General features: G+C 54.5%; 42 protein-coding genes and 3 pseudogenes (2 of these 45 only partly in view). 16 read left to right on the top strand and 29 right to left on the bottom strand.

The genetic code is table 11. The features are described from left to right. The 3 genes from AC1MEW_RS12675 to AC1MEW_RS12665 all read right to left on the bottom strand — a co-directional run. A protein-coding gene (locus AC1MEW_RS12675; RefSeq protein WP_480426509.1) for an NAD(P)/FAD-dependent oxidoreductase crosses the window boundary here: on the bottom strand, nucleotides 1–317 show its start. It extends 787 nt beyond the left edge of the window; the window shows 317 of its 1,104 coding nt (coding positions 1–317); its start codon is at nucleotides 315–317; the stop codon falls past the left edge of the window. A 15-nt stretch (nucleotides 318–332) separates the two neighbouring features. Continuing rightward, nucleotides 333–1,637 carry an MFS transporter gene (locus AC1MEW_RS12670; RefSeq protein ID WP_480426507.1) on the bottom strand — a complete coding sequence of 435 codons (1,305 nt, stop codon included), beginning with the start codon at nucleotides 1,635–1,637 and terminating at the stop codon, nucleotides 333–335. Nucleotides 1,638–1,906: 269 nt separating this feature from the next. Next, nucleotides 1,907–2,689: an SDR family oxidoreductase gene (locus AC1MEW_RS12665; protein ID WP_480426505.1), complete on the bottom strand. Its 783-nt coding sequence runs from the start codon at nucleotides 2,687–2,689 to the stop codon at nucleotides 1,907–1,909. A gap of 154 nt (nucleotides 2,690–2,843) precedes the next feature. Here AC1MEW_RS12665 and AC1MEW_RS12660 point away from each other — a divergent pair, with 154 nt between their 5' ends. The 3 genes from AC1MEW_RS12660 (at nucleotide 2,844) to AC1MEW_RS12650 (ending at nucleotide 5,454) form a co-directional block, all read left to right on the top strand. After that, nucleotides 2,844–4,010, top strand: a complete 1,167-nt coding sequence (locus AC1MEW_RS12660) for an iron-containing alcohol dehydrogenase (protein ID WP_480426503.1) — start codon at nucleotides 2,844–2,846, stop codon at nucleotides 4,008–4,010. 11 nt (nucleotides 4,011–4,021) lie between these two features. Further along, a complete protein-coding gene (locus AC1MEW_RS12655) occupies nucleotides 4,022–4,336 on the top strand; it encodes an NIPSNAP family protein (protein WP_480426501.1) in 315 nt (104 codons plus the stop codon). 137 nt (nucleotides 4,337–4,473) lie between these two features. Continuing rightward, on the top strand, nucleotides 4,474–5,454 hold the full coding sequence (locus tag AC1MEW_RS12650; RefSeq protein WP_480426499.1) for a cyclase family protein: 981 nt from the start codon (nucleotides 4,474–4,476) through the stop codon (nucleotides 5,452–5,454). Here the strand turns inward: AC1MEW_RS12650 and AC1MEW_RS12645 are convergent. Next, entirely contained in the window at nucleotides 5,447–6,376 is a 930-nt protein-coding gene (locus tag AC1MEW_RS12645; protein ID WP_480426497.1) for a LysR family transcriptional regulator, read from the bottom strand. The two genes, AC1MEW_RS12650 and AC1MEW_RS12645, sit on opposite strands and share 8 nt — an antisense overlap. Nucleotides 6,377–7,082: 706 nt before the next feature. Beyond that, the gene (locus AC1MEW_RS12640) at nucleotides 7,083–8,060 is read right to left on the bottom strand and encodes a 5'-nucleotidase (RefSeq protein ID WP_480426495.1); all 978 of its coding nucleotides are present in this window, start codon (nucleotides 8,058–8,060) and stop codon (nucleotides 7,083–7,085) included. Nucleotides 8,061–8,256: 196 nt separating this feature from the next. On the opposite strand from AC1MEW_RS12640, the gene AC1MEW_RS12635 reads away from it, so the two are divergent. Then, nucleotides 8,257–8,718, top strand: coding sequence for a hypothetical protein (locus tag AC1MEW_RS12635; RefSeq protein ID WP_480426494.1), 462 nt, complete (start codon nucleotides 8,257–8,259; stop codon nucleotides 8,716–8,718). An 18-nt stretch (nucleotides 8,719–8,736) separates the two neighbouring features. Continuing rightward, entirely contained in the window at nucleotides 8,737–9,045 is a 309-nt protein-coding gene (locus AC1MEW_RS12630; RefSeq protein ID WP_480426493.1) for a hypothetical protein, read from the top strand. A gap of 159 nt (nucleotides 9,046–9,204) precedes the next feature. Here the strand turns inward: AC1MEW_RS12630 and AC1MEW_RS12625 are convergent, their stop codons facing one another. Then, a complete protein-coding gene (locus AC1MEW_RS12625) occupies nucleotides 9,205–9,420 on the bottom strand; it encodes a hypothetical protein (RefSeq protein WP_480426491.1) in 216 nt (71 codons plus the stop codon). A 240-nt stretch (nucleotides 9,421–9,660) separates the two neighbouring features. On the opposite strand from AC1MEW_RS12625, the gene AC1MEW_RS12620 reads away from it, so the two are divergent. Together AC1MEW_RS12620 and AC1MEW_RS12615 are read left to right on the top strand one after the other, a co-directional pair. After that, nucleotides 9,661–9,852, top strand: a complete 192-nt coding sequence (locus AC1MEW_RS12620) for an antitoxin Xre/MbcA/ParS toxin-binding domain-containing protein (protein WP_480426488.1) — start codon at nucleotides 9,661–9,663, stop codon at nucleotides 9,850–9,852. Nucleotides 9,853–10,894: 1,042 nt separating this feature from the next. Then, a complete protein-coding gene (locus tag AC1MEW_RS12615; RefSeq protein WP_480426486.1) occupies nucleotides 10,895–11,362 on the top strand; it encodes a hypothetical protein in 468 nt (155 codons plus the stop codon). A 532-nt stretch (nucleotides 11,363–11,894) separates the two neighbouring features. Here AC1MEW_RS12615 and AC1MEW_RS12610 read toward each other — a convergent pair. The 4 genes from AC1MEW_RS12610 to AC1MEW_RS12595 form a co-directional block, all read right to left on the bottom strand. Further along, nucleotides 11,895–12,248 carry a hypothetical protein gene (locus tag AC1MEW_RS12610; RefSeq protein WP_480426484.1) on the bottom strand — a complete coding sequence of 118 codons (354 nt, stop codon included), beginning with the start codon at nucleotides 12,246–12,248 and terminating at the stop codon, nucleotides 11,895–11,897. 4 nt (nucleotides 12,249–12,252) lie between these two features. After that, the gene (locus tag AC1MEW_RS12605; protein ID WP_480426482.1) at nucleotides 12,253–12,675 is read right to left on the bottom strand and encodes a DUF6957 family protein; all 423 of its coding nucleotides are present in this window, start codon (nucleotides 12,673–12,675) and stop codon (nucleotides 12,253–12,255) included. Between the two features lie 120 nt (nucleotides 12,676–12,795). Continuing rightward, nucleotides 12,796–13,104, bottom strand: coding sequence for a hypothetical protein (locus AC1MEW_RS12600; protein WP_480426481.1), 309 nt, complete (start codon nucleotides 13,102–13,104; stop codon nucleotides 12,796–12,798). A gap of 200 nt (nucleotides 13,105–13,304) precedes the next feature. Then, nucleotides 13,305–14,036 (bottom strand): metallophosphoesterase, encoded by a 732-nt coding sequence (locus tag AC1MEW_RS12595; protein WP_480427221.1) that lies wholly within the window; start codon nucleotides 14,034–14,036, stop codon nucleotides 13,305–13,307. A 169-nt stretch (nucleotides 14,037–14,205) separates the two neighbouring features. Between AC1MEW_RS12595 and AC1MEW_RS12590 the strand changes: the two genes are divergently transcribed. From AC1MEW_RS12590 to AC1MEW_RS12575, 4 genes are all read left to right on the top strand, one after another. Then, a complete protein-coding gene (locus tag AC1MEW_RS12590) occupies nucleotides 14,206–14,661 on the top strand; it encodes a helix-turn-helix domain-containing protein (RefSeq protein WP_480426479.1) in 456 nt (151 codons plus the stop codon). A gap of 165 nt (nucleotides 14,662–14,826) precedes the next feature. Further along, complete coding sequence (locus tag AC1MEW_RS12585) at nucleotides 14,827–15,864, top strand: restriction endonuclease-related protein (RefSeq protein WP_480426477.1); 1,038 nt, start codon at nucleotides 14,827–14,829, stop codon at nucleotides 15,862–15,864. A gap of 65 nt (nucleotides 15,865–15,929) precedes the next feature. Continuing rightward, the gene (locus AC1MEW_RS12580) at nucleotides 15,930–18,962 is read left to right on the top strand and encodes a hypothetical protein (RefSeq protein WP_480426475.1); all 3,033 of its coding nucleotides are present in this window, start codon (nucleotides 15,930–15,932) and stop codon (nucleotides 18,960–18,962) included. After that, entirely contained in the window at nucleotides 18,925–21,237 is a 2,313-nt protein-coding gene (locus tag AC1MEW_RS12575) for an RNaseH domain-containing protein (protein ID WP_480426473.1), read from the top strand. Before AC1MEW_RS12580 ends, AC1MEW_RS12575 begins: the two co-directional genes overlap by 38 nt. A gap of 177 nt (nucleotides 21,238–21,414) precedes the next feature. Here AC1MEW_RS12575 and AC1MEW_RS12570 read toward each other — a convergent pair whose 3' ends face one another. From AC1MEW_RS12570 to gmtY, 7 genes and pseudogenes are all read right to left on the bottom strand, one after another. Further along, entirely contained in the window at nucleotides 21,415–23,277 is a 1,863-nt protein-coding gene (locus AC1MEW_RS12570) for a hypothetical protein (RefSeq protein WP_480426471.1), read from the bottom strand. 1 nt (nucleotide 23,278) lies between these two features. Further along, the gene (locus AC1MEW_RS12565) at nucleotides 23,279–29,083 is read right to left on the bottom strand and encodes an ATP-binding protein (RefSeq protein ID WP_480426469.1); all 5,805 of its coding nucleotides are present in this window, start codon (nucleotides 29,081–29,083) and stop codon (nucleotides 23,279–23,281) included. A gap of 809 nt (nucleotides 29,084–29,892) precedes the next feature. After that, a complete protein-coding gene (locus AC1MEW_RS12560) occupies nucleotides 29,893–30,417 on the bottom strand; it encodes a hypothetical protein (protein ID WP_480426468.1) in 525 nt (174 codons plus the stop codon). A gap of 125 nt (nucleotides 30,418–30,542) precedes the next feature. Beyond that, a pseudogene (locus AC1MEW_RS12555) lies at nucleotides 30,543–31,705 on the bottom strand (IS3 family transposase). Nucleotides 31,706–31,925: 220 nt separating this feature from the next. Beyond that, a complete protein-coding gene (gene gmtX / locus AC1MEW_RS12550; RefSeq protein ID WP_480426466.1) occupies nucleotides 31,926–32,528 on the bottom strand; it encodes a gamma-mobile-trio protein GmtX in 603 nt (200 codons plus the stop codon). Beyond that, entirely contained in the window at nucleotides 32,525–37,891 is a 5,367-nt protein-coding gene (gene gmtZ, locus AC1MEW_RS12545) for a gamma-mobile-trio integrase GmtZ (RefSeq protein ID WP_480426464.1), read from the bottom strand. The genes gmtX and gmtZ overlap by 4 nt, the downstream gene beginning before the upstream one ends. Beyond that, entirely contained in the window at nucleotides 37,851–39,203 is a 1,353-nt protein-coding gene (gene gmtY / locus AC1MEW_RS12540) for a gamma-mobile-trio recombinase GmtY (RefSeq protein ID WP_480426463.1), read from the bottom strand. Before gmtY ends, gmtZ begins: the two co-directional genes overlap by 41 nt. A gap of 126 nt (nucleotides 39,204–39,329) precedes the next feature. Between gmtY and AC1MEW_RS12535 the strand changes: the two are divergent. Next, a pseudogene (locus AC1MEW_RS12535) lies at nucleotides 39,330–39,659 on the top strand (GreA/GreB family elongation factor); the annotation flags it as partial. Nucleotides 39,660–39,671: 12 nt separating this feature from the next. Here AC1MEW_RS12535 and AC1MEW_RS12530 read toward each other — a convergent pair. The 3 genes from AC1MEW_RS12530 to AC1MEW_RS12520 form a co-directional block, all read right to left on the bottom strand. After that, nucleotides 39,672–39,980: a class I SAM-dependent methyltransferase gene (locus AC1MEW_RS12530; RefSeq protein ID WP_201205501.1), complete on the bottom strand. Its 309-nt coding sequence runs from the start codon at nucleotides 39,978–39,980 to the stop codon at nucleotides 39,672–39,674. A 248-nt stretch (nucleotides 39,981–40,228) separates the two neighbouring features. Beyond that, nucleotides 40,229–40,663: a DoxX family protein gene (locus tag AC1MEW_RS12525; protein ID WP_201205537.1), complete on the bottom strand. Its 435-nt coding sequence runs from the start codon at nucleotides 40,661–40,663 to the stop codon at nucleotides 40,229–40,231. A 105-nt stretch (nucleotides 40,664–40,768) separates the two neighbouring features. Further along, entirely contained in the window at nucleotides 40,769–42,190 is a 1,422-nt protein-coding gene (locus AC1MEW_RS12520; RefSeq protein WP_480426460.1) for an MltF family protein, read from the bottom strand. A gap of 237 nt (nucleotides 42,191–42,427) precedes the next feature. Between AC1MEW_RS12520 and AC1MEW_RS12515 the strand changes: the two genes are divergently transcribed. After that, nucleotides 42,428–43,237, top strand: a complete 810-nt coding sequence (locus AC1MEW_RS12515; RefSeq protein ID WP_201205541.1) for a TatD family hydrolase — start codon at nucleotides 42,428–42,430, stop codon at nucleotides 43,235–43,237. 120 nt (nucleotides 43,238–43,357) lie between these two features. Then, nucleotides 43,358–44,839, top strand: coding sequence for a methyl-accepting chemotaxis protein (locus AC1MEW_RS12510; protein WP_480426458.1), 1,482 nt, complete (start codon nucleotides 43,358–43,360; stop codon nucleotides 44,837–44,839). A gap of 71 nt (nucleotides 44,840–44,910) precedes the next feature. Here the strand turns inward: AC1MEW_RS12510 and AC1MEW_RS12505 are convergent, their stop codons facing one another. Continuing rightward, on the bottom strand, nucleotides 44,911–45,882 hold the full coding sequence (locus AC1MEW_RS12505) for an IS110 family RNA-guided transposase (RefSeq protein ID WP_480423023.1): 972 nt from the start codon (nucleotides 45,880–45,882) through the stop codon (nucleotides 44,911–44,913). 369 nt (nucleotides 45,883–46,251) lie between these two features. Here AC1MEW_RS12505 and AC1MEW_RS12500 point away from each other — a divergent pair. Then, nucleotides 46,252–46,580: pseudogene (locus tag AC1MEW_RS12500) on the top strand (terminase). Nucleotide 46,581: 1 nt separating this feature from the next. Here the strand turns inward: AC1MEW_RS12500 and AC1MEW_RS12495 are convergent. From AC1MEW_RS12495 to AC1MEW_RS12485, 3 genes are all read right to left on the bottom strand, one after another. Further along, complete coding sequence (locus AC1MEW_RS12495) at nucleotides 46,582–47,379, bottom strand: acyl-CoA thioesterase (RefSeq protein ID WP_201205545.1); 798 nt, start codon at nucleotides 47,377–47,379, stop codon at nucleotides 46,582–46,584. A gap of 247 nt (nucleotides 47,380–47,626) precedes the next feature. Beyond that, nucleotides 47,627–48,394, bottom strand: coding sequence for a CHAD domain-containing protein (locus AC1MEW_RS12490; RefSeq protein ID WP_201256818.1), 768 nt, complete (start codon nucleotides 48,392–48,394; stop codon nucleotides 47,627–47,629). Between the two features lie 86 nt (nucleotides 48,395–48,480). Beyond that, nucleotides 48,481–48,759, bottom strand: a complete 279-nt coding sequence (locus AC1MEW_RS12485) for a hypothetical protein (protein ID WP_157711547.1) — start codon at nucleotides 48,757–48,759, stop codon at nucleotides 48,481–48,483. Nucleotides 48,760–48,981: 222 nt separating this feature from the next. On the opposite strand from AC1MEW_RS12485, the gene AC1MEW_RS12480 reads away from it, so the two are divergent. Continuing rightward, complete coding sequence (locus AC1MEW_RS12480) at nucleotides 48,982–50,019, top strand: patatin-like phospholipase family protein (RefSeq protein WP_201191347.1); 1,038 nt, start codon at nucleotides 48,982–48,984, stop codon at nucleotides 50,017–50,019. Nucleotides 50,020–50,172: 153 nt separating this feature from the next. On the opposite strand, the gene AC1MEW_RS12475 is transcribed toward AC1MEW_RS12480, so the two are convergent. The 5 genes from AC1MEW_RS12475 to kdpA all read right to left on the bottom strand — a co-directional run. After that, on the bottom strand, nucleotides 50,173–50,871 hold the full coding sequence (locus AC1MEW_RS12475; protein ID WP_201256594.1) for a response regulator: 699 nt from the start codon (nucleotides 50,869–50,871) through the stop codon (nucleotides 50,173–50,175). Between the two features lie 48 nt (nucleotides 50,872–50,919). Continuing rightward, nucleotides 50,920–53,571: a sensor histidine kinase gene (locus tag AC1MEW_RS12470; protein ID WP_201205553.1), complete on the bottom strand. Its 2,652-nt coding sequence runs from the start codon at nucleotides 53,569–53,571 to the stop codon at nucleotides 50,920–50,922. Between the two features lie 132 nt (nucleotides 53,572–53,703). Then, nucleotides 53,704–54,249, bottom strand: coding sequence for a potassium-transporting ATPase subunit KdpC (gene kdpC, locus AC1MEW_RS12465; protein WP_201205555.1), 546 nt, complete (start codon nucleotides 54,247–54,249; stop codon nucleotides 53,704–53,706). Nucleotides 54,250–54,458: 209 nt separating this feature from the next. After that, entirely contained in the window at nucleotides 54,459–56,516 is a 2,058-nt protein-coding gene (kdpB, locus tag AC1MEW_RS12460; protein WP_480426455.1) for a potassium-transporting ATPase subunit KdpB, read from the bottom strand. Between the two features lie 11 nt (nucleotides 56,517–56,527). Next, nucleotides 56,528–57,671 carry the 3' portion of a potassium-transporting ATPase subunit KdpA gene (kdpA, locus tag AC1MEW_RS12455; RefSeq protein ID WP_480426453.1) on the bottom strand. 551 nt of this gene lie beyond the right edge of the window, so the window shows 1,144 of its 1,695 coding nt (coding positions 552–1,695); its start codon lies off the right edge, out of view; the stop codon is at nucleotides 56,528–56,530.

Raw genomic sequence — 57,671 nt, 5'->3', positions numbered from 1 at the left:
AACCGTTGCAACGCCGCTCGCTGATCGTCATCGGTGGCGACGATCAGCTTGCCCAGCCGTTGATAGTCAACCCCGCGCTCATCGCAGAAGGTATACAAACGCTGCTTGCCCTCCACGCACAACCGCGCCTTGAGGCTACCGCTCGGGTAATAGATCCCGGCGTGGATCACCTCGGAATTGCGCGAGCTGATGCCCACGCCAATCCCCTCGCCCGCCTCGACCACAATCACTTCGCGCCCGCTCAAGGCCAGCGCACGCGCGACCGCCAGCCCGACCACCCCGGCCCCGACCACCACACATTCAATATCGACGCTCACTCGCCCTCCGCTCATTCAAGCCAGACCCCGTTCCCGATAATCGATCAGGCTGGAAAAAATCGCCAGCAGCAGGGCCATGACCACGAAGAAGATCAGCACCAGAAAGTAAGAGCCGGTGACCTGTACGATTAAGCCGATCATGATTGGTACGATCACCCCGGCCATGTTCCCGCAGAAATTCATGGTGCCGGCCAGCACGCCGGTTTTCGAGGTGCCGCCGAGAATCGACGGAATGCACCAGTACATGCCGCACCAGCGAATGAAAAACATCGCCACGCAGAGCAGGCCAATCGCCTTGCCGGCCTCGGTGGTGTACGCCACCGCCAGCATGCACAGCGCCGCCACCAGCGCCGAGCCGCTGAACATGCTGCGCATCACCAAGTTGGGCGAGGCGCCGCTGGACTTCCACTTATCACCCAGATAACCGCCCACCAGTTCGCCCACGAACCCGCACATGAAAATCAGGAAGGTCGCGCCGCCCATGCTCGAAATGTTCAGGCCGTAGGTCTGGTGCAGGTAACTTGGCATCCAGGTCAACAAGCCGTAGAACACGCTAAGAATGCAGCAGTAACCGGCGAACATCGCCAGCACCGAGCGGTCCTTGAGCAGCTCTTTCAGGGCAATGCTGGTCACCGCACCGGGTTGGCTGGTTTTGCGATTGCCCTCGGTGATGTGCGCCAGCTCCGCAGCGTTTACGCCGGGGTGTTCGCTGGGGTGGTTGCGGATGTATTTCCAGGCCAGCACACCGGCCAGCATGGTGCCGATACCAGCGATCACGAAGGCGATACGCCAGGAATCAAACCAGCCAATCAGGTCGGCAATGATGATCGCGCCAAACGCGCTGCCCAACGGCGCGCCGCCGTCCACCAGCACTGCGCCGCGCCCGCGTTCGTTGGGGGTCAGCCAGGCGCCATTGAGCTTGGCGCCGGCGGGCATGATCGGCGATTCGGCGATGACCAGCCCCATGCGGGTGATCAGCAGCAAGATCCAGTTGTGCGCGCCAGCGGCCAAGGCCTGGAACGCGCCCCACGCCACTGTCGCGACGACGATCACGCGACGAGTCTGAAAGCGGTCCAGCAGCATGCCGCCGGGGATCTGCATCAAGGCGTAGGACCAGAAAAACGCGCTGAGCATCAAGCCTTCCAGCGCCGGCGGGATTTGAAACTCGCTGGAAATCAGCGGCAGGGCCACCGACAGCGAGGCGCGGTCGATGTAGTTGATCGCGGTCAGCAGCAACATGATCAGGAAGATTCGCCAGCGCATGCTGGTGGGACGTTCAGTGGCGGTCAGGGCAAGTGTTTCGGCACTCGAATTGGTCATGAGGGGCGCTCTTTATTGTTGTGGATGCAAGCGACCCAATACTCGTAAACCAACACGCAAACCCTGTAGGAGCAAGGCTTGCCCGCGAAAGGAGCGCCGCGGCGCTGCCAGCTATACCGCGTTATCGTTCTTCGCGGGCAAGCCTCGCTCCTACAGGGGTGTGCTGGCTGACTGGAATTGGGCAAGCAGCCCAACTCTAATCACGCGCCCGATAGCTGAATAATGAGGGGATCTGATTGGGGGATCACTGAACGTCATCCCCCAAACAATCAGAACGTCCCGGGGTAGCTGCCGCCATCCAGCAACAGGTTTTGCCCGGTGAGGAACCCGGCCTGGGCGCTGCAAATAAACGCGCAGTAGGCGCCGAACTCATCGGGCTGGCCGAAGCGCTGGGCCGGCAAATGCTTGCGCCGTTGCTCGCTGATGCTTTCCACGCTGGCGCCATTGGCTTCGGCAGCCGCGCTCAGGGTTTTGTGCAACCGCTCGGTCTCGAACGGCCCGGGCAGCAGATTGTTGATCGTGACGTTCTTCCCGGCCAGCCGCGACTGCCGCGCAAGCCCGGCGATAAACCCGGTCAAACCGCTGCGTGCGCCGTTGGACAAACCCAGCACATCAATCGGTGCTTTCACCGCCCCGGAGGTGATGTTGACGACGCGCCCGAACCCGCGCTCGGCCATGCCATCGACACAGGCCTTGATCAGCTCGATAGGCGTGAGCATGTTCGCGTCCAGCGCCTTGAGCCAGTCTTCGCGCTGCCAGTCGCGGAAGTCACCGGGCGGCGGGCCGCCAGCGTTGTTGACCAGGATGTCGACCTGCGGACACGCCGCCAATACTTGTTCGCGCACGCTGGGTTCGCTGATGTCCCCGACCACGGTACGCACTTCAACGCCCAGGCTGCGCAACTCGCTGGCGGCAACTTGCAAGACTTCATGCCCACGGGCGTTGATCACCAGGTTGACGCCCTCCTTCGCCAAGGCCCGCGCACAGGCCAGCCCCAAGCCCTTGCTGGCCGCGCAGACGATGGCCCAGCGACCTGAAATACCCAAATCCATGATGCTGCTCCTGACCGTTGGAAAACCCTACGTTACCACTGCTGCCCGACGCTTCAGGGGATGACAAAGGGTGATCGCCGGATCAGACCTTTTCACTATCGACAGCCTGCACCGCTCATTACTGTCTCCAGACCAATAAGAACCGGAGAAGTACATGAACCCGTTCCAGTTTTATTTCCCCACGACCTTGAAGAGCGGCAACGGCCTGGTGCGTCAGGCCGGTGCATTGCTCAAGCCGCATGTTCGAAAAAAACTGCTGGTGGTCACCGATCAGGGATTGATCGCGTCTGGGGTGATGGAGAGTTTTTTTGCCTCGCTGGCCGAGAGTGAAATCAGCTACGAAGTGTTCGCCGGCGTAGAGCCTAACCCCACCACCGACGTCTTGGAACGCGCCGTCGCCTTCCTGAAGAACCACGAATGCGATTCGGTGATTGGCGTCGGTGGCGGCAGCAGCATCGACACCGCCAAGGGGGTCGCGGCGATGGCCACCAACCCCGGCAACGTCCTCGACTACGAAGGCTACGACAAACTGCTGCACCCGCCGCTGCCCATCTTCGCCATCCCGACCACCTCCGGCACCGGCAGCGAATGCACCGCGTCCACGGTGTTCACCAACACCAAAACCCTGTTCAAGACCGTGATCATCAGCCCGGCGCTGTTTCCAAAACTGGCGATTCTCGACGCAGAACTCACGCTCAAACTTCCGCCATCGATCACAGCCTCCACCGGCATGGATGCCTTGACCCACGCCATCGAGTCCTACGTCTCCAAGCAGGCCAACCCGGTCAGTCAGGCCCTGGCCCTGCAAGCGATCAAGATGATTTGCGCCCATCTGCCGAAAGCGTTTTTCACCGGCTCCGACCTGCACGCCCGGGAGCAGATGCTGCTCGGTTCGTTCCTCGCCGGCGTGGCCTTCGCCCAGTCGAAACTCGGTAACGTGCATGCGATCTCCCACACCTTCGGCGGCGTGTTCAACATCCCCCACGGCATCGCCAACGCCACGCTGCTGCCCTACGTCATTGAATACAACCTGGCGGCGTGCCCGGAGCTGTTCCGTGAGATCGCCATCGCCATGGGCGAAGACGTCGATGGCCTGAGCCCCGCCAACGCTGGGCGCAAGGTAGTCGATCACGTAATGGCGCTGAATAAGGCCATCGGCATCCCCGCCAACATCAAGGATCTGGGCGTGGACCTCGACTACATGCCGCAAATGGTCAGCGACTCTATGCGCAGCGGCAACGTGCTGGTCAACCCACGCCTGACCACCGCCGTCGACATCGAACAGATCATCACTAACGCCTTCCACGGCACTCATTCCTGAGAGACAAACCCATGTTTTACGAAATGCGCACCTATACGATCCAGATCGGAAAAATGCAGACCTACCTCAAGCACTTCGAGGAAAACGGCCTGCCGGTGATCTCTCGTTACGCCACGCTCGTGGGCTGGTGGTACACCGAAATCGGCGAGTTGAACCAGGTGATCCATATCTGGGCCTACGCGAGTCTGGATGAGCGGATCAAGAAACGCGCGGCGCTGTATCAGGATGCGGATTGGCTGGAAGGCTTCGTGCCGATCGCCTTCCCGATGCTGGAAAAAATGGAATCGAAACTGCTGATCGCGGCGGACTTCTCACCGATCAAATAACCCCAGACACCACCGCCCCCGTAGGCGCTGCCGAAGGCTGCGATCTTTTGATCTTGCTTTTTAAAATCAAAGTCAAAAGATCGCAGCCTTCGGCAGCTCCTACGGGGGGGGCGGCCGTCAATCCAAGGACAACCTTCATGTGCGACCACAATTCTAATAACACCGCCGACCGTTCTCCCGACGCCAAAAAACTCCTCGAAGGCCTGCCCACCAATTGGGGAAAATGGGGGCCGGACGATGAAGTCGGCGCCCTGAATTACCTGCAAAGCGCCGAGGTCCTGCGCGGCATTGCCTCGGTCCGCCAGGGCAAGACCTTCACCCTGCAAGTGCAAATCGGCCACCCGAAGGGCGAACCGCTGTGGCCCGGCCGCCGTCCGTCGATGCGGGTCAACGTGCTGGACAAGGGCCATTTCCTGGCCGGTAAAACCCACTTCGACGGCCATGTGGAATACGCCGACGACGTGATCTTCATGCACCTGCAAGGCTCGACCCAGTATGACGCCTTGGGCCATGTGTGGCACGACAACAAACTGTGGAACGGCTACGACGCCATGAGCACCATCGGCAGCATGGACAAGGCCAGCATCCTGCCGATTGCCGAGCGCGGGATTGTCGGGCGCGCGGCGCTGATCGACATGGCGCGGCATCGCGGCAAAGCGGTGTTGGACAAGGGCGAAACCTTCACCCATCTGGACCTGCTGGCAGCGGCGAAAGCCCAGGGCATCGAGATCGAAAAACGCGACATCCTGATCATCCGCACCGGGTGGATCGGCTCGTTCTACGAGCGCGAGCCGGAGGAGTTCTACAAGGATTTCGCTGAGCCGGGCCTGACCTTCAGCCGTGAACTGGTGGAGTGGTTTCACCAGATGGAAATCCCCAACCTGGTGACCGACACCATGGCCAACGAAGTGGCGGTCGACCCGGCCTCCGGCGTGCTGATCCCGTTGCACAACGCGTTGATGCGCAACCTCGGCGTGACCTTCACCGAAGTGGCGCTGCTCGATGAACTGGCCAGCGACTGCGCCGCCGACGGTCAGTGGAAATTTCTCTACACCGCCGCGCCGCTGAAAGTGGTCGGTGGTACCGGTGCTCCGGTGAATCCGATCGTGATCAAATAATCAGATCGTGTTGTAGCTCGTCGATCAGCAGGGTCGCCGCCGGAGACAGATCGGCGCCGGCCCGGCTGATCACGCCGTAGGGTTCGCTCAAGGCTCGCAACGGCACCGGCAGTTTCACCAGCAAAGCATGTTGCTCACAGAACGCGGCGACTTCCGCCGGGATCACCGCCAACAACGTCGGGTCCTGCTGCACCAATAGGATGGTGGCGAAGATCGACGAGGTTTCCAGCGGATAACGCGGGATTTGCAGCCCGGCCTCGTTGAGCTCACGCTCCAGGGCCTGGCGCATCGGCATGTCCTTGGGGTAGACCAGCCAACGGTAATCGCTTAACTGCGAGAGCTGCAAAGTGCTGGTGCCCGCCAGTGGATGGTGCTTGCTGGCGACCACCGCCAAGGGTTCTTCGCTCAGTTCGATGCAGTCGTAGGCGTCCGAGCGCTGGCCGACGCTGGTGCGACAAATCGCCAGATCCAGCCGTCCCTGATCCAGCAAGCCGAGCAAGGTCGCGCTGGTGTTCTCCACCAGTTCCACCGACAACTCCGGCTGCTTGAGGCGTAACGCGGTCAAGGCCCGGGTCAGCAACGGCATCGCGCCCATGATCACCCCCACCGACAACCGTCCGCCCTGGCCCTGCAAGATGCTGAGCATTTCTTCGTGCAAATGCTCGACGTCGCTGTGGATCAGGCGCGCGTAACGAATCATGCAACGCCCCATTTCATTGGCCACCAGACCTTTTGGCTGGCGCTCGAACAGCGGCATGCCGAGCAATGACTCAACTTCATGCAGGGCTTTGGTCGCGCCAGACTGGGAGATCGAAATCTGTTCGGCGGCCTTGTGCAAGGAGCCGCGATCATCGAGGGCAATCAGCAAACACAATTGTTTGAGGCGCAAGCGTGAAGCGATGCTGGCAAGGGAAGGAACCATGTCCGTGTGTTCTCGATTTTGGAAACAAAAAAGGGCCGAGGGATGTGTATCCCCGGCCCGGGACAGCGGCAAAGGTCGGCACGTGGGCGGCTCGATGATAGATTCCAAACTCAGCGGGTCGGCGATCAAATCTTTTTTGTCCGCTTAGCCATTAGATCTTTGGGCGCCCCAAGTGGTAGATCGTCGAGCTCAGAGTTGCCAACCCGGGAGAGTTTGATTTCGATGACGCTTTTTTCCTGAAGCACAAAGGCCCGATCTGCCGCAGGGCCATCGTACATGTGCTTCACACGCTTATGCGAGAAGCGGTGGCCAGCTACATGCACCGAGCCACCCAGAAGCTTCGCAAGCAACAGTCGCTGACTGCGGTATTCCAGGTAGCTGTGCTCCCATCACCATTTGGTGACGGGCCGAAGTACGCGAATTCGGTGATGTGCTAAGCGGTGAAGGTATTACCTTTTTCTGCCCTACCCCAAGGCTATTAGCAGGTGCATTTTTTTGACTACGCGTTTGTTGGTGATCACGCCTATTGGTGCGTTTTGCAGATAGTCTTTGAGCCGATCCACCAGCTCTTTTTTTGATTTGTACCCAAACGGCCCCACCAGAACATTCAGAAGTCTCCCTACCTCATCGGTAAATCCGAGTCGCAATCACAGACGCTGGGGGCCGCTCCCGTCAGAGGAGCCACAATAAACATCTGGTCGTTGTCCTACACCACTACCTGATCAGCCTCAGTCGCGATCACATCCTCCGTTGAAGCATTGTTGGTTATGCCGAAAGGAATGTGCACAGACGGAGCAACCGCACTGGTCGATTTAAGATGCCCGGATTGGTCATCGAAGAAAATGTGCGGTTTCAACACGGCCAGAATTTTGCCTTTCTCGATGCCCCCCAGAAAGAAAGCGTCGTTGGCCATGACACCCCAACTCTTGAGGGTATTCATCGCACGCTCATGAGACGGAGCATTACGTGCCGTCACGATCGAGACGCGGATGCGGTTTTCGTACTTCGGATTTTCCTTTTTGTGCTGCTCCTCGACCGACTGGATCTTGGAGATCCGCACCATGAACTCCTTCAAAGGCCCAGGGTTATGCGGCTCCATGACGTTCTTCACTTCATGGGCATGAAACACCGACAAGCCAGATGCCTGCATGATTGTTTCAGATTCGTCGCCGGCGAGTACGCCGTCAAAGTCGAATGCGATACGCAGGGTCTTGTCTGCCTCGTCGTCTTCGAATTTTGAGTCGAGCACCTGGCCCGCCGGGTACCCAGCTTTAATAGCGGCTTCCACGTCTTTTTTGTCACCAGACAAAAACAGGGCGATATTCAGTGCCGGTATGTACTCGTAAGGAGATTTTCCTTGCATGAAAATCGCTCTGGTCATCCCAAGTCCGTAGTGCTCGATAGTCTTCAATACGCGCAACCCGGTATCCGGATCATTCCGAGAAAGAAGGATGACCTCTACTAGGGGATCCTCAGGATCAACGCTCAAGTCATTCACCGACAGCAAACGCTTGACGAAGGGAAAAGCAATCCCCTTAGGAAGCGGGACGTGGAGGTTTTCTTGCTGAAATTTGCGGTACTCCTCCTCTCCCTGGCTCTGAAACACGGCATCAGACGCCACCAAGTCGAAAACGGCGCTGGAAGCCACGCCTATTACCAAACGATTTTCTAGGTCATAGGGCATTCTTATCACTCATCTAAAAATCAGGTTTACCAGGGTTAATTCAATCTGCTTCATTTAAGCAGTCTCTCGTTAACGCGCAGGATTTAAGTAATTGTTTGTATACATAACACTTGATGCTTGTCAAGCGAAAGTCTCTTGCAAAGTAAAAATCTACCATGCTAGCTTGTTAATACAACAATAAAAAAGGAGTTGTGCAATGGAGTCTTATTCCATTCACGTTGAACATTCAGAAAATACAAAAATGGCTTTTGTGGTCTTCAATGACCTAGGCGATGTTCCGCAGTCAGTGCGCGAGTGCAGATTCCAAACTATCGGTTGGATATTATATGTGTTCGACAAAATGCGGGCGCTCGTAGACGAGTGGGACGAAATTGTCCATGAAAGTAACGTTTCCGATGCGTTGAGAAATCTGGCGTCATTGGACTGGGAGACTGCCTGTGCTCTTGTGCGAGCTGAAACTTGGCGGGAGCGTTTCAACCTTATTTGGCCGCTCTTGAGCTATCAAGACCAAGCACTTGCACTCGGGTATGACTATGACGACGAGGAAAATAAAAATTATTGGCCTGGCTTCGACTCGTTCAACATGATTTTTCACGATTTTATTCGAAAATCACCACTCCGGAATCGTAGGAAAGCATGCACCGAAGCGAACTGCTAATAAAATGAGGATCTGATCATGCCTACCTTCTCCATCAATGTTCGTCTATTACAAACTAATGCTGGGCGCGTGTTAGAAACAGAGCACACCACAGAAAAAAAAGAGTCGATCACACGTTCGATTTTCCAAGGCATCGGCTTGCTCTATCACATGGCCGACGCAGTCGCCCTCCGCCAACCTAACTATGCTCACGTTGCAATTGAGCTTTTTAATTCTCGACTGTACGGATTAGGAGGAAAACTTGATATTTGGAGATCTGTTGCTCTCTGCGGAAACCTGGACAGATCGAATGTATTGCGCTTGAGTCATTATCGACAAAAAATCTAGGGCAGAGGCGTTAAAACTAGACCACGGGAAGTTCCAGAACTATTGGCCAACGCTTGATTTTTGCGCTAAGGGATGGGAGTTACAGGTAGAAGGATGGATGAACAGCCCAGATTAACTGGGTCGGCATCAGATAGAAGCCCATAAAGCCAGGTTGAAATCTCATGACCTCCGATTGCGCTTGAATGCAACCAGTGCCTGAAGCGCCTGGTCAAGACTCATGCCCTCCCTCTCCTTTTGAATGAGAAAATCCGCAACGAAGGTCGCAGGGTCATCCGCGGTAAAGTCCGGATAGCCCGCTGCAGCTGACTTGCGCGAATTATCGATCACCGATTGCAGCCCTTCGCGCTCGGCTAGAGTTTTTCCAGTTAATTTCATTTGTTGTTTACCCTGTACCTAACGTTCCAACGCGTTCCTGTACAAGAGAATACCCCCTGCACGTACCAGCCGCGTCCGAGAGCTGCAATCCTAGGATCAACGCGTCGTCCTCTCATGACGTTACCTGCGAAGCTCATCTAACGCATGCTTCAAGCCCGGGCATACTCCTTCTGCCTGACAGAAAGGCTCTAAAGGAGAGTGCCTCCAGCTATCATCAATGGGTCTCAAGTGAGTCAGAAAATGAATTATGTAGAGCTGGTTCAGCGCCAGGCCGAGCAAGTTTTTGGCAACAAAGCGAAAGCGTATTTGTGGCTGACTCAGCAAAAAATAGAATTCGGTGGATTCGCTGCGCTGGAGCACGCTCAGAACGAAGCTGGATATTTAGAGGTAAACGATGAGCTTGAGCGAATCCGCCATGGGTTCTCCTTCTGATCGTGAACACTCACCCTCCAATGGCAGAGAAGTAATCATGATCGTCTTTGACTTGGCCGTCGACTGTATCCCCGCTGGTGATACAGAAAGGAAAGCTCTGTGTCTTGGTGACGGATGTTTCTCGGATGGAGGGTTGGATGTTTCTGCCTCCAGCATACGCATTAGAATCTGTGTGTAGGAAGACTCCAAAGTCATTGCCCGTGAACGCTTCGCTCGCTTGCCACTTACTCCCCCATTCAGGGGGGAGAGGATGCTAAAATCCGCTACGCATACCGCCCGCTTCTTAGTGTGATTAGACATCCATCATGACTGCCGTTTTAGAGGAAATGCGCTAAGCGCTTTTTGGCTCATGCAAGCCACCTGATCCTGATCCAACTCTACCAAAAGCATCTGAGCCTCTGATCGTCTCGGCGCAACGAAATAGCCCAAAGCCCCGCCTCTCCGGTAAACCATTCTCTCCTAAACTGAGGGTGACGATGCACGCCACCAAAGAATTTGAAGGCGCCGTCGAAGTTTTCACTTACGACGCCAACACATCAAGTATATTTGTTGCAGAGCAAGAAGCCAATAGCGAAAAAAGAAGAAGTTCCGGTACTTCCATGTGTTGTCGATAAAACCCATCTAACGCTCGCACCGACAACCTGGTTAAGCCACACCCCGAAATGTTTAAGTACATCCAGTCGACTTCTGAACAGGACTTCACGATGCACTCCATGAATAACCCTATGACTGGTTGAATCTCACGGCCTCTTGCTGCGCTTGAATGCCACCGATGGTTCAAATGTCTGAGAACTACTCATATTTCTCCTCACCTTGTTGTGGATGATGAAATTCACTCGCCTTGCCTCATATGCTAGGCCAACGTCGGACAACCATTCAGAAGCATTTTTGCGTTTGGCTTAACGGGACAAGTCGTAAAAAATTATTTTACTATGCCGTGTCGTTAGTTGACAAAATGGCAATGAATTTATCCTTGCAACGGAGAAAAGGTTCATGGGATATTATAGTCATTGCATATAATAACAATGAAAGGAAAGTAGCGATGTCCTATTGCATCAATGTTAGCCATCTCGAAAGAGAAACCGTGGTCTCCGTCGAGATAAACGGCCCAAGTGAGGAATACCGGTCAGTCCGAATCTCTCAATTCCAATGTATCGGCTGGCTCTTGGGTATATTCGACAGTGCTCAACGGCTGATTGACAGGTCTGATGGGCTTTTGAACCCCGGTTATGACCAGGAGGCGTTGGAGCGAGTGGCTGGGCTATCAACTGATCAAGCCATCCAACTGCTCGCGCTGACTACGCTCAATGAGCGCTTTGAATACGTGTGGGAGGTAATAGGGGAAAGCGAACGTGAAACGGCGAGTGTCATGGATTTTCGTTACTACGACAATTTCTGGCCTGGTTTCGATGCCTACAGCCTCATTTGGAATCCTACCCCCTCCCCCTACCCTGGTCAGACGCTTCCTTTGCCGGCAAACTTCCCCAGCTTTTCTACGCTGAAAAGCTAGAAATCAGGTGGCGCGGCATTAGCCCCTGCCGAGCTTCAACGATCTATTGCATCACCAGAATCGAAAAAATAGGGAGTGACCTCTTGCATTGATTAGTATCATTCTCTAGGACATCTGCGTTATTTCCCTTGGCTTCCCGGAATTCTCTGCTGGCCAGAACAAGGACAGCGAAATCGAGCTACGGATCAAGCAGATTACCTTCGACAATGCAGGCAAGTCGATTGACAAGAACGATGCGAAAGAGACGATTCTGAAGGAGTTGGAGTCAGAGAAAATCGAGACATTCAAGACGCTCTCGATTCCTGGTAAACCAGTAACGCCTTAGCCGCTGTCACCCATGTGCTTACCAAGCAGCTTCATCGATACACAACATCTTGGCTAGAGATTGAAATAAGGGAAAAGGCATACGGCGCCTAACGACATCGTGAAGTTCAATGCTTGGCGAAGGCAAATTCACAGTGACCCAAATGTCTGTTTTCATGGATTCAGCAAGGTGCTTTCCGTGAGCTCATGTGCAGTCCCCTGAGGGTGACTAGTTGACGTGATCGAGGCAACGTACGCGGAGCCAGTGCTCCCCTCCTAACGTCCCAGCTTGCCCACAGACCTCGCAGATCGACATCGACCGTTCTTCTGCACCGGCAACCATTTCTCGGCACGCCGAGTCACCTCCGGAATAGTAAAAGCGCAACCCCCCGAATTTTTCCTTGACCTGACGCACCTGAATTGGCGGCAGCTCAGGGTGAGCATCCATGTAAGTTTTCAGCGCGCGACAAAGCTCATCGATTAAATCCAGCCAACCTGGCAGACATCCGATTTCGCGAAGGGGCGCGTGGCAGAAAAACTCCGGATAGCGAACGCGCAAGATAGGCAACAGATCTTCAATCATAGAATTATTGTTTCCGGTTTATGTAGGCGGCCATTGACTGAACAGCGGGCAAGCTCACGTGTTTGCGAGCACCTCGGCCGGCCAAGATAAAAATCGTGGTTTTGCTTTCAAAAATGCAGCCGTCGAAGTCACATTGGTAACCGCTCAAGATGCTGTCACCAGGCGAATGTTTGTTCTGGCTGTCGAACACTGCCGCTTGGGTATACAAGACAGTCGCATCAAGGCTTTGGGCTTTGATTTTCTGTTCAGTAGATTCTGGAAGCATGACGTCCAAAATCATCCAATGTCGGACGATGCAGAACGGTTTTTCTGTAAAGGTATCAGCGGCCAGCTTGATCAACTCATCATCGCCAAGTTTTGAGCCCCCTAGGGGTTGTGCTGACCCATACAGTAAATCTCCCAGCAGCTCGTCGTCTGTAACACTCATTCTCGTCATTCCGCTAACCTGCTCTCCCCCGCGATTACCAAGCTAAGAATCTTTTTCCCGATCCCATCACCACCTGGATAACCCCGAAGCTTTTACCGCGCATCTGCATTTGCAGATCGCTCAGTGATAAATCCGGTTCATATAGATGTTGCTACCACCGGGAGCCCAACTGACCACAACGTAGAGGCTCCCTGCCACAGTTCGGAACAACGCATAACCGTCGATGAAGAACACGTTCTTTATCGCGGACGTTCTCATACTGGTGCCCTCCCGAAATCGACCCGTGGTATCGCCAAACACCGTCCCCATCAGCACCGGAGGGTTGTCGACGGCTGCAAGCAAAAATGCGGTGATGGGCATGCCGAAATCTATCTCCATTGCCAATGCCACTGCTGCCGGAATGGAAGGCGGGTGCTCTACCCCAGTCATGCCGCAGCACCTAAGAAGTGCATCTGAGTCTTCAAGGGTCGTACTTTTTTGTCTCGCCAATGAATCATTCAAAGTCCTCTTACTCATCCAATCGGACACCGCCAGGTTCGCCCACACTCCATTGCTAAGAAGACATGGTCGATACGAGCCAAAACGTTTAAAGGAGTCCTTGGTCGACGCATGACGTCTAACCAGAGCGCTCATGAAAGGTCGACCACCAAGCCAGGATCAAAGCCAGTGTCTTCGTTTGGGTAACCCCGAGGGTTAGAGACCACGCGACACCGGCCCAGCGTGACGTCGACGGCCCGGTGTGTATGACCGAAAATCCAGAGATCCGCTTTATCCAGAAGCTTGTGCCAACGGTTTGAGTAAGCAGCACTCAAATGTCCTTCATGTTTATCACCCGCAACCTCGGGTATGGGTGCGTGATGCGTAACGACCACAGTTTCGCCATCGAATGGCTCATCGAGCGCCTTGGACAACCAAGCAAGCGACGCGTGGTTTCGACTGATGAGGTCGGATGGGCGCAGCCGGCGATAGCTTTCTCCAATCCGAATGACCCGAAAATCATTCATCCAATCCCATGCTGTTTGGGTTGCCGCAACCACGTTTCCACTCGACGAAAAATCAGTCCACCCAGTGGCGCAAAGGAACCGTGTTTGATTCCAAATAAAGGTCTCGTTTTCCAGGACGTGGACGTGCGGTAAGGCGGCTTCCTTCATCTTGTGTAGCGTGTGATCGATGTGGCCACCGTAGAACTCGTGATTACCGCAGATGTAGAGGACAGGGCACTGAAAGACTTCATTCGCCCATGTCACGCCCCTCGCCTTGACATCGATGTCCCCACCCAAAATCACCAGGTCAAAAGTACTGGATGCGGGCACATAGGGCGAAAACTCGTTGTGCAGATCTGAGAGCACATGAAGCTTGATCAACGGCCTGATCTCGATTTACAGCTAAATTGAAGGGGCTGAAACAGAGGCGGGATTTCGCAAGCCGTCAAAGGACTCACAGAACCGATACCGCCACCAATATAAATATATAGATTTGAGTGGCGGATGGCAAACGGGGCATACAACTCTGTTTTAACGGAACGGAAAAATGTCTGTACGCAACGCCTTCGCCGCAGCGCTAAAGGTCTTGAGAAAGAAGCGAGGGCTCACACAGGTAGCGTTGAGTGGAACTATCACTCAGTCACATGTGAGCCAAATCGAAAGTGGGAAAACCTCGCCCAGCCTTGCGGCCATCATCGAGCTCGCCCGAGTGATGGAGCTCAGCCCTGTCGCGCTGATGGCTATCGTGTGCGCTGCGCAGGATGAGCTGACGCCCAGCGAAGTCCTGGAGGTCGCCAAAGAAGATCTTCAGTCAATCTCACTACTTAACGCCGCCATTTCAATGGAGGTCGAAGCAAAACCGCACCCCGGTGTCACTGCAGCGGCAAAAACCCGAGAGAAAGTCCAAGCGTTGAAGAAAAAAGGGTTTTCGCAAGCGGATATCGCACGAGAACTGGAGATGGCGGAATCGACGGTTCGCCGGCACTGGCATCGTTCGGGTTGAGGTTATCGTACTTACTGGACAGCCCCCCGCGCTTGTACTCCCCCGTGATTCCCGTTTCATCCGCCTTGCATTTTGCCCAAAATTGAACCAGCCTCACTGATCAGCGTGCCCCATCAGTTCAGAACGCACACTCCGCCGCAGCGTTAGCGCTGCAGGAAGACTGCCATGGAACAAGACGACGTCGTCGTCCAACGGTTACTGGGCGTGATCGTGAGAGCGGCGCAAGCCATCGACACGACCGATCAAAACCTTGCCGCTCTTCTAGATGAAGCCAGCGCATTGCTGTGGTACCTGAAACCCGGCACTCCTCCCCTTTCCCTGGCCACCCTCAAGCACTACATCACCCTGCCATTGGAGCATTGGCTGGATGAACGCACGCGCCAAGGCTTCACCGGTTCGCTGAGGCTGGGCGGTGCACCCAGTCTGTTGTGCGACGAGATACTGCTAGAGCTTGATCCTAAAAAGGGCTGGGAACGCGTACAAGCCATCATCGCGCAGGTACGCGATCTCTGTCGCACGCGCGAACATGGCGAAGCGGAATACCGGGTGTTCCGAAGATTTCTCATTGAGCACGGCGTAGTGGATGTGGATCAGACCCTGGACTTTCTGATGCCCCTAGGCGTCGGATTTACCACGCTCTACGAACCCATCCCGCTACATGATCAAAAAGCGGGAATGATCTATCTGTGCCCTTCGTGTCGGTGGCCAATGAGGCTTGACCATTCCCAGGTTCGCTGCGGGTCACAGTGGTGCCTGGAAACGGCCGGCGTTTATGAGTGGCGACACGAGATGCTCATCAGCGCCAAGTACGCGACCACGGTTGAACCACAACCGGTTGAGAACACCCAGCGGCTTAAAACAGCACTCTGGAAATTCACGCTCATTCCTGGGTTGATCGAACTGCGCCTGTACAAACGTTTCGTGGAAATGGGCCTGCACCCGGAGTTATGGCCGGAGGTTGACCAGGCAGATATTCGCCTGTTTATCGGTGACAAAAAAATCGATCTTGATGCCAAGGTTTGGGCATCCACCGGCTTGCTGGGTAATCACCTGGAAATGCTGGATACCCGTGAAACCTGGGTGATCATTCCTGACTACCAAAAATCTTACGTCCATTCCCTGAATGAAACCTGCCCTCCCAATCTGATGGTGATGAGCGAGAGCCAGTGCGTGCGCAAGGTATCGCAGTTATGCCCACGCTGACCCAGACGGCGACTCGCCTTTGCCTGGCACTCACCGCGCGTTACCTTGGCCCGGAGCCTACGTTAATGGACGCCGTTGCCTTCACGGCCGGCCGGCCTCATACCTGGAGCCATTGGGATGACCTCCCCGATGACGACAAAATGAAATTTGTTTGTCTCATCAAACACCGGCCCGCCTCACTTGCGCACACCGGCCGCTTTATCGCGGCCGCATCCAGAATACTGTTGGCAGCAAAATCTCCTTTTCGTCTGTCTCAGACCGCTTTAAATCCACTGAAACTCAAAGAAACAGATACCTACCTCGTCGCAGACGGGATTGATATCGACTGCCTTATTGATGAACTCCTGCAGGACATCAAAAGAACAACCACACCACAGGAAACGGTCAAAATTCCGTGCGAGGGGGCGATCGAACTGCGTGAGATACAAGCCCAGTCCTACAGAACGTTCCTCGTTCCCGAATCATTTCGCCCTTACCTGAAAACAGAACCGGCACCGCTGAGGTTCCGAGATGCTCCAGCCACCCCCATCATGAGCTGGAGTCGCGTGCAGCTGCACTCCCTAGCGTGTTCGCTGGATGAAGCGGCACGACGTGACGAACACAGCAGGCTGCACCAGAAGCATCGAGAATCCCTCGAAAGAATCCTGCAATCCAACAATGCGGTAGAGGCAACGGCGGGCACGTTTTACCGCGTCAATGCACCCACCGGGTCAGGCAAAAGCGTCGTGATGCTCATGATGGCAATTTTGGCCGCCCAAGAGGGACACCGGATAGTGATCGCTGTTCCGACGCTAACGGATGTGAGAAATACCGTCGAGGCCCTGAGGGCCACTGTGGCGGTGGTCGCGCCGGCTCTGCGCATCGCTCCTCTGCATTCGCAACGACGGATCGCCAGTTCCTCGTTGCATTATTTGTCCACCGGTCGAGAAGATCACTCCTTCGATTACCGATGCCTGCTGGACGCCTTTTCCACAGACCACAGTAAATCCAAGCGCGATGAAGAGCCTTGCTTCAACCTGCTGATGCCCGGTGTGAAAAATGGCAAAGAAGTCTCCAAGCGCGTCGACCACTGCCCCTTCCTGAATCAATGTGGCAAACGCAGCATGCTGGAGCAGGCGCTGAGCTCAGACATTGTGGTGGTGAACCACCATGCTTTGATTTCCAGCACCACCCGAATCCCTTTGGAAGGATGTGGCTCAAGTAGCCGCAGTATCCTGGAACTGCTTCTGCGCACATCGCCTTTATTCCTAGTGGATGAAATCGACGGCCTGCTGCAAAGCGCGATCGACACCAGCGTGTTCGAATTGACCCTGAGCAACCGTCGACAAGAAAGCGCGTTGGCTTCTTTGAACACAGAAATTTTCAGCCAGGACAGCATCCCGGAACTCGACGATGACACCCTTTTTAGGGCACAACGGGCATCGACAGCCTGCATCCTCAATACCACACGACTGCTCAGACTCGCCAAGGAGCATGTGAAGTGGCCGAATCGCGAAACCGTTTGGGAACGTGCAGACGATAGTTTTATCAGCTCCAGCCTGGGCATCGAGGGTGACACGATTGATGGCGTCTGCGGTTACAGAGACGTTGAAGTGCCGCCAGTTCTGCATGAACTGCAGGAGTTACTCAGGTACTTCTCCCGCAACGATGCAGAACCAAGCCCTGAGCACATCGTGGCGGACATCGGCCTGTTCCTTCGCCACCTTTCCGTGTCCGGAAAACTGCCCGCTCGTCTCAATGACGACAAACTTCTGAGACTTAAATCTGCGCTCGTGTTGCGCACCAGCCTGCATTATCTCGAAGAGAGTTTGCGCACGCTTCACGTGGATGTTCCGTTGCTTGTGCGCGCCAAACTCTCGTACGCGCAAGCGGTGCAACAAGACATGGCGGGCTCTGCTCCATTCAGCCCTACGCCGCTCGGCCCTTTGCAACGCATCGTGTATGGGTTCAAGCGCAAGAAATCCGGCCACAACAATTGGTCATTGCAGGTGGTAGCGTTGCGTGGCGATCCTCATCGCACGCTGCAATACCTCCCAGAGCTCACCTCACTCATCTATGCCGGGGTGAAACGAATCTTCATTGGCTTTTCAGCCACGGCGTTTTTTCCTGGAGCCAGCAGTTTCGATTTGCAGGCAAAAAACCTGATCGACGTCCCCGACGCTGAAGGCAACATCCGGTTTGAAAACGTGAATGTGACCGTGGCGATCTCCGGCTCCCAACTCGACGAACGTCTCGTTAATGTCAGGCGACTGGGTCGAGAGTTGTGGCCCTGGGTGGCTGCCAAACTCGCGGCACTGTCAGCCAACCCCGAGACGCACAATCGGGCCAGGCTACTACTAGTGACCGGTAGTGATGACGAAGCGGAGGAGCTCGCTTCAACCTTGCACGAAATGTCAGAAAACCTCCACCAGGTGGGCTGGGCTCGAAGCGGGAAAAAAACCGACAAACAATTGCGCCTGCCAGCTCGGCAAAGACTCACGTTTGACGACCTCATCGAGTTTGCAAAGGGCCCATACACCAACGTTGATGTATTGGTCAGCTCCATCTATCCCATCGCCAGGGGCCACAACATCGTCAACGACGATGGACTGTCCGCACTGGGTGCCGTGGTGGTGTGCGTACGGCCGATGCCCTCCTCTGATCAGCCAGCCAACAACCTTGCCCATGTCTGCTACACCGTTGGCCAGCGAGTGATGCCAGGGGACCGTCCCGGGCTGGTTCTGATTCAGGAAAGAGGCTTGTCCAACCGCGTGCTAAACGACATTCGCACCTCGCCTCCCACATTCAGTCGACAGCCCGAGGAGATCCGGCACTTCACCATCATGAATGTACTCGTCATGCTGACTCAGTTTGTCGGCAGGGCCCGCCGTGGTGGCACGAAGGTGACGTGTTACCTCGCCGATGCAGCTTTTTTTGATAATTCCAGGACGTGGGCGGATTTGCTTGAAGAGACCATTCTCAAGCTCAAAAGGGATGGGCACTGGCAGGCCTTTTCTCGCCACCACGCCGGGCTCGTGGAAGCGATGAATCTCTACATTGAACACGCACGGAAAACGAACGATGAACAATCAGCTTCGGACGAACCTTTTCCATTTTGATCCGCACCAATTGCCTCCCGTTCATCAGTGGCACTCCACTAACGAGTACAGACTGGGGTGGCAACAGCTCGCACGCATGGCCGGCCACCTGAGTCCGCCGACTACCACGCTCGAAGAAATGCTTGGCGTGCTATCAGGCGGCCCAGCCTGGGTCAATCCCTATGCTGATCGCACTCCCGAAGTACCTGCCATTGCATTGCTCAATCCACTGCCCCATGAGGTCGTGTGCAGGGCCATAGAGTTATGGTCGCTTAGTGTTATCCACAGAACCAACAACACGGGCAGTGAAGTGCATCGATTGCTTATTCCAGGCGAACCCAGTCTTTTGCATGCCTCCACATTGATCAGCGACCACCAACAGTTCATGCCGGCTTACAAGGTGATCCCGTGGATGGTGACCCAAGCCATGGCCGCCGCTCCGATGGAGTCGTCCTACCCGCTCGACCTGACGCTCTGCTCGGATTCGACATTGCTGGCCTGGGACAGGCCGCTCACCTACCAGTACCGTAATCGATCAGCATGGGCCATGCATGCCATCAACGTGCAACTCGTATTGTTGCATCGTCGCCCGATGCCCTACATCGCCATCAATGTCCACCTGAGCCATCTCCTTCCTCAATGGCGACACTCCACCCGGTCGACCTGGCTGAAGACACCGACGGGTGTTTCGAAGTTGAGCATCCACATCACTCCCAAGAAAGAGGGTCACTACACCACCGTGTATTCAACGGAAGCGACTCAACTGCTCGAACTCATGGGCCAGCCGACGTTTCCAGAGCTGGGAGGTGATGACATTGCGATGAGCAGTGACTTGCGCCCTATCCATACCCACGTTCCCCCTGCATGGCCCGTTGGATCAGGCACAGGGCCCCTGTTTCTTGATCAGGCGTGCTTTCACCTTCTGAAAACCTTGCCTGGCACTTCACCGATGTTGGCCCACCGCGTGACGAGTCAGTTGCGCACTGTGACTTTCAAAAAAGAAATCCCTTCCCAACCACCGATTCGAATTGCTGTTGTCACGGCGCACACGGACATCATGAGCCGAGTGCTTGATGCGCATAAGCGGCTTGGCGAGCTCAGCCAGGTGTTCAAGGAGCTCCCGGTGCCTGCGCTAGTGCTCAAACAGTTAGGGTGTACTCACGCTCAAGAAACCCTCTGCACTATTACAACAGCGTCAAACGTTGAGCAGTGGTTCAACCAGGAACTGTTGCCCAAACTCAACGCGTTAAAACCCGACGTCGCGATCATCGAAACGACCCTTGATGCCGCTTCAAATCCAGAGGCAGACCCCAAACATATCCTTCGAGCACTCTGCGCCCAGCATGGCATCGCCACGCAGTTTCTGGTGCATGCAGATGCAGAAGAGGACGAGCCGACGTTTGATGAAGAGGAGACCGATTATCCAGCCATCAATGGCTTGATCGATGCCATTCGTGGATCTGGTTTTTTGCCTCGCCACCTGTCTCGCACGCGGGGTGTTGAGGAAGGCACGACCGTGGTGTCGATCTATCTCGACGAAAACCGGACTTCCAGTCAGTCCAAATTTCTTCTCGTCATCACACGCATGCATGTGGGAGAAGCGCACACGCAGGTCTTCTGGCCCGATGCTCAAAACGACAATATTCCGAAATGGTTCGACTACCGAGAGGGGTTGTGCCAGATACATTCAACGGCCAGATTGTTGACCAAGGAGGAGGCGCAGCAACGTGTCTCACAAGCCTTGCTCGCCCCGACCGCAATCGCCGGCAGCCCGCTGGTGATCTACCTGCATTCTGATTTGAAAAAGCTCTACCCTGGCTTGAACGACGGCTCGGGTAACGGCCTACCTGGTGTTCCAAAAGAAGCATGGGTTATCCGCATTCGCGCGGACTCTCAGACAGCCCAAATGAGCGGCGACCACACGAAATCACCGTTCGCGGCCCAGTACATCGGCACCAAATTGGGTGTGTATGAAGCGGCTGATCACGATCGTCTGCATTACTTCGTATCTCACACCAAGCAGTACGGCAGAGTGGAGTCTCAACGCAAGCACACTCGGTATGACATCCCGCAAGCCCGCCTGAGAGACCCTTGGCAGCAGTTGGGCGTGACCGAAATGGTGGTCATCCAGGAGGGGAACTTCAGTAATGCCAGGGAACTGGCCATGCAGACCGGTATCTGGTGTCGAGACGCGCCGTTGTGGGATGGCTATCTCAGGCTGCCCTCGCCACTTCACGCGGCCAAACAGATTGCGGAGGATCATCCAGTGGCAGAGCGCCGCAGAAAAAGCGTCTGATATATTCAATTTCTAACTTAATAATGGAAGTTGTATCGGCACTCTATTTTAAAGAATAGCAGAGCAAAAAAAGCAAGTATAAACCACGCAAAAAAAATACACATGAATCAAAATCGATTCATGTGTGAACTTTCATTAAATCAACACACAAGCCCAGCCCTACTACTTAAGCAGCACTCAAACATCAGTTAGTCGCGGCGAATATTTGAGCATTTCAGTGGGAAGAGCAAACAATCTTTCTATATCGAGAGCGGAAAACTCTAACTTTCTACCCTCAACAAATCTTAAAATCAAACCATTACAAAAATCTCTATAGTAGAAGTAGGTTTCTTCGTCAATGAATGTTGTACTATGAGCAAGATCCTTTCTAATTTCATAAAACTCCAACAAACGCTTGAGCTCGATATCGTCTGAAACCAGTGACAATGAATCATGAGCTTCTAGTGAGTATAAAAGTATTAAATGTGCCAGATCAGAATAACCGAGAACCCCACTCCTAAGCTCATAAGGTTTACCAGCCACATCATTCATTGACCGAGAAATACCTTCAGGTAATCCTTTGTAATCCCAAAATTCAATACCAAAATAAGTATAGGCGTAAATCTGAAGCAATGTTTCTGGGATCGTCAAAATTGACTGCAACGACTGAAACGGACTATAGCTGTCTGCCAAATGCAGCCGGAGTCCTAGAAGTTGTAGCAAAGGTGCGATCAAATTTTTAGTAGGTTGACGATCACAGCAAACATACCTCTCAAATCTAAGAACCGCGTCCGCCTTCCTTGCAAGGAGGAAGGACGCGAGGAGCTTCGTTACAGGGCGCCAATTCTCAAGTTCTTTTAACCAAACGTCTCCAGCTGGAATCTCTGTAACTCTCTCTTTGAAACTATCAAGAGCGACAAGGGCTTCAGCCCAATCCACATCACTTGAATAAATATCAGTAAACAACTGACAAAGACGAATACTATCGCCAACACTTTTCCAGTAACCAAAATTATCTCGATCAGTGTTACCTGATATCTCGACAATTTCTAACGCACTGGAAAAGTCACGACCAGACAACAAATTAATTAGATCAGCAAGCCATGTATGGCCGGATATACGCTGAAGCTCGTCCTTAGCTGCCCACGCAAGCATGTAAAAATTCAAGCCGCCGTTTTTATTTAAGATTATCGAGTTCCAATCATGAAAACGTACTTGCCCAACCGAATCCCCATACAGGCCAGAACACATCAAATTGACTATGTTTTTCTTGTAGACATGAGAAACCGCTTTTGCATCTAACCACCGAACCATGCGCTGACACAAGTCTACGGATCTAGATTGCAAAAAGCTGTCGAGACCGGCGCGTCGCTTAGTGCCTACTTCTTCAATCAATGCCTCAATCAGCTCTGCTGTTCCTGCCGTCGCGGTATGTAGAGTTGTGCACTGAGAGTTGTCTAATCCAAACTCCGCCCCCAAGGATTCAATTTCGTTGATTGAGTAACCTTTCAAAAGCTTGTGAGTATGGCCTTGGCCCCAATCAGATGCCAGAAAAGGTGCTTCGTCTTTCTTCATCGCCCCCCAACGCTCACGTAGGGTTTGTAGTGATACAGGCATTGTGACGACGGTCTTCAGTCGATGAGAATGCTCAAGGTTTCGCAGCGTCGTGCCAATATCTTCACCAAGCTTATCCAGCGCCTCATGAAATCGCTGGATAATGATAACCGGGACTCTGGAACGAGCTACTACTGCCTGACAGGCCAACTCAAGAATTGTTGAAGCATCCGTTTCACCAACTAGATGTTCTTCAACTTTCCATTTCTTTGCTACGGCGCATGCGAATTTATACTCACTTGTAAAATCGGCCGTATCGAGCTTGGCAATGGCTAATCGCTCTGCTAGCTCCCCGACGACCGAGTAGACAAATTCCTGAGTCGTAATCTTCAATATTACATTTCGCTCACCACTCATAGGTGGTGAAATAACAATATAATTACTTCTAGAGCGCTTCCACGACTCTACAATAGTTTTTGCTAGATCATCCTGTGATTTAGGTAGCATGTTAATTCCCAGCCCCACTCAAGCTTATGAGTTCATGGTCGATATTTGCCCACAAACGCCCCGAAGACTTTCTGATGGACTCCCCCAAAATCGGAATAGAAAAATCCAGTTCAGGAACAGAATCTGTTTCAACAATCCTTATAAGACCAAGGCCGATACAGACATCAAGACCACGTTCAATTTCCACTTTTGAAAGGTTGTAATGGGAGACAAGCTTACTTTCAACCGAGCTAATTTTCCCCCTGTAGGTTCGATGACCAGAAAGCGAGCTATGGAGCTCTGCAAATGCGTAAAGCACTGCCTTAGCTAAAACACCATCACCGCTTTGTTCCGTCGAGATAGTCGTCCGTATTTCGTCGGAACCTGGCTCACCGCCCATATCGTCTAATTTTGATATCCCGGTTTCACGTGCGAGCAACGCACGCAAACCTTCGTTTACGTCAGATACCAATATATGCGAGTGCTTGGCCTTGGAAAGTGTCGCTCCAGCGACCAACTTCATGTAGTAAGGGATTCCCGCACACAGCCAAATTAGATGTTCAAGCGACTCCTTAGGCAAATCATAGATCATGCGTACTTTCTGAGGTTCTACGATCTTTCGAGCCAGCTCTTCCGAAGATTTGGTTTTAGCGGAAAACGGCGTAAGTTCAAGATGGTCAATGCTATTATAAAATGGAGACTCCGCATTGGCGATGAACAACTGCTTTGCCGCAGAAGAGCCCGCAAAAACAATTCCGATATCTCGCCGATCTGTAATTGTATGCCTGACTTGCCACAGGATATCAATTGCAGTCTGCTTATTCTTCCCGCCCTGAAAATACATTGTTGCGAATCGATCGACTTCATCAATCAAAAAGATAATTCGCGTGGCATTATCGTTTTGTTTAAGCAATCTATCAGAAAGCTCACCAATAAATGTCCCACTATCGGTATCGTACGGCAAATCACGACCAATAGCGTCAAAGTCCTCATACAACTCCCTCAACTCCCGATTTGAAGAAATAGTACGCAGCCGCTTCCAGATCCAGCGATTAAACTCCATGCTACTGGAATAGTATTCGTCCAAAGTCAAATAAACCACCAAGTTATCTCTGTCGGCTTTATGAGAATAGCCATCCAAAATTCTAAATAGCATCGACGTTTTACCTGAGCGGCGTGGACTCGAAATCCAGAGACTTCTAACGATTTTGCTCTTAAACAATGCCTTTTCTATTTTCTGTTCATCGGCAATCCGAGGGACATACTCATCTCCACGCATGTGAACATCAGGGAAATTGTCATATGCGTCATCTATTTCATCTGGCGTTAGCGGAGAAAATGAATAATTGCCCTTGAGGGAAAAGCTCAACTCTTGACCGTAGCTAAATGTGTTGCCAGTTAACGAGGTGGCTTCACATTCTGTAAAAACTTTAAATGATGTTGCCAACTCATTTACCAGCAAAAACGATAGCAGGATAGAAGTATCTGTAAAGAAAGGACCTTTCAACTCATAGGAGACTGCATTATCCAAAAAACGGATGGGTGCATTAGTGGGCAGCTTTATCAACAAACTATCTGGACTGTCGACACGGCGAGGGGAGATTTTTAGCACCGTTCTGAAGATCTTATCAGTGTGGCGCTCCAAGTCGCCAACGATGGTCAAGCGAGCTGGTTGCTCGCCTTGCTCGATAGCATTTCCTAACATCATGTCAACAAAGATTTGGAAAGGACGCGCACTCACAGATTTTCTGAGGTCTATAAATCCCTGAAGAAGTTCACTACTACCACCAGCAATGGCTTGCTCTGCCACTTGAGCGAGCGCAAAGCTTTTCCGCTTATCGATGTCTATAGGTGAAAGTGTTAGGCAAAAAGCCAATACATCCGGAGAGCGTAGCTTCCAAGCTAAGCCCATAAATAGTGCTCTTGCTTCTGCTTGCTTTGCCCCTCCTGAAAACTTCTCCCACAATACTTTGGTTGCAAGCGGATCAAAATTATCACTGCCAAAGGCCAAATTGAAGCAGTTTCTGTACCCCAGAAACCCTTCAACATTATCAAATAACAACTGAATGCTATCTATAAACCTTGAGGCATCCAACAAACCAGTATTTTCCGCGCTTATCTTCCCGCCGGTAATAAGCTCTAAAAATTTAACTGACAACGCGAGCACCAAGGCCTTTCCCGACCTATCATGATGTAAGTATCTGACTACCTGACCTCCCAACTTTGCATTCAATAGTCCTAAAACCGCAGCTTGTGCAGGAGCATCAAACTCCACTCCATCACTTAGCATAGCGCTGATAGCCCAGTTGGAAAGATTGTCTAAAGATTCATAGTTACCAGCAGCCAGTTTTTTGAATGAAAATTGCTCTACTCGAACCCAATCCTTGGCCTCAATTATGGAAATCACATCAACTGAAATGGAGGACAGATCTGAAACGTTTCTTACTGAACTCAAATTTTGAGCTGCGGCCTTCAAAATGGAAATCGAGCGTTCTGCTCGCCCTTCTTGGACAGCAGAAAAAGTATCGACGGCGGCAAAGGTACCATCTAGGGAAGGAGAATCTTCGTCCTCTAGATGCTTGATCACACCAGCAACTTCAAATCTATCTAGAATCCTGTCTACAGCTACCCTGCCTAAGTCAGGCAGATTTTGCCAATCGTCTGCGGTGTCGATGAGCACACTATTAATCACTGAACTTTCTGATGCAGGATTGCTTTCCAACCTAATACTAAGTAGAAAGACTCTCACCAACGACATCAACTGCTCTTTATATGAAGGCAAAAGCGTATTAGAACGTGCCAACTCTGAGCATAAAGGATTGACAGCCTGCTCCCAGTAATAAGCAGCCTGCTCAGAAACAGATTGTTCTGGATATCGATTAAAATTATCGAGATGACTTACACACATCGATAGCTCTGCGTTCAAATCAATAGACTCCAAACTGGAGAGCTTTTGAACTACGACGATATGCGCCCTTCTTTTTTCATATTTACTATAATGTGATTCGAGATGCTTATTCAGTCTATTTACTGACCAACTTTCGTCAACGTCCTCAACACCCAGTTGTTCCAATATTGCCAAGAGGTTTTTCCTTGACGCCCCCTCCAAATCTACCCGTTGAAGATCCGTTGCGATTTGCTTTGCATTAGTCAGCGCAAGCTTTGCTTGCCGCCATTGATTACTATCAATGAACGATTCGACCCGGTCGATTTCTTTCAACAACAAACCATCGGTATCAATAGGCAAGATTTGTTTTATTGCATGTAGTGCCTCCTCAAATTCCGTCGCAATATCTTCAAGACTCTTCTCAATTCGACGCTCCAACTTCGCCGGGATTGAAACATTTCCTGTTGATAATATTTGGCTGAACCCTTCGCGAATTCCTTTATCCAGGTACAGCTCTACCAGATGCTCCACAGTATTATGGCCGAAACACCCAACAATCATATCTGTGTAGATATGCGCATAGGTCACCGTAGTGAAACCGTTCCTTACGAACGCTCTCGGAAGCAGCGCACTAATCTGCAAACCTTCTACCGCACCAAGATCCGGTGAAACTGATCGATCATGAGGCATATGCAAATTCATGTATACGCTGTTATCGTCCAACTTGTTATCCAACCATCTCCTTACCAAAATACATTCTTTGTCTTTCGACTTGAAAATTTTGGCGATGCTTTCCTTCAGCCCCTGGAGATAATCACTTTTAACAACTCCACCTTCTTGCAACTGAACATAAACGTCGTGCACATGATCCAATTCAAACTTCTTAATAATAACTTGCGTACGTGCAAACTTGTCATACTCCGAGTTCTTCTTCAAATGCTCAGGTATCTCAGACTTCCAGCTGTCCATGTGCTTATCAATATCGAATGCATCAACCCATTTTTCGTAGGTTTCGAAATAGGCACTCAAACCGGCGCGATCAAGACTATCTAATAATGGCTTAAAAAGGCTGTCATACGCAGCTTCCCAAATTTGCGCATACGTAACCCCTCCCCCCTTACGTCTGTAAGAAAGTAGGCTTCTAACTGTTTGTTCCAGATCTACCATTGAATCACTACGCCGAGAGCTAAGGGCTTTGGCTCCCGCAATCCCCAACCTGAGCGCTTTATTTGTTAACAGCTCATTAGACGTTTTTGAAGCCAAGCTGTAGAGCGCGCTAAAGAAGCTGTTTAAAGCATCACTCGAATGGTTTACGTACATCTCACTTAGTGGATAAGCACTCCAAAAACCAAAGCTCTCCTGCCTAGTTAGCGTACAATTTAAATAACCATCCAATTGAACCAAGCTAACCATTACACGCAAATTATAATAATTATGCGCTAAACATTCTTGCTGTCCGACTGTTAACCAACTCATGGCTGACAGAATGTCTATATCAACTTCCGACTCTAAACCCATGCTTTTAATGACAAGCTCAGCAAAAGCTGACTCTAGCTCACTGTAATTTCGATGCACAAGAGCACCGAGCAATGGATTAATCTTGCCAGAAGACATGTAGTATTGTGCCAAATCAATCCAGGTTTGATTCGGCAGCTTAGATTCTTTGTAAATATCCCAATCAAGGTCATTGTGATTTTTTAAAACTAGCGCCCTAAATTTCTCCTCTGCATAAAAGCCAGACTTTAGCATTTCATACTGTTTATAGAGATTTTTTACGCCTTCTACTGCGGAACTCAAATTTTGACTCACGCCAACTGACGCTACACGCCCTTTATTGAGCAAACCAAGCACAGACGCATCATCAAATGCAGATAATTCTTTTTCAACAGACTCTAGAACAACTAGTCTTTCTTCTATAGCCTTGAACCATATCGAAGGCTTCATTACATTTATACTAGGTACAGAATCCGAAAATGAAAGCCCAACCCTCATCAGCACCGTATTGAATGCAGAATTTATATTAAATTCGATAGACTTGCATTCATCAACTAAGGCACGGCGTTCTTCTTTCGCTTGACCCGCGAGATCCACTAAGCCCTGAAGAACAACTAATTGCGTATCATCCTGCAGCAAACCATTGGCTTTTAGACCTATCTGCTGTATCGACTGCTTGTACTTGACCAGCCTTTCATCAATTTTTTTAAGTCGTCTTTCACTTTCTTTAACAATATCTGACTTTGTTTCTTGTTTTACCACCGCTTTATTGAATGATGCAGGTGGTGCTTTATCAGAAAGCAGAATAACTTCATTTACTTCCGCCTCAGGCATAATGCACGGCGCCGGACGGAGTCCATCCAAAACTCCATTGAGCCCAGCCTCTTCAAGCGCGACACTCATTTTGAGACCAAATTGGCTTAGCGAGGACTCATTTGGAAATTTTATTCTGGCTATTATCGTTTCAACATTAATAGCCCAGATATATAATGCAAGTTCACGACTATTCGAGGACGACTCAACTAGCGCATCAATAAAAACATCTATTTTGTCAAAACAGAAAAAATACGCCTTATCGTCTTTTTCCGTATTAACAAAAAAACCCTTTTTCTCAAGACAAGCAAAACTCAAACCTTTATTAGATAAAACTACGTGAGTTCTAACCAACCAAATTGGCGAGGTTATCCGCGAACCGCTATTGAAAACCCATTTCTTTAGATAAACAGGGTTTTTAATTAGATTCGCAAGCGCATGAATAGCAGACTCTGTTGGCTTGATATTTTTCGAGGTGATTTCTTTTATCAGAGTACGAACTTTTGATCCTGGCTTAGGAACCCTACTCCAAAGTTCCTCAAGAAATTCCTCATCAACGTTGCCCTCACTATCCAAAAGTGCAACAGGCAGATATATTGTATTTCCTAACGCATCTATTCTTATTGTATCCATACATCATATCAACTCTAATAATTATATATTATGACTACGCCCAGACCACGCACAACTACTATCAGCATCCACGAACACGAAGCCCCACATAATGGAGTTAATATAATATTAATAGAAGGTTGTGTGCGACATATTTTGTAACTCTCCACCGATCCTTGAGCCATATGACTCAAGGACTGACTATAAAAAATATAAGCTATTGATTTTATAGACGAAGCTTGATTTTCCATCTATAGATTACGGCATGAGTGATAGGCGGGAAAAAGAAATAGCTTCCTTTTTTGGCCAGGTCGACTAGGCCTGGTAAAGCTCAGAATAGTGATCAACCATGACGAGTGCCTGATACCAGAAGGTTTCATAAAGCTTCGTCGTATCGACGCAAAACTTGCTGCCCCTACCATTCAAATCGTCCTCGAAGCCCGCCCCCCCGACCTGAGCCCAGACTAGAGCATGGGTGATTCGAAGCGAACCTGTGTGTGCCGCTGCCTGATTGAGTCGAATTAGATCACCAAACAACTGTATATAAATACAGTTAACTTAAGATGGCTCGCTGCCATCGTAGCAGTACTGCAAGCTCAGTCGCAAAGAGCCATCATTGCGTATAACTCTGTGTCAAAGCGCTTGGGTAATGGAGTCGATTGCGGTTTGGTTGCGATGGGATTTGAAACAGCATGACTCGCGGGAGATCGTTCTGTGTGGGCGTTCGGTATCTAGCCGGCGTCATTTCTTTGCTAAGGCGATAGCTCCGCCCCGGTAGAGAACAAAGCCCGCACTATGGCCACCCCTCCCTTTCTCTAAAACGGCCTGAATCACAGCCTCAAGTCCTCAGCCAAGGTTAACTCCCAGATGACTTCACTCCCTTCAGTAGCAAGGAGCTCCCTCACCTTATCTGTCAAATCGGCCCAGCCCAAACCAGAACGATCGCCCCGGGGGTAATCCAAATCCGCCAAGCACTCTCTGGCGTGTTCTCGTATCAGTCGAGACAAGATTTTCATCACGGGGTGATCTTCTTCGAGGCACTCTTCTCGACAGCCTTCACCGCCGTCAGAGAGGACAAGATCGTCATACATCTGTCTCAGAGCAAATTTATTCGCGAGTAGGATTTCTCGCAGCCTTGCCTCCATCACCGACTCACTGAAGAAGTCCCTCGCAGCGTTCCAGATGACACAGACTTTTTCATCTCCGAAAGCGGAAGCGCATGCCAAACATGCGTATATCCGGTCAGCCTCGGCTCGCATCAAAAAGTCGAAGCCATAGACCCTTGCATCTTTGTACGGAAAAAGTGCAGGCCAGCGACCCACATGCAACCTTACATACCGTTTCTTAGCTTTCACTGGGCCAGCCTCATCACCACACCATTGACACGGGATCGCGGGCGCAGCCTAAGGGATTCAGAGATTGAGGGATAGGTGAACCAATTCATGCGAACGGGCACACCGGATAGCCGCGAATGTAGTGGTCAACTAATCCCGGACACGACGTTAAGTTTTTCTTCGGCCCGAGCTGGCGCCAGCCCACCGTTGAATTGATGGGGTCGAACCCAGTTGTACCGATACATCAAGAAGTGGCTGATATCGCGCTGGGCTTCTTGAGCCGTTCGGTAACCCGTGGTCGGTATCCACTCCGTTTTCAAACTGCGGAACACGCGCTCCATTGGCGCATTGTCCCAGCAATTTCCCCGGCGACTCATGCTCTGGCGCATGCGATAACGCCACAGCCGCTGGCGAAATAAACGACTCGCATACTGCGACCCTTGATCCGAGTGAAACAGCAGCCCCTAAGGTCTTCCTCGTTGCTCGTAAGCCATATCCAGCGCCTTGATAACCAGATCGGCGTCCGGCTTTTCCGACAACGCCCAGCCCACCACCCGGCGCGTGCAAAGATCCAGCACGACAGCCAGGTAATGCCAGTTCCCCTGGGCCCAGATGTAGGAGATGTCACCGCACCACACTTGGTTGGGTGCTGGAACATCGAACTCCCGATTCAATATGTTCGGGATATCCAACCGTTCAACCGTCGCTCGTTTATAGGCATGTGATCCGGGTTGTTTACTGACTAAATCAAGCTCGCGCATCAGGCTGCGCACTTTGAACCGACCGAGCTGTTCACCGTCTTCAAGCATCAGCGACAAGATGCTACGGCTGCCCGCAGCACTGCGACTTTGCGAGAACAGCTCGCCCACCCGGCTGCGTAACCGAAGCCGTTCGACATCAAGCGTTCGACGCCTAAGACGCTGGGCGTAGAAGCACGATCGGGTGACTTCAAACACCTTGCACAGCCAATCAATCGGCTCATGGACGCTCAGCTGATTGATCAGCGCGTACGCTCGTGATCTTCCGACATCAAGAGCGCGGTAGCCTTTTTTAATATCGATTTTTCCCGTTCAAGGCGGGCAATCCGGGCTTCCAACTCCTGGATTTTCTGCTGTTCCGGGGTCAGCGCTTTGCTCTGCGGGGTAACGCCTTCGCGCTCTTGTTGAACCTGGTCGACCCAACGGCGTAGTGCCGACTCGCCGACGCCGAGTGAACGGCTGGCTTCGATGCAGCTGTAGTTTTGCTTGAGCACGAGGTCGGCAGCCTCGCGTTTGAATTCAGCAGAAAAGGAACGGCGTTGTTTGGTCATCTGACACCTCGATCTGGCGAGCATTCTCGCCTAAATGGGTGTCCGGTTTCATTAGACCACTACAGAATCCGTCTTTCAAATATCGACCAGACGATGGATAACATAAGCGGAGACCATCGCCTCCGCTCCTCATCTTGCGCTCGTAAAACTTGTCCTAGCCTTCTACTCCTAGGCGTAATTCCGGCCTCCCAACGACCGCCACTGCCAAATGCGAAATCCACTAGAGGTATTTCAACGCCTTTTCGATCGCATCAATGGTTCCGGGTTTAAGAACCTTCTGCCCATTTTCATCAATGATGTCGCCCACCTTTCCCCGCTCGAAATGCCACAGGCTCATGAAATCATCTGACAGGATGTATTCCAACGCACGTCGCTCCGAATCATCGAGCTTGAAGCTTCCCTTTGGCGCACTCCTATCATCGACGTAGATCTCCAGGTTTGGTGGCACAACCTCACGCACCAGTCGGCGCGCCTCCGCCAGTTCCGAAAGGAGAATATTGACGAGCATTCGATGCCGTGGAGAAGGAAGCTCTTCGATCCACGCCTCTGACTCAGGGTTGTTCTTCTTCTTTTTTTTGATGGGTGCCCCCGCAGCAAAAGACTCGATCAACGCACGGTAATGAACACCCGAGGCGTTACGAATACTCTGAGCTTGAGGCACTCCACGTTTCTCACCCAAACGGGCGATGGTCGAAAAAGAGAAGTCCGAGATGCCCCGCCCTGCCTGTTCCTGGCACACCTCGTAAATGGCCTCCAGGGTTCGATGCGTTCGCGGTGAAGCGATCGTCTTGAGGTGTTCCAGGGTGGCCTTTGGATCCATCATAGTGTGCTCGATTCAAGTGCTGGTTGGCGGCCCGCCAAAATGGCCTGGATGTCAGACTTGGCGATGTATTCCTGATCGCCAAGATCCTGCAGCAACAGCTTGCCCTCAATGAGCATGTCCACCTTGTCCCAGGACTTGACCCGGGCCAATAGGAAATTGGTCATTTGGTTGCCGATAACCATCTGCTGTTTTTTGTCCAACGCATACATTTTGGGCTTCATGTTATTGAAGGCAATCATCTTGTCGATCAACTGTGAACGAGGAGCCAGCGCAAGCTCAGCCGAGGCTGATTCATAGATTTCCGCGTTCTCACAGACCTCGTGCAACTGATGAAATCTCGATGTTTCCTCCATCGCTACATGAAGCTCATGCCCCGTGTGAACGATGAGCTGCGGAAGGTTTGCATCAGAATCAGTGGAAGCTTGCTCGTTGAGCAGCGCCTGACTCTGGTTGATCAATCGCGCAACCGCCTGAATGTCACACAAGTAAAGATCTGCTTTTTTCGAAGCGCTTTCCGACTCAGAACGCGTTTTACGGACTTGCATTTCAATCCAATTTCGCTCGCTCGCATCAAACTTGCGACGCGCTTTGTTGGCATGGAACTGTTCTACGTCCAACTCATCGATGCGCTTTCGCATCTCTTTAATGGATGATTCAAGTTCAGCAACGTGCTCGAACTGGATGGAGGCTTGCAAGGAAATTTCATTAGCGATAGCCAACAACCCTCCGATAAATACTGGCCCCGATACGAAATGACGGCATCGCAGGCAATTTTGCATTCCAAGGTAACCCGCAGCTACCGGCTGACGAACCTGGGTCTTGCCAATCAATGGCCCACCATCCTCGCAACGCGCCCCAGCGAACGGACAAAAACCATAGTCTCGGAACAAGATGCTACCCGCCGCACTGTTCCCCATGTACCGCCGTAAGGCTTCCTCATTGTTGGTGATGAGCTGACTACGAACCTCTTCGATCCGACCCTGCTCAATCATTTGCATGGCCATGTAAGCCTGATTCGAAAGCGCTCGCTTCTCGCCCTCACTAAACTTTTGACGCATACCCTCAGCATTGAGCTTGACGTAATAAATCGTCATTACGATCGCGCTGTGGCCCGCAATTTTCATGACGACTTCAAGCGGAAGACCAAACTCCATTACATAGGCGGTGATCAGGCTCACCCGCATGCTATGAGGTGTGTACTTGGATTGGTAACCCGAAAGCGCCGACATACTGCCGTTGCATTCGGCCAGCGCCAGGCTAGGCGGCTGGCTGTAGAACAATGCAGCAGCCAAGCGATCTTTCAGGCGATGGGCAAAATGGGCGCACTCTTCTCCCCCGAAATCTCGGAACAAGAAGCAATTTACTCCCCTCGCTTTTCTCTGCTTCTCATTCAGATCCGTCCGCACACACTCAAGCCACGGCATAGGTCGACTGATCGGATTGTATTTTGCCTGCCATTTACGCAAGCGGATCAACCAAATCGCGAGCTTCTCGGGCATCCAGGCAACGTTGTACCCAAGACCATCAGAGGAGGTTTTATTGGAAGTGAAGTGCATGCCGATCTGGTCGTCGGGGTAGCGTTTGATAAACCCCTGATCCTCGGTCTTGCCAGCCAACGCAGACGTATTGGGCACCCAAACGATCTTGCCATCGACAACGTCGGGAATCTCACGATCACCTTCACCCGAATCGTTGTACCCAAGTTGCTTGCCTCGCGCCGGCACCGAAGCCAGTGCAAAAGTATGCATCCAGGAGACCGGGTTCCACATCTTGGTTTTTCCATGCTCATGCTTGAACACACAATCAGGATCATCCGGATCCACGATGGATGGATCGACTTCGACCCAATCGGCGTCAAAAACCTGCAGGTGTCCGAGATCGGCATAGGTTTGCGCGGAGTCAGGAACCATCCACTCGCCCATCGCATGCACAAACTGATAAGACAATGCAGGCTTGCTGCTTTCACCCAGATTGCCACCACTCGCGCTGCCTTCATATTGCACTGCCGCGAACGGATTGCGGGCATTCGGAACCAATACGAGCTCACTGGTATCCTCATCCTCCATCGTCAACTTGCGTCGCAGGATGTGATCGCAAAACTCCTTGACCGCCGCAATGATGTAGCGCGCATTGTTGTCAGATTGCTCCGATGTGAACGCGTCAAAAAGCTTCAAATCAATCTTGGGGGATGTCAGAAACGCTTCGGGTGAAGTGCCCAATGCATTCTTCTGAATGTAGTAGCGTACAAACCGGCAAAGGCCCGCGACCTTGGTGTCAGCCCCCCGGGAGCTCTTCATGAACTCATCAATAGCGTCCTTCCACGGAAGGTAAGGTGCGCGGATGTTTCCTGTATTCAGAGGCTCCTGCTTGCCAACAAACCGATGCCAGTTGACCCACTTGTCCCTATACGTGCTTGCGGGATTTTGAGGCAGTCGAGGATCATTCTGCGCAGCACGAAATGCCCGATAAGCCATCCCCCCTGTCACGCCATTATCAATGACGATGCGGCTGCATTCTTCATAGCTGTAAGGCCGCGCAATATCACAGAGGTCATACCAATCCACGAATTCGTGATTGAAGACCCGATCGGGGTTCGCAGGGAGGCAGGAGTAGTTCCCGTACTCTTCACGGTACTCGACACTGTTCTTGATCTTCACGACCTTGATGACGAACTTTACGTCCGCCAATGTCAGGCAGGTTTCAGGCAATAGAAAATCAACCCAACCCTTCCATTGCGACCGGTAGTAATCGATCGGATCTGCCGGCAACCTAGGATCGCCCCTGCTCAGACGAAGGTATTCAGAGGAACCGGTGATACCCAGGGCTCGGGCAGCTGCTCCAGCCTCATAAAGATCCCTGTACTTCTCCACTCCAAGATAGGCATCCCAGCCCCAGGCCTCCCATTTATCGGCATACATCACCTGCGGAGACGCCGGAAGCCTCGGATCCTCCTTGTATCCCTCCAGATACTGCTCCTTCGTCCTGAACCCAAGGCGTTGTGCTGCCGTGCTGGCCTCAGTAACCGTCGCGTACTTGGGAACATAGTCGCCTAGCAGATCGGGGAACCCGATCCACTCGTTGGCGTACTTGATGTTAGGATTTGAAGGCAGCCGAGGGTCTTCGGTGTGTCGGACTTTGTACTCGATCGATGAAGTGATATCCAAGCGTCTGACGGCTTCTTTTGCCTGTGCCAACGTCTCGTAGAGGGCTACGACTTCTCGTGTAATGACGAAACGTCCCCAACCCTCCCAATAATCCGAATACGTTTTTTCAGGCACAGAGGGAAGCATCGGATCTTTACGGTAATCCTGGGTGTACTGTTTGGCAGAGTAAATCTCAAGCTCAGCAACACGCCGCTTCGCCTCTTCGTATGAATAGAAGACTTTCCCTCTGCGCGAGCCTAGAAAATCACCCCAGCCCTTCCAGTCCGCCTTATAGAACTGGGCTGGCGATCCAGGGAGCCTTGGATCAAGGGCCTTATAGGTACGCCCGTAGTTTGTATTGGAACCAAAATTCAACGCCTGAGCTGCCGCGCGCGCCCTTTCATAGGTGGGATACTTTTGCGCATGGCTGATCGTGCCGAGGTAGTCGTTCCAGCCAATCCATTCCTTCGCGTAGGTTTTATCCGGAAATGGTGAGAGCTTTTCATCCTGAGCAACCTTGCTGCGATAATCACCACCGCTCACTGCACCAAGCTTTTGGGCCGCCTCCTTGGCTGCGGCGTACGTTGCGTAATAGCTTTCATGTTTTTCACGATAGACATGTCCCGTAAAGTCTCCCCACCCTGTCCACTCACTCGCATAATATTGCGCCGGGGAAAAAGGCAGTTTTTCATCAGCCTTGTGACGCTCGATGTACTCACGCTGCGTTCGAATACCGAGTTTTTTTACGACTGCAGACGCCTGCTCCAAGGTGGCGTACTTACCCTTGCGCTTATCAGGATCGGGCGGCAGAAAATCAGGCCAGTTCGTCCACTCGCTGCGATAGACATCTTGCGGACTCGTTGGCAGCCTCGGATCGTTGATGTGAAGTGTTTTGTACTGCTGCGTCGTGTAGGCGCCCAGAACCTTGGCGGCGTCCTTGGCTTCGGCATAGGTCTCGTAATAATCTACCCGAAGGCCAAAAAAATCCTTGAAGCCATTCCACTCGTCCTTGTAGACGGTGTTCGGATTGGCAGGAAGCCGGGGGTCTTCCCGGTAACGCTTTTTGTACTCAAGGCTCGTTTTGATACCCAGTTTCTGAACGGCAAAGACGGCCTCTTTGAATGTGCAAAATCTGGAGTCCGGACTAGGCGGCAGAAAATCGCGAGCTCCTTTGAAACTATCTCCATAAAACTCTTCCGGATACGCAGGCAGCTTATGATCAATTTTGCAAAGCAGCCGATACTGTTGCATCGTATAGGCACCCAGGGATTTCGTGGCCTCCTTTGCTTCCTCATAGGTCTGGTATCGATCGACTAATCGATCGAAGAAATCAGGAAATCCAACCCAATCTTTTTTGTAGATTTCGTTTGGATTAGAGGCGAGCTGTGGATCTTCGCGATACCGGATGTTGTATTCGGCCTTGGTAGTGATCCCCATACGGCTAACGGCTTCGGCGGCTTCAGCCAATGTTGCATAAAACTTCGAATTGAAGCCTGCAGGGAGAAAATCATCCCAGCCTCCCCATTGATCTCCATAGTACCTGTCAGGTGAAGTTGGTAATTTTGAGTCTCGAACACACTGCTTTTTGTATTCAGGCATCGTCGACACATTAAGTAGTTGAGCCGCTGCCTTGGCTTCGGTGTAAGTGGCGTATCGCTCTACGTAGCCATCCAAAAAATCAGCATACCCGACCCACTCTTTTTCATAGGTTTTATTAGGGTTAGAAGGAAGACGCGGATCATCTTTGTATCGTTTCTTGTATTCGTCAGCACCGTTGACCCCCAAGGCCACTGCAGCTTGGCCAGCTTCTTTCAGCGAAGGATAAAATCTGCGGTCTGGATTCGGTGGCAGGAAGTCGTCCCATCCCGTCCAAAGATCGGCATACTCATCTTCCGGCCGGCCTGGTAGAAGAGGGTCTGCTTTGTAGAATTTCTTATACTGCTTAGTTGTAAAAACAGTAAGCGATTTGACCGCCTCCTTGGCTTCTGCATAGGAAGCATACCGTTGAATAGTCCAACTAAAAAATCTCGAAGGCCCTTCCCATTCAAGCGCGTAATACTTACCAAGATTCGACGGAAGCATTCTGTCTTCACGATATCGAGCCTTATACTCAACCATATTATTGATACCCAATGCTTTAGCAGCATTGGCAGCGTCTTTTAGGGTCTTATAGAGATTATTAGCGGCCATAGTTTTCGACGGTACGTTCCATTTTTTCACGGAGTTCTTTGTTGGTCATTTGAATGTAAACAAGGCACGAGTCAGGCGACTGATGATGCATGGACTTCTGAATTTCATGTTGAGCAAATCCATTTGAGGCCAAACGATACCCGTAAGCATGCCGATGACCATGTTCGGTAGTACCCAGATATTTTTCGTGCCTCAGTCCAATTCGATTTACAGCTGCTTTATGCAACCTCTGAAAATTCTTAATCGTCTCAGGCTCACCTTTGGAATTAGTAAATGCGTACGGATGATCCTGGCCTTGTGGCTCAACACGCTGGTACTGCAAGTATTTCCTAAAGGTGAGTAGAAACTCCGTCGCCTTATGCGGTGGATAGAACTCCACTTTGAAAAACTTCTCCCTAGTCAGCACCGGATCCTTCCACCCCAGGTGCAGTCGTTCACTCTTCAGATAATCCGTTCTAGGTACGAGCAAGTACTTTTTGGCGAGATACTCTCTGCGAGTGCTGTACGCTTTATCCGGAGTAGCACCATCAAAAGGATGATAAATGCGAACAATGGCCTCTGATCGCTTTCTATCTATATCAATGTCCGTCAGGTAGAGATGCAATGCCTCGCTCTTTCTCACCCCACCATAGTGCATCAATAACGTAATGGCCCGCGACTTGAAGTCTGCAGCCCGATCAGGATTGGTCTCTCCGCGCCGATCCGCCCGAATGAATCCGAAGTCCAGCAGCGGGAGAATTTTATCGTCAGGAAACCGCTTCACCTCTTCCTCGTAAAACGGTTTCTGACGCCTTGCAATCTCCCGGACAAAACGATTTTTTTCTTTCGCGTCTTCCCTACTATTCAGGTGATTCAGGAAGACTCGGTCATGCTTGTTATAGTAAGCAGCCCAGTTCAACCGCTGCTCTGTCGAGGTCGCCAGACGAAAAGGATTCGCACGCTTGATCTCGTGATCCGACTGCCTGGTAAGCCAGTCGGTGTACCCCGTGAGGCACACTGTGAGGTAATCGGCATCCTCAGCTGTACGAGGACTCCAATAAAGGCCCGAAGGGTCGCTCAGGTCTGAGGGGTTGGCCGTACCCATCCGCAGACATTCATCAAACGCTCGAAAGAGCTCCGTGTTCTGTTCGAACCGCCCCTCGTTGGCGTTGATGTACTCAATCAAAAGCTTGACTGCCTGGGTCACTTTGTCACGCCAGGACTGTCCTCTGTACAGCTTGCTCGCCAGGTATCTCAGGTGGGAAATCAACAACCCGCTCTCTGTAACAAGTGCAGGCAATCTCACCTCACGACCCGTCTTGTCGTTCCGGTACCTCGCCTTCACCTTCAATACGTAGGCCATTTCCGCATACTAACTATTATGTAGTTAGGGGTACTATCCCAAGCTGCTAGGGAAAAAGGAAGGGGGTTTGTAGGCGAAAAGGCGGGGAATTCGAGGTAAATAGTATGTTTCTAGATGGGGTTATAATACACCTACGGCAAGAAAATGCTGCGCGAGATCGACAGTCGTGTGCGTTTTCTCACCAAACGACTGGAAGCCCTGAAAGTCGTCAGCGAAAAACCCAGTGATCCGAACAAGGTGTATTTCGGCGCCTGGGTGACGATTGAAGATGAGGACGGCAAAGAGTCGCGCTATCGCATTGTCGGCCCGGACGAACTGGACCTCAAACTGGGACTGATCAGCATTGATTCGCCACTGGCCCGCGCTCTGATCGGTAAGGCACTGGACGCAGAAGTCCGGGTCCAGACACCCACCGGTGAGCAGTGCGTGTATATCGTGGCGATCGAGTATCTGTAGCGTCCTGAAACCTCAGCGCCGGGTAATCAACCCTTGTCGAGCGACACGGGTTAATTGTTTGATCACTTCGGGCGCATCTTCAAGGCTCGGCGACTGAATCACCGCCAGATCAAAACTGTCGTTGGCAAACCGAGCCAGTGACTCACCATCTTCGACAAACTGGATCAGGAAAGCTGCGGGGCCGCCAGTACGACGTGGCCAGCCGTCGAGATAACGCAGAAGCGTCGGCTGATGTTTGCCGCCAAGCAGGATTTTTGGATTGCGCTGGGTGAGGTGTGCCGTGATCGGCGCGGGGCGTACAACGGGGCTTAGTGCATTCATTGGGTCGTGTCTCTGCCTCAAAAGTCTGCATGGCAGGTGAGAGGCAACACCGAACCAGCGCTTTAGCGGTATTTCGAAGCCTGTTTCAAGCTTCTATCGGCAACTGGATGAGTCACCTGGCGCCCCGCAAGTAGCTGTTTAAATCGGCGCATGAGCAACATCCTAGAGAACGTGACCGGACAGTGTCAAGAATCCCGAGCAACAAAAAAGGCCCGCGCAATGCGGGCCTTTTCGTTAAGCCAGAGCGGTCAGCCGGCGATGGCGCGGTCTGCTGAAAGCTTGCCGGCGCCTTCGATCAGCACCGCGATGCTGCCACCGAGCAAAGCCAGGGCAAACTCGTAGCCATTGTTGGCCAAGAACAGACCGTTATGGATGTGCACCGAGAAGATCGCCACCAGTGAGAGGAAGGTCAGCCCCAGTGCCGCCGGACGAACCAGCAAACCGATGATCAAGGCCAGACCAGCGAAGAATTCCGTACCACCCGCCAGGATCGCCATCAGGTGACCCGGTGCAAGGCCAAGGCTTTCCATGTACTGCGCGGTGCCGGCAATCCCGTAACCACCGAACATTCCGAAGAGCTTCTGCGAACCGTGAGCCGCGAAGATAATGCCGACGAAAATACGCAGAACAGTCAGGCCGTAGCCAGCGCGGGTAAACAGTACCTTGTTGATCAGAGTGCTCATGCTGTGTCATCCATTGTGAGTATGTGTGTTGGTTGGCCGCCATATTAATCTGAAAATCGAATGATAAAAGCGGAAATATCCCACCATAACAATCAGCTTAGTCGATCATTTCCGAGAGACCACTTTTTGCCCTTTAGGCTCCAACGACTCCCGCTCCCGATCAAACGCCAAGTAATACTTGTTCACGCTATTAACATAGCTGACGGCGCTCATCCCCACTTGCTCCATGGCAATGCGCTCGACCTGAAAGAACCACTGATTAGGGTTCAAACCCCGTCGCCGGGCCTCAGCACGCATGCCCTGAACCCGTTCCGGCCCCATGTTGTACGCCGCCAGCACGAACGCCATCCGTTCGCGCTCGTTGAGTTTGGGGCTGGAGAAGAATTTTCGGCGGATCATCGCCAGGTACTTGGCCCCTGCCTGCACATTGGCGTCGAGGTTCTGCACATTGTTGACCCCGACCCGCTGTGCCGCCGACGGGGTGATCTGCATCAAGCCAGTGGGGCCACCGCCACTGCGGGCCTCGGGTTGCAGCGCCGACTCCTTAAACGCCAACGCCGCCAGGTTCAACCAGTCCATGCCTTGGGCATCAGCGTGTTTTTGCAACACCGGCCGGAGTTTTTCCAGCCGCTCCCGATCGGCCTTCGCCAACGGATAGTGCACTTGATACAGGCGCCGGTAGATCCGCAGAAACGCCACGTCCTCATCCGACGGTTTCTTGTAGGTGGTCAGGAAGCGATCAATGCTCGCCCGCAACATCGAGGCATCGCGGCGCACGAACCAGTATTCCTCGCCGGGCGCACCGATCAGCACCTGCCGATCAAACCGCAGCTTGGGCAGAATCTTGCCCCAGCGCTCGGCGATCGGCTGCTCGACGATGGTCAGGTGGAAGATGCCACCCTGGACCATCTCCAGCACGTCCTCAACCGCCAGGCTCGGGTCGACCCACTCAACCTTTACCGGTGCCAGTTTGTGCAAGGCCAGCTTTTGATTGATCTGACTGACCGCGTCCCCAGCCGCACTGCCCGTGGGCAATGCCAGGGTTTTGCCAGAGAGTTGTTCGAGATGGGTGTAACGTCGTTCACCCTTGATGCCGACCAGGATCAGCGGCACGTTGCTGGCAATCGGTTCGCTGGTACTCACGGCGTGGCCGGATTGCGGATCGAGCAATTCCCCGGGAGCCACCAGATCGCCCTCGCCGCGCTGCAACGCGCCGAGCAGTTGATCCTTGGCTTTGGGGATGATCTTGAGGGTGATTTCCTGGCCGTCACGTGCGTGGCCATTGAGGTATTGCTCGAAGGCCCGCAGGCGATGGTACTCGACACCGATGGCCTGGCCCTCAACTTCACCGGAGCTGTTACGGCTCTGATTGACCAGGACCTTCAGCACGCGGCTGCTGCGGATTGCCGCCAGATCGCGGACCTGGGTGGCCGGCACGGCTTGCAGCGGCCCGGCGAGGCGCGCAACCGCCGGCATCGGCAGCAGCAACGAACAACACAGCAGTAGCAAAACCGAGGGACGTGTCATCCACTCTCCGGAAAGAATACTGGTCCGGCTTCAGGGTAAATTCCGTGAAGCAAAACGACAGAAACAGAGCGCCTGGAGCGCTGGCAAAGTGCGAAAGACTGGCACAGTGATGGCAGTTTCACCAACCCGACCTGTCTCGCGGCATCAAAAGACAGCTTTAACTCGTTGTAGTTCTTGGCTTTTCTTATAAATCTACAGCTCTGATATGCTTTCCGGCCTTTGGTCCGAGGTAGCACCATGCAACTCATCGATATCGGCGTCAACCTGACCAACCCCAGTTTCGACGATAAACACCAGGCCGTACTCGACCGCGCCTACGCTGCCGGGGTCTGCCAATTGGTGCTCACCGGGACCAGTGTCGACGGCAGCGAACAGGCTCTGGAACTGTGCCGGCAACTGGACGAAAGCGCGCAACGGCTGTTCGCCACCGCCGGCATTCACCCGCACTCCGCCAGCGACTGGAATGCCGATAGCGAGCGGCGCCTGCGCAGTTTGCTCAAAGAGCCGAACATGGTGGCCGTGGGCGAATGCGGGCTGGATTTCAATCGCGACTTCTCGCCGCGTCCGCAACAGGAAAAGGTCCTCGAAGAACACCTGGCCATGGCGGTCGAACTGCAATTGCCGGTGTTCCTCCATGAACGCGATGCCAGTCAGCGCTTGCTCGAAATCCTGCGCGACTACCGTGATCAGTTGCCAGCCGCCGTGGTGCATTGCTTCACCGGCGAAAAGAAAGCGCTGTTCAGTTACCTCGACCTGGATTTGCACATCGGCATCACTGGCTGGATCTGTGATGAACGACGGGGCACGCACCTGCATCCGCTGGTGAAAGAGATCAAGCGCGGACGCTTGATGCTGGAGAGTGATGCACCGTACTTGCTGCCGCGCAGTCTAAGGCCCAAGCCAAAGAACGGGCGCAACGAGCCGGCTTATCTGACCGAGGTGTTGCGCGAAGTGGCGTTGCATCGCGAGGAAAGTGAAGAAGACCTGGCGGCTCATACCACTGCTTGCGCCCGGGCATTCTTCGGCCTGCCTACGTTCCCCCAGTAACACCTAAATCCCCTGTGGAACCGTGGTGGTTGTTGACCTGCATCAACGTCCAAATCCCTGCATAGCGGCACAATGCTGGCACCTTGCCAATGCTGTTTCCGCTATCAGAGAAGACCTCCTATGGGTGCCTGGCTTAGCAACATCTCGCTGAAATACAAATTCTGGGCGGTCAACGCGGTCGCCTTCGTCACCACCCTGCTGTTGGTGTTGTACGCCGTACAACTTGAACAGCAAGCCCGCAGCCATGCATCCCAGGCATCGGCTCAGGCTCAGGCACGTTTGCTCAACGCCTGGCCGGCCGGGCAGCCGCTGCCCCAGGCTGACAACGTACTGACCTTCAGTCACGGCCAGGCACCACGGATCAACGATCAACCAGTGCTGGAACTGACCGACACCAATGGCTGGGTCGATATCAACCGCATGCCGCTGTTCGGCGACAACCCGTTGATGGGCGCCGAGGTATTCAGCCGCGCCGATGGTCAGCAAGTCGCGGTGATCGCGTACGGCCCAAGCCTGACCCAGGTGTTCGGCGAACGTTTCTTCAACTATGCGATGGCGGTGGCGATCCTGATGCTGGCGATGCTCGGTGCTTCGCAGTTGTTGATCCGTTTCTTGCTCAGCCAGCTTAATACCTTGAAAGACGTGATGCTGCACGTCGAGAAAACCGGCGACCTGTCGGCCCGCGTGCCACTGGCCTGCAAGGATGAAGTCGGGCAGATGGCCAACGCCTTCAACGCCATGCAGGCCGGTTATCAGCGGGTGGTCAACACCGTCGCCAACACCGCCCGGCAACTGGATGTCGGCGCGGCACGGCTGGCGTCGAGCATGAATGAAGTGCGCCACGGTATGCTCGGCCAGCAAAGCGAAACCGATCAAGCCGCCACCGCCATCAACGAAATGACCGCCACGGTTTATCACATCGCCCAGCATGCCGGCGCCACCCGCGACCTCTCGCAAAGCGCCGACACCCTGGCCGGCAGCGGCCAGGAAGTGGTCAGCCGAGTGCAGAAGTCGATTGCCGGATTGTCCAGCGGCGTGCAGCAGACCGCCGAGATGATCCAGCGCCTGGCCGAGGACAGTCAGAAGATCAATGGCGTGGTCAGCGTGATTCACAGCATTGCCGAGCAAACCAACCTGCTGGCGCTCAACGCGGCCATCGAAGCGGCGCGGGCTGGAGAAATGGGCCGCGGCTTTGCGGTGGTCGCCGATGAAGTACGCAACCTGGCCAAGCGCGTGCAAACCTCGACGGATGAAATCACGCTGATGGTTGCTGCCTTGCAGGCCGGGACCCGAGACGCCGTGGACTTCATGCAGGAGAGCTCGTTCAAGGCCGACGATTGCGTCCAGCAGGCTCAGGAAGCCGGGGCAGCCTTGGCGCAAATCACCAGCGCGGTGGCGCAGATGCGTGAAAGCAATACGCAGATCGCAGTGGCCGCCGAGCAGCAGAGCCATGTGGCCGAAGAGATGAATCGGGCGGTGGTGAGCATTCGTGACGTGACCGAGAACACGGTGCAACAGACGGTGGATTCAGCGACCACCAGTAATGAGTTGGCGACGTTGGCTGGGGAGTTGAGCAAGGCTATCGGGCAGCTAAAGCTTTAAAGTCAAAAGATCGCAGCCTTCGGCAGCTCCTACATTGGATCGGCGTACACCTGTAGATACCGTCTTGAATCTCACCGAGCAAGCGCAAATTCAGGGTCATATGGCTGGCCCGATTTGAGCACTGCGTAAACGTAATGCAGCAGCTTGCGCATGGCAGCACAGATGATCTGCTTGGGGGCCTTGCCGTTGGCCTTCAGGCGATCTTTCATGGCGATTATTGCTTTGTTGTGTTGCAACGCGACCAAGCCCGGCATGTATAGGCCTGCGCGCAAGCGCGCTGAGCCGATCTTCGAGATCGGGCTGCGGCCCTTGAGGAGCCCTGATTCCTGGAGTTCTGGATTCAGGCCAGCAGCCGCGACAAGTTTTCGAGGGTCGTCGTACTTGCGCAGGTCGCCCAGCTCAGCCAGCAACCGCTCAAGCGTTTTCTCGCCAATGCCGTCGATGGTCACGACCAAGTCGCGCATCTGGCGCATGTCGGGGTCGTCATCGATATGTTTTTTGATCGCCTTGTGGGTTTCAACGATTTCTTTTTCGATGTGGCCAATCACCGAGTTGATCGACTCTTTGACCTTTTCGTCGGACACGTCCAGACGATTACGCTCCATTTGCTCCATCTCTTGAAGGTCATCCAGGCGACGAACCATGGCCTTCAGTTGGCGGAACTTCAGCGGTTCCGGAGCCCAAAGCTTGAGCTTTTCATTTTTTTCTTTAGCGAAGTCGGCGATCAGCTTGGCATCACTCTTGTCGGTTTTGATCCGACGTAACTCGCTGCCCGCATACGCGTGAGTCGTGGCCGGATTCACCACGCAGACCCGATAACCCTTGTTGTAGACGAACTCGGCGAGCTCCAGATGATAGACACTGGTCGCTTCCATCACGATCAGGGTCGAAGGCTCGGCCTGCTTCTGCAACCAAACTTCAAACTCTTTGAAACCCTTGGAATTGTTAGCCAGTTTGGCCTTGGTTTTATGCTTGCCATTTGGCAGATGTGTAGCGATATCAAAGGTGTTTTTAGCGACATCGACGCCGACGAAACTGGACATAACACTCTCCCAATCAGATCAATTGCGATCATCACTGCACTCTGCCCGACCTTGCGAATGCGGGCTCTAGCCAGAGGCGGGCCCAAGATACCGTTCGAACTATACGAGTGAGTGCGGAGGGTTGGAGCACGATCTACGTCACAGGCAAAAAGCCTAAGGAGCTGCACGGCTTCCAGGTCCCTCCCTCGATGATCAGTCGAGAACTATCGCTCCTGACGGAGCGATAGTCGAGATACAAGGAGCTGCCGAAGGCTGCGATCTTTTTTGCCCATTACACCTATCGAGTCAATAGCCAACCTTGATTCGCCGCCCACCCCTGCCCCGCCTATTCTTCAAGCATGTGTTCAACATGTATCGAGGAGTTTCAACATGGGCAAACGTCATCCTAACCTTCCAGCCTGGCAATGGAAGTCGCACCCGCAAAATGACCAACACGCAACCCATCATGCTTTGAATCTGATCGCCGTTGCGCTGGTCATCATCGGGTTTCTGCTGCTCGTTTCAGGCGTTTTCAGCCTGAGCCCGATCAATGTCGTGATTGGCGCCATCGGTGTGTTCGCCGCGCTGGGTATTCAGCGCCGCGGTCACAGCCTGAAGGCGTGAGTCTGAGTGATGTCGTGCTTGCTGGCCGATCAATTCCTGACGTTCTCAGCGGTGGCGGGTGGCGCGCTTGGTGTAAGCAGCGCCACCCTTGCTGAGTCAGGCAAAAATCGTCACGGTCTGCCGGCTCATGGCAATCAACTGACCGTCTGTGCTCCACAGTTTCGCCGCCGCATGCCCATAGCCATCTGCAGCATATTCGATGTCCACCAGGTACTTGCACCAGTCCAGCGTACTCAACGCCAGCAACGGCTGGACGAATTCGATGGTCCAGGTCAGCGTACTGCCCGCCGCCGGTTTGTTCAGGTGCGGCAGCAAGGCCGGTGGCCAGGCGTCGACCAGCGCGAGGATATACGCCTCGCTGAGCGGCTCGTCCTTCACATCCCCGCGCAAGCGCACCCAACCGCCCATGTCCCGGGATTTGTTCCCGGTGAACGGCAACCCACCGACGCTCCAGCGCATCGCCAGATGTTTCATGAACTCCGGGGTCACGCCTTTGATGTAGGGCAGTTCCTGGCATTCGTCCCAGTGTTTCATCTCGGGCGCAGATTGCGCCGTCACCGCCACTTCGGACGGTCGCGAGGCACCGAAACTGCCCTGGACCAGTGTCACCACCTGACCTTTCTGCATCACCCGGCCCAGCACTTGGCTGACGGCCTTGCCTTCGCGCAACACGTCGACTTCAAAACTGACCGGCACATCGGGTTCTACCGGGCCGACAAAAGTGATCGCCAGCGAACGCACTGGCCGATCCGCCGGGACTTTTGCGCGCATGGCTTCGTACTGCAACGCGGCGACCAGGCCACCAAAACTGGCACGGCCCTGGCCCCATTCGGCGGGAATCGACAGCGCCTGCGGCTGGCTGCGGACAGCGTCGAGCAGATCGGAAAATCGCATGAAAACCTCAGAACGCGGAAAAGGATGAAGGGATCTTAACCAGCCTCTGAGGGCGGCACAGCGCTTATTCCGGCCAAAAGCACTGACAGATGAGCCGCGTTTGGCTCTAACACACCTTCCAAACTCAAACACAAAACCAATGTGGGAGCGGGCTTGCTCGCGAAAGCGGTCTGTCAGTCAACTTTGATGTTGAATGTATCGACCTCTTCGCGAGCAAGCCCGCTCCCACATTTGATCCGTGGTGTTCTCAAGATTTGAAGCAGGCAGCGCTTAGTTTATCGAGCACTCGGTCGGCACGCCTTTCAGCCTGGGTCATGGTGGTTTTCCAGACCGCGACGCAGGATTGTAAATCCGCTTCCTGTTCCGCCCGCAGCAGCCACTGCCAGCAGTCGTGCCAATCACCCAGCGCGGCCTGGGCCGATTTGAGTCTGGGCATGGCGGCTTTGGGTAAACGGTCCAGTTCGGGATAGGCCTCGATGCCATAGCGCACGCGCTTGATCAACAAGCGCAACAAATGACGATCATGGGCCGGGTCGTGCAGGGTGTGGTCGAGTTTCTTCCACTGTTTGGCCAGGCGCTTTTCGATACGCTTGCGCAAGCCCTTGAGCAATCCCTGACGCTGGGACGCGCGCAGGAAGCGCGGAAACGCGTCGAGGATCATCAGCAATTGAATGACTTCAGGGCTGGTCGCGACGGTCGGATAGGCCTCGTCCATTTGCGCCATGCGCCGCTTCGCCGCCTCGGGTTGACCATGTTCAAGCAGGTACGCCGCCAGCACTTCGCGATCGCGCAGCGGCGTGGTCAGTTGACCGACCCCGGACGCCGCCACTTCCAGTTGCTCGACCCCAGGTAAACCACGAAGGGGCCGCAACAGGCTGCGCAAACGGCGCACCGTGGTGCGCAATTCGTGCAATGCTTCAGGGTCGGTACGGGCAGTCAAGCGTGCCTGACAGGCCAGCAAACGGACTTCCAGGCTCAGAACCTGAGCCACCAATCGGTCAACCAAGGCAGACATCGTTTGCTCCCTGAATCGAATTCCCTACGGCACTCGATGCATCTTGCCTGTATCGAAGCTCGCCGCCATTGAGCTACATCATAGTCTTAACGGCCCGCGCGGGATTCACGAATGTAGAAACGCGCCTTCTCGGCTTTGCTGGTGCAACCTTCGTAGGCTTCAAATTGCTGTTGGGTCTTGGCGCCGGTCAACAGCGACAGGGCCTTGGAGTAACTGACGGTGCCGGCGAAACCTTCGGCCTTGGCCAGGTCCAGTTCATGCCAGGCCGCATCAATCTGGCTGCCACAACTGTCACGGTACGCAGTTTTCCCAGCACAACCGGCCAGCGCCAGGGCAATCAAAGGCACACAGATCCAGGCTTTCATCGATAACACCTCAAAGATAAATAAACAGTCGTGCAGGTAAGACGTTTGGGCGCGTAAAAAGTGCCTTGACCCCGCTGCACAAACTACAGCGTCCGCGAGCATACCCATCTGTCGCCATGCAGTGTCGAAAAAACGACGCCCCTGCCCCGCCCAACGACCTTAACGATTGAAGCACGCCCCTCGATGGGTGCATTGTTGAACCTTGTCAGATGAGGGCGGTTCATGAAAAAGCGTGTCGCACTGGTGCTGGGCTCAGGTGGAGCCCGGGGCTACGCCCATATCGGTGTCATTGAAGAGATCGAACGGCGTGGCTACGACATCGCCTGCATCGCCGGTTGCTCGATGGGCGCGGTGGTCGGCGGGATTTATGCCGCCGGCAAACTCAACGAGTATCGTGACTGGATCGAAAGCCTGGATTACCTCGATGTGTTGCGCCTGGTGGACGTCAGTTTTCGCCTGGGGGCGATTCGCGGGGAGAAAGTCTTTGGCCAGATCCGCAAGATCGTCGGCGAGATCAATATCGAAGACCTGCGCATCCCTTACACGGCGGTGGCCACCGACCTGACCAACCAGCAGGAAATCTGGTTCCAGGCAGGCTGCCTGCACCAGGCCATTCGCGCCTCGGCGGCGATTCCCAGTTTGTTCACGCCGGTGATGCAGGGCAATCGCATGCTGGTCGATGGCGGCCTGCTGAACCCGCTGCCGATTGTGCCGGTAGTGTCGAGCCATTGTGATTTGATCATCGCGGTCAACCTCAACTCGACCAACCAGCGTCATTATCAACTGCCGGTGATCCAGCGTCCGGCGGCGTTCAAGTCGCGCTTCGATAACCTGATCAATTCCCTCGGCTCGAAGATGCCGTTCCGGCGCAAACAGGCTGAACAATTGCTGCTGCTGGAACAGGAGGCGTTGAAAGCCGAGGCGGCGGAAATCAATCCCTGGATCGAATCTGCCGAACCCGAAGCCCAGCAGCCCGCCGCTGCGCCGCAAGGCGAAGGTGCGCCGAAATCCGCTACGGGCTCGTTCATCATCGACAACGTTGGGCCGGCGTCTTTGCTGGACCTGATCAACCAGAGTTTCGAAGTGATGCAGACCTCGTTGGCGCAGTACAAGATTGCCGGGTATCCGCCGGATGTCTTGATCAACGTGCCGAAGCGCGTGTGCCGGTTTTTCGAGTTTTACAAAGCACCGGAGTTGATCGCGTTGGGACGGGAGATTGCGCGGGATACGATGGACCGGTATGAGAATGAGCAGAACTGAGAATCTGAAAATTCTCGGGTGACTGTCAGGACCTCATCGCGAGCAAGCTCGCTCCCACAGTGGATCTTTGGTGGACACACCATATGTGATCAGCCCCAATCAAATGTGGGAGCGAGCTTGCTCGCGATGAGGCCGGCTCAAACAATACAATTCCTAAAGACTGTCCTCGTTCAACAACCGATACCCCACCCCCGCCTCGGTCACGATAAACCGCGGCTGAGTCGGATCATCTGCGAGTTTCTGGCGCAAATGCCCAACCACAATCCGCAGGTAATGACTGTCCTCGGTATGGGTCGGCCCCCAGATGTCCTTGAGCAATTGCTGCTGGGTGATAACCCGCCCCGGATGCCGCGCCAGTTGCGCCAGCACCGCGTACTCCTTGCGGGTCAGCGCGACTTCAACACCGTCGAGCAACACTCGGCGATACGCCAGGTCTACGGTCAGCGGGCCGAACGTCAGGGCCGCTTGCTGAGCCTCACCGGCCGGCGCCTGTCGCAACAACGCCCGAACGCGCGCGAGGAATTCCTGAATGCCAAACGGCTTGGTCACGTAATCGTTGGCGCCGCCATCCAGCGCTTCAACCTTCTGCCCTTCGCTGGCGCGCACCGACAGCACCAGCACCGGCACCGTCGACCATTCGCGAAACTCGCGCAGCACTTGCTGGCCGTCCATGTCCGGCAGCCCCAGGTCGAGCACCAGCAGATCGGGTTTGTTCAGCGCCGCTTGCGCCAAACCTTCGTTGCCAGTGCCGGCCTCCAGCACTTTGTAGCCCTGGGAGGCGAGGCTGATGCGCAGGAACTTGCGGATCTGCGGTTCGTCGTCGATGACCAAAATGGTCGCGGTCTGGCTCATGAGTTCACATCAACAAATAGAAGTGGCAAGAGAGTAGCGCAAGCGCGATCAGGCTTCACTTTCGTAGCCCGGTTGCGCCTGCAACGGCAGGTGCAAGGTGATGCAGGTGCCACGCCCTTCAATGCCATCGGCAACGCTGATCCGCCCACCATGGGCGCCGACCATGCCCTGACAAATCGCCAGCCCCAACCCCGTGCCCTGCCCGCCACGATCACCACGCGCGGCGGTGTAGAACATGTCGAAAATCTTCGCTCGCTCGTCCTCCGGAATCCCCGGGCCTTCATCGCTGACGGAAAAAAACAGCTCGCTGTCATCGGCCCCGGCGCGCACTTGCAGGCGTCCGTGAACCGGTGAAAACCGCGCGGCGTTTTCGATCACGTTGACCAGCGCCTGTTCGATCAATGCCGCATGCACGTACAGCAGCGGCAGCTCGGCCGGCACTTCGGTGCTGACCTGCAACGGCGCCAACACCGCGCGCAGGCGATTGAGCGAACTGCCGACGATATCGGCGGGCGACACCCAGTCCCGGGCCAGTTTCAGCGCGCCGTGACCGAGGCGGGTCATGTCCAGCAGGTTTTGGATGTAGCGGTCGAGACGCTCCGCTTCATCGCGGGTGCCTTCGAGCAGCTCGCGGCGATCCTCCAGCGGGATCGCTTCGCCGAGGGCCAGCAGGCTGTCGATGCTGCCACGCATGGAAGTCAGCGGCGTGCGCAAATCGTGGGACACCGAGGCCAGCAAGGCACTGCGCAGTTGCTCGGTTTCACCGTGCAGCCGCGCTGCTTCGAGGTCTTCGGCCAATTGTGCACGGGCCAGGGCCTGGGCCAATGGCTGGCTCAGCGCAGTCAGCAAACGCCGGCGCTGGCCGCTCAAGGTCTGGCCTTCTTTGGCGCAGACACCGAGCAACGCCAGCGGCCCATCTTCGACCGACAACGGCCACCACCACCAACGCCCGAACGGCAGCGTGCCGGTGCCGGCGCCCGCCGGCTGATCGTGTTGCCAGGCCCAATCGGCAGCGGCACGTTCGGCCTCGGAGAACTCCAGCGGACCGCCGGTTTCGACTTTCCAGCCACCCTGCCCGTCGCGGTTGAGCAGGCACAGTTGCAGATCGCTCCAACCATTCAAATGCTGGGCGGCGGCACTGACCACGGCCTGGCGGTCGGTGGCGGCGGTGAGTTTGCGCGACAGGTCGAGCAGTTCGGTGGTTTCTTCCTGTGTGTCGCGCAAAGCCTCCAGTTGTCGACGTTGCCGCGCGGCGAGGTTGCCGGTGAGCGCCGCCATCAGCAGGAAAAACAGCAACGTCAGGACGTCTTCTTCGCGCTGGATGGCGAACGAGAAGTTTGGCGGTATGAACAGAAAGTCGTAGGTCAGAAACGACAACGCCGCACAGGCCAGCGCCGGGCCAAGGCTGCTGCGCACCGCCACCAGCAACACGGCGGCAAGGAACACCAGGGAGATATTCGGCAGCGGCAAAACACTTGCCACTGCCCAGGCCAAAGCACTGGCCAAAACGGTTGCCACCAAGGCCAGCGCGTAGTCGAACCAGACCAATGAATGCGCCGAACGCTGACGGGTTGCGGGCACTTCATGGTCGCTGTCGAGGACGTTGATTTCCAGCCCACGGGCATCGCGCAACAAGCGTGACGCCAGACCGCCGCCGAACACCCTTCGACGCAAACGCTGGCGCGACTGACCGACCAACACCAGGCTCGCGCGACGTTCGGCGGCGTGCTGGATCAGGGTTTTCGCCACCTCGCCGGCCCGCAGCAACACCACTTCGCCGCCGAGGCGCTCGGCCAGTTGCTGGGCGCTTTGCAGGCGCAGGCGCGATTGCTCGTCGCGCACGCTGCCGTTGTCCACATGCACCAGGCTCCACGGCAAATGCCGACGCTGGGCGACGCGGCTGGCGTGACGCACCAGACGTTCGGCCTGAGCATCGCCATCGACCCCGACCAACAAGCGACCGCGCACCGCAGGTGCCGCCTGGCCGAGCTGGCGATAACCCTGGGCCAGATCATCATCGACCTGAGCCGCAGCGGTTTGCATGGCCATTTCACGCAGGGCGGTGAGGTTGGTTTGCGTGAAGAACGCATCGATGGCCGCCCGCGCCTGCTCCGGCACGTAGACCTTGCCATCGCGCAGTCGCTCCAGCAATTCCCGGGGCGGCAGGTCGATCAACAGCAGTTCGTAGGCTTCTTGCAGGACCCAGTCCGGCAGGGTTTCGCGGACCTGAACGCCAGTGATGCCGCGCACCTGGTCGTTAAGACTTTCCAGGTGCTGGACGTTGACCGTGGTGTACACGTCGATGCCGGCGGCCAGCAGTTCCTGGATGTCTTGCCAACGCTTGGCGTGGCGACTGCCGGGGGCGTTGCTGTGGGCCAGCTCATCGACCAGCACCAGTTTCGGCTTGGCTTTGAGCAGGCCGTCGAGGTCCATCTCTTCAAGCATCACGCCACGGTATTCCGAGCGCACCAGCGGTTGTTGAGGTAAGCCACCGAGCAGCGCTTCGGTTTCGGCGCGGCCATGGGTTTCGACCACGCCAGCGATGATTTTCACACCCTGACGCAGTTGGGTGTGGGCCGCTTGCAGCATGGCGTAGGTCTTGCCGACACCCGGCGCGGCACCGAGGAACACCTTGAGCCGGCCACGGCCATCCCGAGGCAGATCTGCTAACAACGCATCGGCGCGGCCGGAGTCACTCATGCTTGGGAATCTCTTTTTTCAGATGTTGATTAAGTGCCTGTGAGACCGTCTTCGCGAGCAAGCCCGCTCCCACATTTTGAAATGCATTCCAATGTGGGAGCGGGCTTGCTCGCGAATGGCCGCGCCACCGATTTACAGTTTTTCCAGCGCGATGTTCAACGCCAACACATTAACCACCGGTGGCCCCACCAATGGTCGCTCGATGTTTGCATTCATCAGTTGTTCAACCGTCGCCACCGGCAAGTTACGCGCAGCTGCAACACGCGCCAGTTGATAGGCAATCGCTGCCGGTGGCAAGTGTGGATCGAGGCCGCTGCCGGAGGTGGTCAGCATCGCCAACGGCACCGGGCCCTGGCCTGGCACGATCAGTTTGTTGGCATCGTCGATCACTCGAGTGGCCAGCGCCGGGTTGCTCGGCGAGAGGTTGCTGGCGCTGCTCGACACGGTGGCAAACGCACCTGCCGATGGCCGTGGATGGAACCAGGCGTCGCCGACGAAATCCTGGGCAATCAGCGACGAGCCACGGACCTTGCCGTCGGCGTCACGCACCAGGCTGCCATTGGCCTGGTCCGGGAAGGCGACCTGAGCCACGCCGGTGACCACCAAGGGGTAAGCGACGCCAGTGATCAGCGTCATCAGGACCAGCAGGCTCAGGGCCGGACGTATCATTGTGGACATTTCAAAATCCTCGAATTCGGAAAATACTGTGAAGGCACACACATCACCTGTGGCGAGGGAGCTTGCTCCCGTTCGGCTGCGAAGCAGTCGTCAACCCGGCGAATGCGCTTTGCCTGAACAAACGCGGAGGCTGGGAAAGGGCTGCTCCGCAGCCCAGCGGGAGCAAGCTCCCTCGCCACAAAAAGCAGCTCCCACCCACCCGTTAACTGTTAAACCAAATGCAACGCCGTCAACACCATGTCGATCGCCTTGATGCCCACGAACGGCACCAGAAGCCCGCCCAAGCCGTAGATCAGCAGGTTGCGACGCAGCAACGCCGCCGCGCTCGCCGCCTGCACCCGCACGCCGCGCAGGGCCAGGGGAATCAGCACGACGATGATCAAGGCGTTGAACACAATCGCCGAGAGGATCGCGCTCTGCGGGCTGGTCAAATGCATGACGTTCAGCACACCGAGTTGCGGGTAGATCGAAGCGAACAGCGCCGGCAGGATGGCGAAGTACTTGGCCACGTCGTTGGCGATGGAGAAGGTCGTCAGCGCGCCGCGAGTCACCAGCAATTCCTTGCCGATCTGCACCACGTCCAGCAACTTCGTTGGGTCGCTGTCGAGGTCGACCATGTTCGCCGCCTCACGTGCCGCTTGCGTCCCGTCGTTCATTGCCATGCCGACGTCTGCCTGGGCCAGGGCCGGGGCATCGTTGGCGCCGTCGCCGCACATGGCGACCAGTCGACCGTCGTTTTGCTCGTGACGAATACGCGCCAGTTTTTTCTCCGGGGTGGCTTCGGCCAGCACGTCATCGACGCCCGCTTCAGCCGCAATCGCTGCAGCGGTCAGCGGGTTGTCGCCGGTCACCATGACGGTGCGAATCCCCAGTTTGCGCAGCTCGGCAAAACGCTCACGAATGCCAGGCTTGACCACGTCCTTGAGGTGGATCGCACCGAGCAGTTTGCCTTCGGCGCAGACCAGCAACGGAGTGCCACCGCTCTGGGCGATCTTGTCGATTTCCCGGGACAGCGACGGCGCCAAATCAGCACGTTTCAGACCGACGAAGGCCAGCAATGAATCCACCGCGCCTTTGCGATACACGCGGCCTTGATAGTCGACACCGGACAGGCGAGTTTCGGCGCTGAACGGCACCGCCGTCAGCAGCTCAGGGCTTGGCTCTGGCTGCGGATGCAGGCCACGCAGGTACTCGACGATGGATTTGCCTTCAGCCGTGTCGTCGGCCAGCGAGGCAAACAACGCACCTTCGGCCAGTTCCTTGGCGGTAACACCCGGTGCCGCGTAAACGGCGGTGCAACGACGGTTACCGAAGGTGATGGTGCCGGTCTTGTCCAGCAGCAGGACGTGCACGTCCCCCGCCGCTTCCACGGCGCGACCGGATTTGGCGATCACATTCAAGCGAACCAGGCGGTCCATGCCGGCGATACCGATGGCGGAAAGCAGGCCGCCGATGGTGGTCGGAATCAGCGTGACCAACAACGCCACCAGGAACACCAGCGGCAGGCTGCCGTTGGCGAAGTGGGCGAACGGTTGCAGGGTGACGACCACCAGCAGGAAGATCAGCGTCAGGCCGATCAGCAGGATGTCGAGCGCCACTTCGTTCGGGGTTTTCTGACGTTTGGCGCCTTCGACCAGAGCGATCATGCGATCGAGGGTCGACTCGCCAGGGTTGGCAGTAATGCGTATCAGCAGCCAGTCGGAGACCAGGCGGGTGTTGCCGGTGACGGCCGAACGGTCACCGCCGGACTCACGAATCACCGGCGCGGACTCACCGGTAATTGCAGCTTCGTTGACCGCGGCGATGCCTTCAATCACCTCGCCGTCGCCGGGGATCATTTCCCCGGCTTCGACGCGCACCACATCATCCTTGCGCAGGCTGGTGGCCGGCACCACTTGAAAGGTGCCGTTGGAGGTTTTGCGGCGGGCACTCAAGCCTTCGCTGCCGGCCTTGAGGCTGTCGGCGCGGGCCTTGCCCCGACCTTCGGCCAAGGCTTCGGCGAAGTTCGCGAACAGCACGGTAAACCACAGCCACAGCGCGATTTGCGCCGCGACGAAGGTCGGCACGCTGCCGTCGGGAATGAAGCACAGCACGGTGGTCAGGATGGCGGTCAGTTCGACCACCAGCATCACCGGCGCACGCTGCAATTGCCGAGGGTCGAGCTTGACGAAGGCTTGCACCAGCGCCGGGCGCCACAGGGCCGACATCGCAGTTTTCGGTTGTTCCGGCGCCTTGACGATCACCGGTTTATTTACGGGCATATTCATTCATTGATTCCTTAGAAGCCCATGCTCAAGTGTTCGGCAATCGGACCCAGCGCCAACGTCGGCAAGAAGGTCAGGCCACCCACGAGCAAAATGGTCACAGTCAACAAGGTCACGAACAACGGGCCATGCGTCGGGAAGCTGTTCTGGCCAATCGGTGCGGTTTTCTTCATCGCCAGGCTGCCGGCCAATGCCAGAACCGGGAGGATGTAACCGAAGCGACCGATCAACATGCCAAGACCGAGCATCAGGTTGTGGAACGGGGTGTTGGCACTCAGACCGCCGAATGCCGAACCGTTGTTGGCACTGGCCGAGGTGTAGGCGTACAGCAACTGACTGAAACCATGCGGGCCAGGGTTACTGATGGCACCGGCAGGTCCCGGCAGGCTGGCGGCGATTGCACCCAGCACCAGCACGCCGACCGGCATCACCAGCAAGGTCACGACCAACAATTGCACTTCCTTGGCTTGAAGTTTCTTGCCGAGGTATTCCGGTGTGCGGCCGATCATCAGGCCGGCGAGGAACACCGCGATCAACACGTTCAGCAACATGCCGTAGAGCCCGGCACCGACGCCGCCGAAGATCACTTCGCCGACCATCATGTTGACCAGTGCGACCATGCCGCTCAGCGGGTTAAGGCTGTCATGCATGCCGTTGACCGAACCGTTGGACGCCGCGGTGGTAGTCACCGACCAGAGCACGGTGGCCGTGGTACCGAAGCGCGCCTCCTTGCCTTCCAGCGGTGCGGTCTGTTCGACGGCAGCGTTGGTCAGCGCAGGGTTGGGTTGGTATTCAGCCCACATCGACGTCGCGCCGCCGATCAGGAACAGCGCCAGCATGCAGGCGATGATCGCGCGGCTCTGACGCAGGTCTTTCACGTAATGACCGAAGGTGAACACCAGGGCGACCGGGATCAGGATGATCGAACCCATTTCAAACAGGTTGCTCCAGGCAGTCGGGTTCTCGAACGGATGCGCCGAGTTCACGCCGAAGAAGCCACCACCGTTGGTGCCCAGTTGCTTGATCGCAATCTGGCTGGCGGCCGGGCCAAGCGGGATCACTTGATCGACGCCTTGCATGGTCACGGCATTCACGTAGTGCGCGAAGGTTTGTGGCACGCCCTGCCAGACCAGATACAGCGCCAGCAGCAAGCAGATT

Source organism: Pseudomonas sp. ASL4 (genome assembly GCF_056680395.1).
This window is presented reverse-complemented; position numbering and strand designations above follow the sequence as displayed.

Excerpts from the sequence above, each read along its gene's own strand:
- AC1MEW_RS12670 (WP_480426507.1), bottom strand. The coding sequence starts at position 1,637 with ATGACCAATTCGAGTGCCGAAACACTTGCCCTGACCGCCACTGAACGT.
- AC1MEW_RS12665 (WP_480426505.1), bottom strand. The coding sequence starts at position 2,689 with ATGGATTTGGGTATTTCAGGTCGCTGGGCCATCGTCTGCGCGGCCAGC.
- AC1MEW_RS12660 (WP_480426503.1), top strand. The coding sequence starts at position 2,844 with ATGAACCCGTTCCAGTTTTATTTCCCCACGACCTTGAAGAGCGGCAAC.
- AC1MEW_RS12655 (WP_480426501.1), top strand. The coding sequence starts at position 4,022 with ATGTTTTACGAAATGCGCACCTATACGATCCAGATCGGAAAAATGCAG.
- AC1MEW_RS12650 (WP_480426499.1), top strand. The coding sequence starts at position 4,474 with ATGTGCGACCACAATTCTAATAACACCGCCGACCGTTCTCCCGACGCC.
- AC1MEW_RS12645 (WP_480426497.1), bottom strand. The coding sequence starts at position 6,376 with ATGGTTCCTTCCCTTGCCAGCATCGCTTCACGCTTGCGCCTCAAACAA.
- AC1MEW_RS12640 (WP_480426495.1), bottom strand. The coding sequence starts at position 8,060 with ATGCCCTATGACCTAGAAAATCGTTTGGTAATAGGCGTGGCTTCCAGC.
- AC1MEW_RS12635 (WP_480426494.1), top strand. The coding sequence starts at position 8,257 with ATGGAGTCTTATTCCATTCACGTTGAACATTCAGAAAATACAAAAATG.
- AC1MEW_RS12630 (WP_480426493.1), top strand. The coding sequence starts at position 8,737 with ATGCCTACCTTCTCCATCAATGTTCGTCTATTACAAACTAATGCTGGG.
- AC1MEW_RS12625 (WP_480426491.1), bottom strand. The coding sequence starts at position 9,420 with ATGAAATTAACTGGAAAAACTCTAGCCGAGCGCGAAGGGCTGCAATCG.
- AC1MEW_RS12620 (WP_480426488.1), top strand. The coding sequence starts at position 9,661 with ATGAATTATGTAGAGCTGGTTCAGCGCCAGGCCGAGCAAGTTTTTGGC.
- AC1MEW_RS12615 (WP_480426486.1), top strand. The coding sequence starts at position 10,895 with ATGTCCTATTGCATCAATGTTAGCCATCTCGAAAGAGAAACCGTGGTC.
- AC1MEW_RS12610 (WP_480426484.1), bottom strand. The coding sequence starts at position 12,248 with ATGATTGAAGATCTGTTGCCTATCTTGCGCGTTCGCTATCCGGAGTTT.
- AC1MEW_RS12605 (WP_480426482.1), bottom strand. The coding sequence starts at position 12,675 with ATGAGTGTTACAGACGACGAGCTGCTGGGAGATTTACTGTATGGGTCA.
- AC1MEW_RS12600 (WP_480426481.1), bottom strand. The coding sequence starts at position 13,104 with ATGACTGGGGTAGAGCACCCGCCTTCCATTCCGGCAGCAGTGGCATTG.
- AC1MEW_RS12590 (WP_480426479.1), top strand. The coding sequence starts at position 14,206 with ATGTCTGTACGCAACGCCTTCGCCGCAGCGCTAAAGGTCTTGAGAAAG.
- AC1MEW_RS12585 (WP_480426477.1), top strand. The coding sequence starts at position 14,827 with ATGGAACAAGACGACGTCGTCGTCCAACGGTTACTGGGCGTGATCGTG.
- AC1MEW_RS12580 (WP_480426475.1), top strand. The coding sequence starts at position 15,930 with ATGGACGCCGTTGCCTTCACGGCCGGCCGGCCTCATACCTGGAGCCAT.
- AC1MEW_RS12575 (WP_480426473.1), top strand. The coding sequence starts at position 18,925 with ATGAACAATCAGCTTCGGACGAACCTTTTCCATTTTGATCCGCACCAA.
- AC1MEW_RS12570 (WP_480426471.1), bottom strand. The coding sequence starts at position 23,277 with ATGCTACCTAAATCACAGGATGATCTAGCAAAAACTATTGTAGAGTCG.
- AC1MEW_RS12565 (WP_480426469.1), bottom strand. The coding sequence starts at position 29,083 with ATGGATACAATAAGAATAGATGCGTTAGGAAATACAATATATCTGCCT.
- gmtX (WP_480426466.1), bottom strand. The coding sequence starts at position 32,528 with ATGATGGATCCAAAGGCCACCCTGGAACACCTCAAGACGATCGCTTCA.
- gmtY (WP_480426463.1), bottom strand. The coding sequence starts at position 39,203 with ATGGCCTACGTATTGAAGGTGAAGGCGAGGTACCGGAACGACAAGACG.
- AC1MEW_RS12530 (WP_201205501.1), bottom strand. The coding sequence starts at position 39,980 with ATGAATGCACTAAGCCCCGTTGTACGCCCCGCGCCGATCACGGCACAC.
- AC1MEW_RS12525 (WP_201205537.1), bottom strand. The coding sequence starts at position 40,663 with ATGAGCACTCTGATCAACAAGGTACTGTTTACCCGCGCTGGCTACGGC.
- AC1MEW_RS12520 (WP_480426460.1), bottom strand. The coding sequence starts at position 42,190 with ATGACACGTCCCTCGGTTTTGCTACTGCTGTGTTGTTCGTTGCTGCTG.
- AC1MEW_RS12515 (WP_201205541.1), top strand. The coding sequence starts at position 42,428 with ATGCAACTCATCGATATCGGCGTCAACCTGACCAACCCCAGTTTCGAC.
- AC1MEW_RS12510 (WP_480426458.1), top strand. The coding sequence starts at position 43,358 with ATGGGTGCCTGGCTTAGCAACATCTCGCTGAAATACAAATTCTGGGCG.
- AC1MEW_RS12505 (WP_480423023.1), bottom strand. The coding sequence starts at position 45,882 with ATGTCCAGTTTCGTCGGCGTCGATGTCGCTAAAAACACCTTTGATATC.
- AC1MEW_RS12495 (WP_201205545.1), bottom strand. The coding sequence starts at position 47,379 with ATGCGATTTTCCGATCTGCTCGACGCTGTCCGCAGCCAGCCGCAGGCG.
- AC1MEW_RS12490 (WP_201256818.1), bottom strand. The coding sequence starts at position 48,394 with ATGTCTGCCTTGGTTGACCGATTGGTGGCTCAGGTTCTGAGCCTGGAA.
- AC1MEW_RS12485 (WP_157711547.1), bottom strand. The coding sequence starts at position 48,759 with ATGAAAGCCTGGATCTGTGTGCCTTTGATTGCCCTGGCGCTGGCCGGT.
- AC1MEW_RS12480 (WP_201191347.1), top strand. The coding sequence starts at position 48,982 with ATGAAAAAGCGTGTCGCACTGGTGCTGGGCTCAGGTGGAGCCCGGGGC.
- AC1MEW_RS12475 (WP_201256594.1), bottom strand. The coding sequence starts at position 50,871 with ATGAGCCAGACCGCGACCATTTTGGTCATCGACGACGAACCGCAGATC.
- AC1MEW_RS12470 (WP_201205553.1), bottom strand. The coding sequence starts at position 53,571 with ATGAGTGACTCCGGCCGCGCCGATGCGTTGTTAGCAGATCTGCCTCGG.
- kdpC (WP_201205555.1), bottom strand. The coding sequence starts at position 54,249 with ATGTCCACAATGATACGTCCGGCCCTGAGCCTGCTGGTCCTGATGACG.
- kdpB (WP_480426455.1), bottom strand. The coding sequence starts at position 56,516 with ATGAATATGCCCGTAAATAAACCGGTGATCGTCAAGGCGCCGGAACAA.